Here is a 57671-nt window from a genome sequence, read left to right on the forward strand (position 1 = left end):
TCATTGCTCAAGCGGTAAGTATGATTATTGTGTAAGGAGGGAGATATGAGCAAGGCTGAATTGTTTAAGCCCTTTTATATTTATGGGCGCAAGGCAAGGGATACCTCATTCAACAGCTACCATTATTTCCTACTAAATGAAAGCGGACAAGCCGAGGGATTTTATAGGAATCAAGGATACAATCGTGGAGAATTTACGCACAATGGGAATAACTATCAAACATTCAATGGTTTAAAATGGGTAGAGGGTGGAGAGTATGATAATGCTCCTGTCTTTAAAACATATAATAACTTGTTACAAAGCCTAGATACAAATAAATATTTTATTGAGGAAAAAATCACAAACAATAGTTACAACTTTCTTGCAGGAATAAAGGGATTACCAAAGGTAAGAGCTTTTGCAAGTTTTGCGCAAGATTCTTATACTAACCCTTACGCGGGTATGTTAGGAGAAATCTATACAGATGTAAAAAGCAATAATGATATTCCTGTGCATATACTCGCGCAAAATCAAGGAAGGAATCCAAAGCTAAAAGGCGTTGAAGTGGCAACAAATTATGTTGTTTATGCCCTTATTAGTGATAAAGCACTCACAAAAAAAGAAATTGGAGATGAGCTAATAGCCAAAGAAAAAACAACTTCACCTGACCACGCTATCTACAATCTTTTAGAACTTGATAATACAAATTATAGAATCAGGCTTGAGAGTGACGGAATAATGGGAGATGAAAGAGTAGAGTTATACCTTGTGGGAGACAATAACAAATTATCAGCTTATGCCAATGTTAATACCGTGCAAGAGGATATAGGAGAAAATGGATATTTATTCTATTGGCTTGATAACACTATTGCAGATTCTGCGAAAGGCTCTATTACTCATCTTAACCCCGACAATCGAGAAATTAGAGAATTTAAGCAGTTTATGCCTACTGCCCTTGAGACATACGAAGTATTTAAAAATAAAGACTTCTCAAAAGAATCTTCACAAAGCGTTAAATTTGGGTATGGAACAGGAAAGTATGACAAAGATTCTGATTGTAAGGTGATAAACACCAATGGAAAGGCAGAGAGAATTTGTTTGCCTTGGTGGAGAGTTGAGCGGGAGTATGATTCTAATGAGGACAGAAGCATTGCAAATAAAGACTTTAGGGAATTAATGGGCAAAATGAAATTACCCGCGCAGGGAAAATTTGTAAGTGTTTGCACCAAAATTGACCCCCTAGCTAATGCAATCTATAACCAAGAGCAACAAACAATCACTTGCACGAGCTATTATAATAGACTTGCAGGAGAGGATTGTTACAGCAATCCATTACAAAAAAAATGTTTTTATGACAACTGCCCCACCAAAGTAAAAGAAACTTGCACCCTCGTTCATACAATAGGATTTGCAGACTTAAAAACAAAAGTCCAAGTTGATGATGTAACCGCAGCAGGACAGGATATTAATCAACTCCAAGAGACAAAAATTGAAGTAAAGACTTATGGATACAAATGTCCTAAGAGTGCAAATATTGAACTCAATCAAGTATGTTTGCAACAAGAGAGCGTGTTAATGCAGCCTGCCGTATGTTCAAGCAGTGGGACAACAGGTTCAACATCTGCTTCAAGCACAACAACTTCAACAGATACTTCAAATACTAGTGACGCCCTCGAACACGCTACCATTGATGAGGTGCTTTCAGGTAAAAGCAATCTTATTTATTGCAGCACAGCCAATCCTATTATTGATTTATCAGGCAATCTTAAAGGCTTTAAAGGCACTTGCCCCAACACAAGAGAGCAAGTAACCTGTGGAGTTGAGCCAATTTCTAGCACAAAACAAACTTGTATTGACCCTATTATCCAAAAACAAAAAGAGGAAAAGGTTGATACGATTACAGAGGAGCGGCTATGCAATGATGTGTTTGTAGATGTAGGCAAAGGCGAAAATGATATTTTTAAAGATGACCCTTCTTGCTATCGCGCAAACACAGCAGCAGATTCTAGAAAAGGAACAATCAGCATCAATTTTAGACAAGACATTGAGGTTAGAGGACTCCTCATAAGCAAAAATAAAGAAAGTCAGCAGACCGTTGAGTATTGCACCTATAACGGCGCACAAGGCAAAATGCAGGGGAATTGCACGAGCAATTCGGGTAAAAAGGTGCTCAATTTTATAACAACACTCAAAGATTCTGAGGAGATTTTATTTGCAGAACAAATTTCAAGGACAAGTAATGGGGCTATTTTTGATAATTGGGAGAAGGGCAAAGCCATTGATTCTAACTATGTATATGGCACAGGATACAAAAATGACGCGTATTACGATTCTTCATACAAGGTATATGCCTATGGTTCAAGGGCGTATGATAATGCAATAAAAAATGGTGTAAATATGAGAGGGAGAATGGGAGACGCTATCCCTGCTGAGTTTGTATCAGGGGCTATGCCTGAATATCAATCTAGCGCAGTAACAGCTTCAACAGGTGGCACACCAATTAGTATATTGCCTGATTTAAGAACGCTTAATTTCTCTTTGAGGTGGCGTTCTTGTGGTGCTCCAAACATTAAAGAGCTAAGCTTTGATGATATTGTAAGAATGGGATACTTTCCAACGAGTGGATATTTTGATATGAAAGACCCAAAAGTAGGAGGAATCGCAGCAGCTGTTTATACAGGGGGACTAGCACTTCCTTTCGTAATTGGTGGCTATCATTGCCATTTTGAAAAATGGAAATTAAGATGTATGGTTGGTTGCCACGCAGGAAGGCATTATAGCCAACATAGTGAGAACAAGCTCAATATTTTCTTTAATGCCGATGTGGGATTATCTATCCTATTCCCTACACCTTCAAATTATGAGATTTACTTTTTTAACACAAAAGGCGAACTTATGCACAAGGAGAGCGTAACAGCAAGCAAGCTTACCACGAAGTCAGCAGGGGAGATGAATGCGCTAAGGCTAGGAGATAAAGCAAAACTATATGAAAATGGCAAAGAGGTTACTACAAGGCTAGGCTGCTCCGATGATGATTTAAGCCCCGCAGGTGGTGGAACACTTTATGGGATACATTCTGTAACAAAAGCTCCTTGCCCTATTGCTAGAGAAAAAAGCTTTATCCTAGAAAATTCTATTGCCTCAGTGAGCATTATAGATTTAGAGACAAGGACAACCACGACAAAACAGCTCACATATCCACTGCCCTTCATTAATAGAATCTATTATGGGTATGTGCAATCAATTGAAACAAGGAGATATAAATGTTGCGAAAACTTCAACCATTAATCATTGCATTATTAGTTCCGTATTTTGCCCTTGCCAATACGACAAGCACAAATGCAGACAATACCATAAAATACTATTGTCCTACAAACAAGGCTTACAAAGAATACAAGAATGGGACAGGCAAGTTAGAAAATGTCCCTGCTTTCAGTGATGAAAAGAGTTGTGAAAACCAATGCTTAGCGCAAAGTCAGTGTATGTTTGTGGGTGCAAAAAGCTCAGGAACCGTTGTCGCGCAGATTGCAAATGATAGCACATTGAATCTAGCAGAAATCAACAAGAAGCTAAAAGACTTCCCCAAAATAGTGGGCATTAAGATTGTAGCAGGTGGCATTGAGGCTATGTCTGTAAGCGATTTAAACGGCATATCGCTTACAGAACTCTTTGTTCCTGTAAAGACAAGCGATATTCATAGGGGCGGCATTGAAGCGAATGTAGCGCAAGATAATGTAAAAATCACATCGATAGAGGAAAAAAGTATATTATTGCAGCTCACAAAAACATCGGTTGTAAAAAATGGAGAAAATGGCACATATAAGGCGGAGCATAAGACAAGAAAAAGAAAAATTCCTATGACACAAAAAGAAATAGATTCTTTAACTCCAAGTCAAAGAAGCCAACTTGAAAACGAATATCAGCGAGCATTACAGAATTACAAAGAGAGATCAAGCATTTATAATCCATCATCAGCCTATGTTAAAGATAGCAACATAGATGAGCAATATACACGCATAGTTGCAGAAAATGGAAAGGTGAGCGAAATGCAAGGTTGGGTTAATCTTGCCTCGCTTGTCAATCTTTCATATAGTGATTCTCAAGTAGAATATGACTTTATATATTTTGATGAGGATACCAATAAGACAGAAAAGCAAAGAATTACCATACCAATTACGAATGGATATGGCGAACACTTGTTCTACATTGAGGGGACTACAAGGAATGCAATAGTAGTGGGACAAGATACCCTCTTTTTTGATAGCAGTGTAAGAGACACTAAGGATACAAGCAAAGTCTTTTATTCAGTAGAAAAAAACGGCTCAAAGATAAGCGGAGAATTTGAAGTAGAGATTCTAAATCAAGATAGTGGAGATAAATATCTGTGTCAAGGCAATGATACAGTAATGGGAGATTTAGGACAAAATGCCTTTAGCAATAACCAAGAATGTAATGCTAAATGTCTTGTCAAAAATGTATGCGTAACTATTTCTCCAACTAATAGCACAACTGACCCAAATTGTCAGATTCTAAGCTCCGAGTTTTTGAGTCCCATTACTGATAGTCAAGGCAAAACTCTTTATTTGGGCAAAAAGGTTACAAAAAAATGTGGTATTGTAGTGGATAAAACAATAGGTTGTAGGCAATATGAAACACAAACAACAAACACAGCTGATTTAGATAGCCTATTTGGTGCGATTCCAACCATTCAGACTAATAAGAAAAATCACGACTTCTCTAAGGCTATAAATGTCTTTGGCACAATGGCTTTAGCAGAGAATGCTACCCATATATTTGGTGCAGAAGCAGGATATTGCGATGTGGGACAATTCTTTCCAAGTGCTATGGATATGGTAATGCTTGCGATTAAATATGCAATGATGGTTGGGAGCGGTGTATTGAATGGTGCAACAGAGGGAGTAGGTGCAGCAATGTCTGAAGCAGGGGACGCTGCAGCTTCAACTGCAACTAATGTCGTAACCAAAGCTACAAGTTATGCTACCGCTGCCGCAAAAGCAGGGTGGCAACAATTTACAAGCAATCTTGCTAAAGAAGCAACAGAAAGAGCAGTAGAGGAAGTAGTGAAAGAAGTTGCAAAAAATGCAGCAATGAGAGCGGTAGTTTATGCAGCAGGCAAAGTATTGTAAGAGCAATGCGATAAGAGCGGCATAGGAAGCTTATGCTCTAAGAAAGAGGCAAAGAGAACATCTGCGTGGGTATCAGGCTCAACCGATTCGCTTTTAAGCAATGAGGAGTTAGATGGCGCAACTGATGAGAATGATAAAATAGCTATGGATTATGCAAATTGTATGACAGGGCGTTTTGGATTAACATACGAATCTGTTTTAGCGTGGCAAATGGGAATCAGAGAGGTTAATGAGCTTCACTACTCATTCAAAGTGCCAATGATTATAGATGGAAATGAGTTAGCTATCTTAAGGTTAGTTATGGAAAATGAAAATCCTTCCTCAGCTGATGATATTGATAAATACTTCTATGCGCGTTACAATTTAGAATCTGCAGGAGAGATGAACGGAAAAAAAGCCTACGCACTCTATGCACTTAAAGGAGATGATGTTCTTATTGCCGCTGAAACAATTTGCGGGGGAGTTGATAGTGTTAATATAATAAGAAAGAAATACGGACAGAGATTTTTAAATCCCGATTTTGCTAATCCAACATTGGAGAGTGAATATCCTCCACAAAATGATTTAGAGGAAACCCTCGTAGGATTAACTGAGGATAGTAATGCCCCAACATCTGATGGCACAACAAGTGCAGATACTGCATTTATGGTAGCTGATTTTGTAGCAGGTGCATTGCCATTCCCATTTAATATAGCTGCAAGTGTAGTTGTAGATGTTCTAAAGCAAACACAAGAAAATGGAAATACTTGCACCGATATGAGATTTGCTGAACGCAGGGCGCAAAAAGACCCAACAGATGGCTCGGAATATATTCGCACTAATAAAAGAATCTCCCTTGACCTTTGTAACCGAGTTTCAGATGAATCAAGAGTAAAAATAGCAGGAAAAACAATCCTCAATAGAAAGCATTATTGCTGCTATGACCAAATAACTACACGCATTTTTGCCGAGGGTATGATGTCGCAATTAGGCAAAAAGATTACTCGAGATAATTGTGCTCCACTAAGCATAGATGATTTAAACAAGGTATCTTTTAAGGCGTGTGAAGCTAATCAAAAGCCTGATAAGGATAATTGCTTCCCTAGTGATAAATTTCAAGAGCTCACTAAGGCATATATGTCAGGAACTAGCATAGGCGTTGAGGAAGCAGTAGGTGGCATAGTAGAGAGCGTATTTCAACTTAAAGAGCACTAATAGAAATGTAGAATGGAGAGATAAATGACAGATAGAGCCATTAAAAATGCTAGTCCAAGAGAAAAGGAATACTTCTTAACAGATTCTGATGGATTAAGATTAAGAGTATCTCCCACAGGTGTAAAGACTTTTCAAATGAGATATACTTTTTATGGTAAGCGCAAGATTGTTACCATAGGAGACTATCCGTTCATATCTCTAGCTAGTGCAAGAAATAAAGTGATTGAATATAAGACAAAACTAGCTAATGGGATAGACCCTCAAGCAGCTCTAATGCAAGAGAAATTGGAAGCAAGTAAAACAGATGAGGGGCAAATACATCTTGTTATAGAGGAATGGCTCTTAATTAGAACACATAAAGTATCAAGAAAAACGCTCATAAGAGACAGAGGACTTATTGAACACCATTTTTTGCCTCATTTTGCCCGTTATGATACAAAAAAAGAGATTGTGTCATCTCTACACATTAGAGATATTCATCACAGCCAAATCTCAAAAATCATTATGCAATTACAGCTTAGAATCCCCGAAGGAGCAAAGAGACTTTTAGCACATTGTTATAATATTTGGCAATTTGCACTTTCACGAGGACTTGCAGAGTTTAATATCATTGCCAATATTGATAAAAAAACAATACTACTACCAAAAAGTGACAGGCATTATGCCAAAATCACTGATAGGGTAGTCCTTGGCGAACTTATGCGTGCCATAGATTCTTACCCAAACTCTATCATTATTAAATGTGCTTTGCAATTTGTGGCAATCATTCCTCTAAGAGCAAGTAATCTTGCCTCGCTCAAATGGGAGTATATAGACTTTGAATCTAAAACGCTTACAATTCCTAGAGGCAATATGAAAGTTAAGAGCAACCATTTAACAGATTTTACCCTCCCACTTCCTAGACAGGCGATTGAGATTCTGCAAGAAATCAAACAATTTACAGGTTGGGGGAAATTAGTATTTCACGCAAGCACTAAGATACATAGCCCACTCGTAATGGAGAGCTTGAATAAAGCCTTGCGCTCTATGGGCTTTGCTGATGAAAAACGAGGCAGAAAACAAACTATTCATTCTTTTAGAGGGACATTTAGGAGTTTGTGTAACACCTACCAAAGCGAACATAATGCAAGTTTTGAAATCAAAGAGGCAGTATTGGACCATAAAGTAGGCAATAGAGTTACTGAAGCCTATTTGTATAAGGTAGAGTATGTAGAACAAATCCGCCCTTTATTGCAATGGTGGGCTGACTTTTTAGATAGGGTAAGAGAGGAATAAAATCGATAAGATTACACCCCTTACAAGATTCTAAAAAGACAACAAAAGTTGCCTAAAAGATTGGTTACAAGTTTGAATCCTCTCTAAAAGTTAAATTATTTTAACTAAGCAACAAAAATCTTAGCGAGTAGCAATATTGCTCAAACTCCATACTACACAATACTACAAAGAAAAAGTGGTAACATATTTGCAGATTTGACTTTAATTATTTCTCCGTGTTACCACTCCTGTTACCATTTTTGTGTCGATAGGAGAAAAACTTGCCGTGTGGAAATTTCTTTAAGGAATAGTTAAGAATGTGCCAAAAATCTCGTATTTTAGGTATTTTAAATGCCTTTTAATTCTTTCTAATTCCCTTAGAATATTCTTAAAGATATTGAGTAATGGTCGGAGTAGCGGGATTCAAACCCACGACCTCACCCACCCCAAGGGTGCGCGCTAATCAGGCTGCGCTATACTCCGATTAAATAAAATAAGGGCGACATTATAGCGAAATTTTTTAATTTGTCTAGTTTATTATTTTAAGGAATATAATTTGCTTGTATTGTTATAGAATCTTTAAATAAAGAGGCAAGGAAGCGCATTATGAGAAGAAAAAATAATAATAAAATATGGATATGGGTTGCAACACTTATCCTTTCTATATCTGCACTCTATGGACAAAAGATTAATCAAATTGCTCAAATTGTTGGCATTAGGGATAATAGCCTGGTAGGGTATGGTTTAGTCATAGGACTAAATGGCACAGGGGATAAGAGCGGTTCAAAATTTACTATGCAAAGCATTGCTAATATGCTTGAAAGCGTGAATGTTAAACTCTCTGCAAATGATATTAAGTCAAAAAATGTAGCTGCGGTAATGGTTACAGCCTCTTTGCCACCTTTTGCAAGACAAGGCGATAAGCTTGATATTCTTGTTTCTTCTATCGGCGATGCTAAATCTATTAATGGCGGGACACTTGTAATGACACCACTTACAGGTGTTGATGGCAATATTTATGCTTTAGCACAGGGAAATATCACTTTTGGTGAAAGTGGAAGCACTCTCTCTGGCACAATTATAGGGGGAGCAAGTGTAGAGCGCGAGATAGCTTATAATCTTTATAATCAAGAAAATGCAACTTTAAGCTTAAAGTCTTCAGACTTGCAAAATGCAATTAAGATTCAGCAAGCCCTCAATGATGTGTTTCGTGATGCGATTGCGGTGGCAGTAGATGCACGAACAATTAAGCTTAAAAAACCTGAAAATTTGAGTATGGTGGAGTTTTTGGCTTTAGTTGAAGAAGTGGAAATTGATTATTCACGTAAAGAACGTATTGTTATTGATGAGAAATCTGGCACGATTGTAGCAGGAGTGGGGATTACTATTGACCCTGTGGTGGTAACACACGGAGATATTACGATTAAAATTTCTGATGAAATGCCTGATGATCCTGAAGCAATTAAACTTGAAGATGGCACAATGATGAGCAGAGCTCAAGGCACTATTAGTAGCACTAATGGCACAAAACCAACGGTTTCAAGTGTTGTTAAAGCATTACAAAGAATGGGCGCAACGCCACGCAATGTTATCTCAATCCTTGAAAGTATGAAGAAATCCGGCGCATTAAATGCTGATATTGAAGTAATGTAGGAGAAAAACAATGAAACTTGATACCACTATGGCAATGACAAATTATCATACAGCACAATTTGAGCAAAATAGCAAAATAAAGAAAATACAACTTGATAAAAATACAGAAGATGCACAGCTTAAGGAGCAAACAGATAATTTTGAAGCTTTACTCCTTAAAATTATGCTCCAAGATGCAATCAAAAATGATGATACGCTCTATCCTAAACAAGCAGGAAGTGATATTTATCACTCTATGTATATTGACCAATTAAGCCAAGAGCTAAGCGGGAATTTTGGGTATAGCGAATTATTATTTAATTTCTTAAAAGAGCAACAAAGTGCAACTAAAATCAATGTTTCAAAGAATCTTGCACAAAGAGGACAACAAAGTTTTTATGGAAAGTCAAAATAGCCTTATTAATCCGGAGATTCTTGAGCATTTAAGCAGTGATGATAAAAGTATTTTGCTTGAATCTCTCGCCACTTTGATACAAAGCACCTATGGCACAGAGTATGAATTTAAAAAATTACAAAATGATTTTAATAGCCTTAAAGCCTTGTATGAATGGGTTCTTGAGCTGATACCACAAGCTATTTGGGTGATAGAATCTGATGGCAGTGTATTTTATCAAAATGTAGAAGCAAGCAAGCTTAATGATATATTAGAAAGTCTTACCCATCTTGGTGAGGGGGAGCACGAAGTGGAACATCAAGGGCAATTTTATCTTTTGCAATCAAGCATAAAAGATGGCAAACAAGTGATGAGTGCAACAAATATTACTAATCAAAAGCGGCAAGAACGTTTGGCTTCTATGGGACAGGTTTCTGCTCATTTAGCTCACGAGATTCGTAATCCTATAGGTTCTATATCGCTCCTTACTTCTAGTCTTCTCAAACGTTGCGATGCACAACTTAAACCACTTGTATTTGAAATAAAAAAAGCTTTGTGGCGTGTAGAACGGCTTATCAATGCTACTTTACTTTTTACAAAAGGTGTCAATCCAAATCGTCAATTGTATCGCATTATAGATTTTGAAGATGCTCTTTATGAGAGTGTGAGTTATTACACATATTCCAAAAATATTGATTTTAGTTTTGATTTGGGTGCAGACAAACAAACGCAAATTTTCGTAGACTTTGATTTAATCAGTATAGTGCTACAAAATTTTCTCTCTAATGCTATTGACGCAATTGAAGAGGGTGAATGTGAAGAAGGGCTTGTGAGTGTGAGATTTATTGATGAAGAAGAGTTTTGGTGCTTTAGTTTTAGAGATAATGGGCGACAAATACAAGACAAAAATATTCTTTATGAACCCTTTAAGACGACAAAACTAAAGGGCAATGGGTTAGGATTAGCATTATGCCAACAGATCATTGCAGCGCATAATGGTGTGATTTATCTTGATGATACTTGTGAGAGTAAAACCTTTTTTGTAAAACTTGCCAAAAACTAAATCTATGTTGTTATAATACTTATAAATATATAGAGTATTTAAAGAATCTAAAAAGTAAGGAGAAATATGCGCATTACAAAAATTGCCCCAGCACAAAGCTTTGAGCGTGAATTTGATGGTATTGCCACAGATAAATCAATTTCACATCGTGCAGCTATATTTGCGCTTTTATCTTCTGCACCTTGTGAAGTGGAAGGTTATCTTATGGGTGAAGATACGCTTCATACTCTTCATATCGCGCGCGAACTTGGATTGGGAATAGAGCAAAAAGGTAATGTATTGCGTCTTATTCCGCCGCGTAATGGTATATGTGAGCCACATAAGGTTCTTGATTGTGGAAATGCAGGAACTGGAATGCGTTTATTTGCCGGGTTGCTTAGTGGTGTTAAAGGACATTTTGTCCTTACGGGCGATGAATATCTTAATGCCCGCCCTATGAAGCGCATTACTGAGCCCTTAAGTGCTATTGGCGCGTGTATCAACGGAAGAGAAAATAATGCTTATGCACCCTTAAGCATTGTGGGAGCGCAACTTCAGCCTTTTGATTATAAAAGTACTATTGCATCTGCGCAGGTAAAAAGTGCAATGATTCTTGCAGGTTTGCAGACAGCTGGACAATCGAGATTTTATGAACCACTTTTAAGTCGCAATCATACTGAAAATATGTTACGTGGTATGGGGGTGCATATACAAGAAAGAGAATGCGAAGATGGTGGATATGAGGTAGTATTTGAAGGTTTAAAAGAAACAAATAAACAATTAGAAGCTTTTAAGTTTCAAGTGCCAGCTGACCCTTCAAGTGCATTTTATTTTGCAGTGGCAGCCTGTGTGCTTGGTGCAAAAGTGAAACTAAAAAATGTATTACTTAATAAAACGCGTATTGAAGCTTTTAAAATATTAGAATCTATGGGAGCAAAAGTAGCTTATCATCATCTTTCTTCACTTTATGAGGAAGTAGGCGATATTGAGGTGCAAGGCGGAAGTTTAAAGGCTGTGAGGGTAGATTCTCGTATTGCGTGGCTCATTGATGAGATTCCAGCATTAAGTATATGCTTTGCTTTAGCAAAAGGAAAGAGCGAAGTGTATAATGCCAAAGAGTTACGTGTAAAAGAAAGTGATAGGATTCACGCTACTATTACGAATTTGCGAGTTATGGGTATTAGATGTGAAGAGTTTGATGATGGCTTTAGTGTGTATGGAGGGGAGCTAAAAAGGGCGAGAGTGAGTTCTTTTGGTGATCATCGTATTGCTATGAGTTTTGCTATTGCCCAGCTTGCTTGTGGAGGTGAGATTGAAGATAGTGAATGTATTGATGTTTCTTTTCCACACTTTTTGACTCTTTTATCACAAATTACAGCTGTGGAGAATGCAAATGAAAGTTAAGTTTGCAAAAAAGTATGGGTTTTGTTTTGGTGTAAAAAGAGCTATTCGTATTGCTGAACGCAATCAGCACGCAACAACTTTTGGTCCCTTAATACATAATAGCCGCGAAATTGAACGTCTTCAAAAAGACTTTGATGTGAGTTTAAGTAGAAGCTTAGAAGAGGCACAGAAGTTTAAAAGTGTTATAGTGCGCACACACGGCATTACAAAAGATGATTTACAAGTGCTTAAAGAGCATCATACACATATTATTGATGCAACTTGTCCTTTTGTAACAAAACCACAACAAATTGTTGAAAAAATGTCTCAAGAAGGTTATCAGATTATTATTTTCGGGGATAATAGCCATCCTGAAGTTAAGGGTGTAGCAAGTTATGGTGATGATGTGGCTATTATTGCAAATATAGATGAACTTAAGCATCTTACACTTAAGAAAAAGGTAGCACTTGTTTCTCAAACGACTAAACAACCGGAGCACTTTGGCAAGATTGCAGCGTTGTTAGTTTCGCTTGTTAATGAGTGTCGTATATTTAATACGATTTGCAGTGCTACATTTGAGAATCAATTTGCTGTTGATGAATTAAGCCGTGAAGCGGATATTATGGTTATTGTTGGAGGAAAAAATTCTTCTAATACAAAGCAACTTTTTAAAATTGCCAAAGAATATTGCACAGATAGCTATTTGATAGAAGATGAAAATGAGATAGATAATACTTGGTTTGTAGGAAAAGAACTTTGTGGCATTACTGCTGGAGCCTCTACACCTGATTGGATTATTTCACGTGTGCAGGAAAAAATAGAACAAATTTGAGAATCTTTTGTGCCTATGCGGTATTCTTAAGTTATAACAAGGTTTGTTTTGTGTAGAATTGTTTAAACTTTGATTTTTAAGTAAAGGGTATTAATGTTGGTTAATTTGGAGCATGATGATTTCATTACCGAAGAAGAGGATTTTGCAGCGTTATTTGAGGCAAGCGAAAAGAAAGCGGCTGCTGGAGCAATACAAATTGGTGAGATAGTTGCTATAACTGATGAATATGCAATGGTAGCACTTGCTAATGAGAAATCAGAAGCAATGTTACGACTTGGTGAGATTCAAGATGATAATGGCAATTTACTTTTTAATATAAATGATAAAATTGAAGTATTTGTAACACCCGGAAGAGGTGGGAGACCAAATGCATCGTATAAAAAAGCTCTGAAATCAAAAAGAATTGTTGAAAAAATCGCACAAATAGCAGATAACTATCAAGATAAAATTATTGAAGCCAAGGTAATTAAGAAAAATAAAGGTGGCTTTATTTTAGAGTATGATGGAATTGATGTGTTTATGCCACGCCGGGATTCTGCAATACGTGAAGATGATAAAGCAATAGGTAAAATTTACAAGGTTGCTATTGTTAATATTAATAAAGAGAGTAATTCTATTATTGTATCGCGTAAAAGGTTTTTTGAGATTGATGATAAAAATCGTCAAAATGTAAGTGCCAAATTGCTTGAAAATGATGGTGTGCAAAAGGGCATTGTAAAAAAAATTGCTCCTTTTGGTGTTTTTGTTGATGTATATGGAGTAGAAGGGCTTGTCCATTATACAGAGCTTAGTCATAAAGGACCTATTAATCCAGCTAAAAATTTTAAAGAAGGCGATGAGGTTGTTGTTAAGGTGCTTGGATATGATGAGAAAAAACGTCGTCTTTCACTTTCAATGAAGGCACTTGGCGATGATCCTTGGAAAGAAATTGAAAAAGAGCTTGAAGTGGGTTATGCCATTAAAGTAAGCGTGAGTAATATTGAGCCCTATGGAGCATTTGTAGATTTAGGCAATGATATTGAGGGCTTTTTGCATATTTCAGAAATTTCGTGGGATAAAAATATCAAGCACCCCTCAAGTTATTTAAACGTAGGACAAGAAATTGATGTAGAAATTATTGAAATTGATACGGATAATAAAAGATTGCGCGTTTCGCTTAAAAAACTCCTTGATAAGCCTTTTGTGCATTTTGCAAAGACGCATCAGGTGGGAGAAATTATTAAGGGCAAGATAGCAACTTTAACTGATTTTGGAGCATTTGTGAATCTTGGTGGCGTTGATGGACTACTCCATAATGAAGATGCTTATTGGGATAAGAAATCTAAATGCAAAGATGGATTTAAAGTGGGCGATGAGATTGAAGTTAAAATTATTAAAATTGACAAAGAGCACGAGAGAGTTTCTCTCTCTAAAAAGCTTCTTGAGCATTCTCCTGCAAGAGAATTTGGAAAAACGCATAAAGTTGATGATGTGGCACGTGGCTCTATAATTGATATAAAAGATTTTGGTATTTTTATCAAAATTGATGAAATGGAGGCACTTATTCGCAATGAAGATATTCAGCCGCTGAAGAAAGAAGATCTTAAAGCGGGGGAAGAGATTGAATGTGTGATTACTCATATTGATGAAGAAAATAATAAAGTGAGGGCTTCTATTAAAAGACTAGAGCGACAAAAGGAAAAAGAAACGCTCAAAGCCTTTAATTCAGAAGAGAAAATGACACTTGGTGATAAACTTAAAAATCGCTTATAGGAGATTTTAAAAAAGAATGAAGAAGTTAGCATTCTTTGTAGGGCTTTTAATAGTTTTGGGTGGAGCAATTTATGGTGTTTTATATTTAGATAAAATATCTATAAGCCCAGCATTTCAAGCTCAACCTATAGAATTTCCAAAGCTTGGAGAGGCACAAGTGCCACAAGAAGAAAATTGGGTTAGCTCATTTTCAGATGACAATGAGACTCCTTATGCTTACCCAGCGACAGAATTAAGTGTGCGCTTTGATTTTTTGGATAAAGATTCTAAGCAAAGTATCCCTTCAGCTATTAGTATTAGTGAGCTTGATGAGTATAAATTTGCTTGTGTGAAGCAGGTATTGCGGCAAAATAATATAGAATCTGCATATTATAAGTCTGGCAACACACTTAAACTTGTGGTGCTGTTGACCGATGAGGCAATGTATAAAAGGCTTTTGGCAGATTTGCAATACTATCGTCTCAATTATAGTGTGCAATAAACCAAATTAAAGGAGAGTGTTATGAAGTATAAAATCATTGTGTGCGACCATATCCATCAAAAAGGACTCGATTTGCTTACAGCCCAAAGTGATGTGCAGATGGAGAATCTTGCTAGTTTGCCAAAAGATGAGCTGCTTACTAAGATTAAAGAGGCTGATGTCGTCATTACGAGGAGTTCTACTGATGTTGATGAAGCATTTTTAGCATCTTCAGGGCAAATACGTGCGGTAGTGCGTGCAGGTGTGGGCGTAGATAATGTTGATATTGAAGGCTGCTCTCGTAAAGGCATTGTTGTGATGAATGTGCCTACAGCAAATACAATCGCAGCTGTTGAACTTACAATGGCTCATCTTATTAATGCCGTGCGAAATTTTCCTGGAGCGAATACGCAGCTTAAGCACGAGCGTAAGTGGAAACGTGAAGATTGGTATGGTATTGAGCTTAAAGGTAAAAAGCTTGGTATTATTGGATTTGGTAATATTGGTAGTCGTGTGGGGATAAGGGCAAGAGCATTTGAAATGGAAGTATTAGCCTATGACCCCTACATTTTGCCTTCAAAAGCTACTGATTTAGGCGTGGCTTATACAACAAATTTCGAAGACATTCTCTCTTGTGATATTATTACAATTCACACGCCTAAAAATGCAGAAACAAAAAATATGATTACCGCCAAGCAAATTGCACAAATGAAAGATGGAGTGATACTTATTAATTGCGCTCGCGGTGGTTTATATAATGAAAAAGATTTATATGATGCTTTAAGTGTTGGTAAGATTAAATGGGCGGGAATTGATGTATTTGATAAAGAACCAGCTATTAATAATGCGCTGCTTGATTTGCCAAATGTGTATGTAACGCCGCATATTGGGGCAAATACTTTAGAATCTCAAGAGCAAATTGCTATACAAGCTGCCCAAGCTGCAATAGAGGCAGCAAGAGGTTCAAGCTACCCTAATGCGCTTAATCTTCCCGTTAAGGAATCTGAATTGCCCTCTATGGTTAAGCCCTATCTTGAATTGATACAAAAACTTGCTTTTTTGGCAGTGCAGGCAAATAAGGGTGTGATTACCTCAATACACATAGAAGCTCAAGGCGAGATTAGTGCTTATGGAGATTCATTGCAGACTTTTGCTCTTGTGGGAGCGCTTAATGCGAGTTTAGGTGATAAAATTAATTATGTTAATGCACCTTTTGTTGCTAAAGAGCGAGGTATTGATGTCAAAATGACGCTTAAACAAGAAAGTGAAACTTATAAAAACCATATTTATATTACTCTTAGCACACAAAATGAGAGTATTACTCTTAGCGGTGCAGTATTTGAAGATAGGCATTTGCGGCTTACTTCAATCAATCATTTTCAATTTGATATTGAGCCAAAGGGTAAAATGATATTTTTCAAAAATACAGATGTGCCGGGTGTAATTGGACTTGTAGGAAGTATTTTAGGCAATCATCAAGTCAATATTTCTGATTTTCGTCTTGCGCGTCAAAATAAAGAAGCAATGGCTGTTATTCTTGTAGATTCTGAAGTATCAAATGAAGTTATTGGACAGCTTGAAAATATCCCTGCGTGTTTGAGTATAAAGATTGTTAATGTATAATCATTAACACAAAGTGAGTGCTTATGCAAGGAGATTCTCAACCTTTTAGAGCATATATTTTGCTATTAACTACCTCAAGTGCTTTTGCTGCACAGAGGTGTTTAAGTAGCCCTTTGCTCGCTTGTTTTGAGTTTTCTTTGAATCTTGTGCCTACACCCAAAGAATATAGAAGTGATTGTGGTTTGGCTTTATTCTTAGAAGGTGGGAATAGTCTCCAAGATGAGTGTCTAACGCGCTTCTTAGAATCTATAAATGAGATTTTAACGCAAAGACATATTAAGTATGAGATAAAACTTATCTAAATACGCTATAATACGCGTTTGAGCTTTAAATTGCGAGGGACACATATGAAAGATTATAATCATATTCATATTACAGGTGCGCGTGAGAATAATTTGAAAAATATCAACCTTAGCATACCTAAAAATCAACTTGTTGTTTTTACTGGTTTATCTGGCTCTGGGAAATCAACACTTGCTTTTGATACACTTTATGCAGAAGGACAGCGCCGATATATAGAATCTCTCTCAAGTTATGCACGACAATTTTTAGATAAAGTAGGCAAGCCCGATGTTGATAAGATTGAGGGACTAACCCCTGCTATTGCGATTGACCAAAAAACTACAAGTAAAAATCCACGTTCCACTGTTGGCACAATCACTGAAATTTATGATTATTTTCGCTTGCTTTATGCGCGCGTAGGGAAGCAACATTGCCATCTTTGTGGAGATGAAATTTCGCAAATGAGTCAAACTGATATTATTGAGCAGATTCTAAAACTCCCTGCAAATGCAAAAATGATACTTCTTGCGCCTATTGTCAAAGAAAAAAAGGGTAGTTTTGCTGAAAAAATAGAATCTCTGCGTCAAAAAGGCTATGTGCGAGCAATGGTTGATGGTGTGATGGTGCGTCTTGATGAGGAAATTGAGCTTGCCAAAAATAAAAAGCATAGCATTAAAGTTGTTATTGATAGGGTGGTAAATTCTTTAGAAAATCACACACGTATAGCTCAAGGAGTGGAGAAAGCCTTGCGTGAATCTTATGGTGAGATTGAAGTAGAGATGTTGCATAATGATGAAAAAAAGTTGCTGCATTATTCTGAACATTTCGCGTGTTTTAAATGTAAAATAAGTTTTGAGGAGCTTGAACCACTTGGATTTTCTTTTAATTCTCCAAAGGGCGCGTGCGAAGATTGTTTGGGGCTTGGTGCAAAATATGCTATTGATTTAAAAAAGATACTTGATAAGTCTCAACCACTCAATAAAGGTGGCATTAAAATTATTTTTGGATTCAATCGTAATTATTATGCCGAGCTTTTTTACGCATTTTGCAAAAGTGCTAAGATTGACCCAACACTTAGTTTTGAAGAACTTTCAAAATCCCAGCAAAGTGCTTTGCTTTATGGACGTGAAGAGGAAGTAGAAATCACTTGGAAATCAAGCAAACTTAAGCGTCCTTGGAAAGGTATTATCCAAATTGCATATGATATGTTTAAAGATGATAAGGATTTGGGTGAATACACTACTGAACGAGTATGTCCTACCTGTAAGGGACATCGCCTAAAACTTTCTTCTCTTAGTGTTAAAGTCAGTAAATTAGGCATTGGTGAGCTTATTGATATGCCTATTGAAAAAGTTTATGAGTTTTTTGATGATAAAGCGCATTTTTCATATTTGAATGAACAAGAACAATTTATTGCACAACCTATTTTGAAAGAAATTCGTGAAAGATTATTTTTTCTCTATGATGTGGGGCTTGGTTATCTCACACTTGGGCGTGATGCACGCAGCATTAGTGGGGGGGAATCCCAACGCATACGCATTGCAAGTCAAATTGGTAGTGGGCTTACAGGAGTTATGTATGTGCTTGATGAGCCAAGTATTGGCTTACACGAACGTGATACACTGCGATTAATCAAAACTTTACGAAGTTTGCAAGAAAAAGGCAATAGTGTGATTGTCGTGGAGCACGACAAGGAGACGATTTTAAATGCTGATTATGTTGTGGATATTGGTCCCGAGGCAGGATTGCGCGGAGGAGAAGTAGTTTTTAGTGGAAATGTGAAGAAGCTATTAGATTCCAAAACGCTCACTGCTATGTATCTTAAGGGTGCAAAGATTATTTCTTATCCACATAAGCGCACCATTGAACAATGGCTTGAAATTAAAAATGTCAATATTAATAATATTCATAATCTTTGCACGAAAATTCCTCTTTCGCAATTTGTGTGTGTAACAGGTGTAAGTGGCAGCGGTAAAAGTTCCCTTATTCTTCAAACGCTTTTACCTGTAGCACAAGAGCTTTTGAATAATGCCAAAAAGGTGCAAAAATGCGATGGTGTAGAGATTGTAGGATTAGAATATTTAGATAAAGTAATTTATTTAGACCAAAGTCCTATTGGACGCACACCGCGTAGCAATCCTGCGACTTATACAGGTGTAATGGACGATATACGTGCACTTTTTGCGGAGATTAAAGAATCTAAACTGCGTGGATATAGTGTTGGACGCTTTAGTTTTAATGTTAAAGGTGGGCGATGCGAGAAATGTCAAGGTGAGGGTGAGATAAAAATTGAAATGCACTTTTTGCCTGATGTGATGGTTAAATGCGATGCGTGTAAGGGTGCAAAATACAATCCTCAAACATTAGAGATTGCTTATAAAGGCAAAAATATAGCAGATGTTTTGGCAATGAGTGTTGATGAAGCCTTAGAGTTTTTTGCCAAAGTGCCAAAAATTGCTACAAGGCTGCAAACATTGCAAGATGTGGGCTTGGGATATATTACACTTGGACAAAATGCTATTACCTTAAGTGGCGGTGAGGCACAGCGAATTAAGCTTGCTAAGGAGCTTAGTCGTAAGGACACGGGAAAGACGCTCTATGTGCTTGATGAACCCACAACAGGATTGCATTTTGCCGATGTAGATAGGCTGACAAAGGTGCTTCATCATTTGGTAGATTTAGGGAATTCAGTCATTGTTATTGAACATAATTTAGATATGATTAAAAATGCTGATTATATTATTGATATTGGTCCAGAAGGTGGTAGCGGTGGAGGTAAAATCATAGATAGTGGGTCTGTGGAGCAAGTGAGTAAAAATCATACAAAAAGCGGGAGCTATACAGGTAAGTTTCTAGCTTTAGAATTAAAACGTGATAAACAATTTCAAAAGGAGCAAAAATGAAATTTGATGTATTATTTGGCGGTGTAAGTTTTGAGCACGAAATTAGTATTGTGAGTGCTGTTGCACTTAAAAAAGTTTTAGGAGAGAGTATTGGTAATTTTATTTTTTTAGATAGCTCACATCGTTTTTATCTTATTCCTTTAGATTCTATGAAGTCAAAACTTTTTAGTTCGGGAGATTATAAAAAATGCACAGAGATTTTTTTGCAAAGAGGTGCATTTATGAAAAAAACATTTTTTGGTTTTAAACCCATTATTCCTCATACTCTTATTAATCTCATACACGGTGCAGATGGGGAAGATGGGAGTGTGAGCGCATTACTTGATTTTTATCATTTGCCCTTTATTGGTCCGCGCATAGAATCAAGTGTAATGAGTTTCAATAAAGTATTTACTAAGATTTTTGCAGCTCAAAGAGGTGTAAAAGTGCTTGATTATGAAATTCTCACGCGTGCAAATCCACATCTTAAACATATTGCCTATCCAATAATCCTTAAACCCGCAAGGCTTGGAAGTTCTATAGGAGTGAGTGTTATAAATGAAGAAAAAGAGCTTGATTATGGCAGAGATTTAGCCTTTGAATACGATGACACTATCATAGCAGAAAGCTTTAAAAGTGGTGTCAAAGAATATAATCTTGCAGGGTGTAGGGTAAAAAATGGTTCGCAAGATGAATATAGATTCTCAATTATTGAAGAGCCTAGTAAAAAAGAACTCCTTGATTTTGAGCGTAAATATTTGGATTTTTCACGCACAGCGCAAGTTTTGCAAGCAGATATAAGCTCTGCATTAGTAGCAAAATTACAAGAAAATTTTATGAAACTCTATGAAAATGCTTTTGAAGGGGCATTGATACGATGTGATTTTTTTGTTATTGATGATGAAGTGTATCTCAATGAGATTAATCCAATTCCGGGTTCTATGGCAAATTACTTATTTGAGGATTTTGTAGGGGTACTTACAGAATTAGCTTACAATTTGCCAAAAAAACATTCTATCAAGGTAAGCTATAAGTATATAGAGCAAATCCATTATGCAAAAGGAAAATAGTTTATTATGGCACAAAGGCGCATAGAATATCAAGGTGAATATTTTGAGCTAAGTTATGAGAGAATCCAAGCTCAGTTCCCTACGCATCAAGATTCTAATCACGTATCTTTTATGTTATTTTTGCACGGCTGGGGCAGCAATAAGGAGCTAATGAAGAGTGCTTTTGGTAAATATTTTAATCAGTGGGAACATATTTACTTAGATATGCCCGGCTTTGGCAATAGTCCAAATGATAAGCCTCTCACAACGCAAGATTATGCAAAAATTGTAGAAATTTTTATGCGTGAAGTGAGCGGTGTGGCAGTGAAAGATTGTGTTATTATAGGGCATAGTTTTGGAGGAAAAGTAGCTATATTATGCCAACCAAAAGAAGTTATACTTCTCTCATCTGCTGGAATTAGAGTGCCTAAAAGTTTGAAAGTTCGCTTGAAAATTGTTTTTGCAAAGATTATGGGAAAATGTGGGCTTGGCAAGTTGGGTAAAATATTTCGCTCAAGTGATGTTAAGGCAATGAATGAGGGTATGTATCAAACATTTAAAAATGTTGTTGATGAAGATTTTTCATCAGAATTTAGTGCATATAAGGGCAAAGCAAGCATTTTTTGGGGTAAAAATGATAGTGCCACACCACTTTTTTGCGGTCAAACTATCGCTGCACTTATTCCTACAAGTAGATTCTTTCCTATGGAAGGAAACCATTATTTTTTTCTCAAAAAAGGTGGAGAGATTGAAAAGCTTTACAGGAGTGAATTATGAAAAAAAGATGTGAATTTTTAATATTTGGTAAGGTGCAAGGTGTAGGTTTTAGACGTTTTGTTAAATATAGGGTTGATAAGCTTAATGAAGAAAGTAAGGTTTTAAGCGGGAATGTATGTAATTTAAGCGATGGTAGCGTGCGTGTAATAGCACAAGGCGAAGAAGAAGCACTTGAAAAATTATGTAAAATACTTGAGATTGGACCTATTAAAAGCGAGGTTGAACGAATACAATCTCGCGAAATAGATATTGATGAGAGTCTCAATGATTTTGAGATTTTAAGATAAAGGAAGTAGTATGGAAGAAATGTTTATCATTGATACGATTGCACAATGGGTAGTTATATTGTGTCTTGCATATTATGGAATGACAAATCTGCAGTGGTATAATTATAGCTTTAAGCGAGTGCTTTTAATGCACCACAAATGGCAATGGCATATATATTATTTTATATTGCCACTTGCTGTGTATGTAGGAAGTGTTTTTATCCAAGAACCATTAAGTAGCTATATGCTTATAGGATTGAGTATAATATATTTTATTGCAATAGCTATATGGGCAATACAGCTTGATAAGCGATTGAATTTCACTCAAAGAGTATTAAAGTTTTTCGTTATTTTCTTTATTTTTATGTCCTTTAATGAGGCTTTATGTTACATATTAGACGTTAATAGTAGATTGTTTGATTTGATGCCGCTTGTGTTTGCAAGTATTATTTCAAAAATATATGAAAATATTTTACTTAATCGCTATATCATTCTCGCTAAAGAGAAACTTGATATTATGTCAAGATTAATTATTATTGGTGTAACAGGCAGTTATGGTAAAACAAGTATGAAAAACTTTTTAGCACAGATTCTTAAAGAAAAGTATCGCGTATATGCTACACCTAGAAGCGTTAATACGCATACAGGGATTGTGGCAGATATTAATCAAAATTTAGATTATATTACAGAGATTTATATTATTGAAGCAGGAGCGCGTTTAAAAGGCGATATTGCACTTATTAGCCAATTTTTGAATCCACATTATGCTGTTATTGGTGAAGTCGGTGAGCAGCATTTGGAGTATTTTAAAAGCCTTGAAAATATTGTAGAAACAAAATTTGAGCTATTGCAAAGCTCAAGGCTAAAAAAAGCTTTTGTTTTTAAAGATAATCCTAAATCACCTCATATAGAACCAAATATAACCAAAAAGATTCAGTATTTTCCAGAAAATGTGCGCAATATTGATGCAAATCTTGATGGCACAAGCTTTGAACTTTTTATTAAGGGTGAGTGGCATCACTTTGAAACAATGGTTTTAGGCGTTTTTAATGTTGTAAATTTGAGTGCGGCAATTTATATGGGCGTGGAGCTTGGTTTGCAGGTAGAAGAAATACAAAAAGCTGTAAAAAGAATAGAGCCCATCCCTCATCGTCTTAACAAGATACAGACACATCAAAAGCTGATTATTGATGATGGATTTAATGGGAATCTTAAGGGAATGAAAGAGGCTATTCGTCTTTGCTCACTTTATCAAGGGCGAAAGATTATTGTTACGCCCGGCATAGTAGAGAGCACAAAAGAAGCTAATATTGAACTTGCCCAAGCTATTGATAAGGTATTTGACATTGTTATCATTACGGGCGAACTCAATGCAAAGATTCTATCTAAACACATTTATAATACACAAAAGATTACTCTTAAAGATAAGTCTATGCTTGAAGATATGCTCAAATCTTGCTCTCAAGCCCACGATTTAGTGCTTTTTAGCAATGATGCTCCAAGTTATATTTAAGGAAAAGCGGCAATGGAGAGAATCTATGCACCTTGGCGAAGTAAGTATTTTGGCTCTTGTGCGCAAGGTTGTGTATTTTGTGCTATTGCAAATAATCCACACGATGACGAGGAAAATCGTGTCATTTATCGTGATGATAGTGTTTTTGGTGTTATGAATCTTTATCCTTATACACCCGGACATTTTATGCTTATTCCTTTAACCCATCGTGATTCACCTGAAGAGTTACCTTTAGAGACTTGGTTGCATTTGCACAAGCTTTCATACAAAGCAATGAATGTGCTTTATGAGTATGGTGCACAAGGTGTGAATATGGGTTTAAATATCAAAAAAGCCGGTGGAGCAGGCATACCTGAACATTTGCATATCCACTTTGTGCCACGTTATATAGGTGATACAAATTTTATAACAAGCATTGCCGAATCACGCACTTATGGAATGGATTTTGATAGTGTGTATAAAAAGATAAAATACTTAAGCCTAAAACATTTCGCAAAGGAGAAAGTATGAAACATTTTCAGGGTGTAAAAGGGATTTTATATATATGGTTTGTCTTAACAGCATTATGTTATGGGGCGAATGAGAGATACAATCATTTGCTTTTTAGTAATAATTATACAGAGGTGCGCAAGGGTATTAATCTTGGAGCAGATATTGAAGCACGATTGCGTGGAAGCACACCACTTTATGATGCAGCACGCAAGGGAAATATGGAGATTCTATATTTACTCATTGAACGCGGAGCTGATGTGAATGCAGTATGCCACGGCGAAACCCCTTTGCTTAAAGTTGTCGCTTTAAACAATCTTAGGTTTGCTCAAGCGCTTATAAATAAAGGAGCAAAGGTGAGGGTAGCTGATGAGCATTTAGGTAATACGCCACTTCACTATGCGGTAATGAGAAAAAATTCGGAAATGATAAAGCTTCTTTTGTCAAATGGTGCGGATATGTATGCGGAAAACTTTAAAGGAGATACACCAGCGCGTTATATTCTTGCAAATCGCTCTTTGCCTGCAGTGAGTATCAAAAATGATGATATTACACTTAAAGCTTCTGGATTTAATTTAGGACAGGGAAGTGTAAATATTACTATCAGTAATGAAAGTGAGAAATTTGCTACAATTACTTATATGGCACTCTATATCAATGGAGATTTAATAAGTGAGAGTGAAGTAAATAGGAAAATCCCTCCACGTTCAAGCGCATCAGTTGGGAGTTTGAGTATTCCTACTGATACTTATGAGGCAATTCGCATTAAAAAATCGGGTGCAAGTAATATTAAATATGGATTCGCAGTAGAATATGACCTTGAGGGGAAAAATAAAAATCTTTATAAAAAAACAAGCACAGAACTTCAACTTTGGTAGATTTTCTTGCAAAGTTTAGAAACTATAAACCATACAAACAAATGGGTTAAGATAAAAAAACTTCTTAAAAGAATAGTGTTTATAGGACTTGTCTTTTTCATTGGTATTTTTTTATATCGTGTAGTGCTTGGAAATATGCTTATACATAGCGTAGATTTTACATATAGCAATGATTATAATCCCAAAAAAGTTACCTTATTACTATATCTTGGGGCGATGAAAGGCTTTGAGGGAGCTGAAGGAGACTATAATGCGTCAAATTATAGATATAGGGATTTGCACTATCTTGTGGCACGCGGTGATATAGAGAATGTGCGTTTATATTTGCGACTTGGCGGAGATGTGAATCTAGGTGGTGATTCTAAGAGCGCACTTTATATTGCTTTATCTCGTGGAGATAATGAAATGGCAAAGCTTCTCTTAGAATATGGAGCAAGGGTTATGTTTAATAATAACTTTTTGCTACTCAATCTCTTGGATAGAAAAATTACTGATGAAGTGGCAGAGCTTGTTGTAAATAGGGCTTTAGCAAAACCTAATATGTCGGTTCAATATCTATGCTGGGCAAGTAGAGGTCTTAGTTATAATGGATTTAGTTCTAGGGCATTTCATTTGATGTTAGAGCACATTAATGAGCCTTTAGAGGATATAACTTGTGAGAACTGGGGATTATTATACGCTATGCTAGATAACAGTTTTAGGGATGATGGTTTTGGCATAGATGAAATAAAGGCAGTTTTTCTAAAGGCAAAAGAGCAAGGTTGTAAAGAGTGTATGAATTATGTTGCACGCTTTTATTATAGAGGATTAGATTGGGTTGAGAGAGTAAATGTAATGGCTGAAGTAATATATAAGATTAATTTGTATAAGATTAATTCAGATACCAAAAAAGAGCAGGAAATGCTAGACTTGCTTGAATTTTTCATACTCAATGGTGGAGATGTGAATTCTTATATCCCCTCATCATATAAGCCTGAAACTTTGCTTGAAAATACCAAGTATCGCAATCGTAAATATCATCACTTAAAATCTGTTATTGCCTTACTTATCAAATATGGAGCAAAATAGGATTGACATACTTATTATAAATCCCATATAATGCCAGATTGCATATTAAATAAGGATATATATTGGCAAATGCTCTACTCGTGGCTGCGTATAAGCCACCATTTTTAAGCTCAAATGCGTGTCTCTCTCGTTTAAAAAAGCACTTTGGTATGTCAAAGGCGGGTTATCTTGGCACACTTGACCCTTTTGCAAAAGGTGTGCTTGTAGTGGGATTTGGTAGCTATACGCGTCTTTTTCCGCATTTACAAAAAGTGCCTAAAGCTTATAGAGCGACACTTTGGCTTGGTGCAAAGTCTGCAAGTTTGGATATTGAGCATATAGAATCTATTGAGATTATCCCTGAATACAATCAGAGTGATATAGAGAAGATTCTCTTTTCTTTAAAAGGCACTTTTGATTATACGCCTCCTGCTTTTAGCGCAAAACATATCAATGGACAAAGGGCATATAAACTTGCAAGAGAGGGTAAGGTATTTACTCTACCGCAGATTCAAATGAGTATTTATAATATTACATTGTTATCATATCACCACCCTTTTGTGCATTTTGAAGTAAGTGTGAGTGAGGGTGCATATGTGCGAAGTATTGGGGAGATAATAGCCAAAAAGCTTGGCGTAAATGGTGTGCTCTCAAGCCTAGAGCGAATAAGTGAGGGACAAATGAGCGTGAGTGCCACAGAACAAATAAGAATCCTTAATCCACTTGATTATCTCCCTTATCCTCAACTAGAAAATATGCACAGATTCTCTAAGCAGATGTATGATGGTAAAAAAATTATATTAAAAAATGCCCAAAAAGGAAAATATATAGTTTGTTTTGAGGATTTTTTTTCTATAATTGAGATATTTTCAAATGGTGGCATACAATACATTTTAAATAGGATAGAATATGTTGATACTTTCAAGAAAACAAGATGACAGCGTGATAATTGGCGATGATATTGAAATAAAGATTATCTCCATTGACAAAGGCAGCGTGAGACTCGGGTTTTCTGCACCAGAAAATTGTGTGATTTTACGTGGAGAGCTTAAAGAGGCAATTACTTCACAGAACAAACAAGCTTCGCAAAGTGATGATATAAAAGCTGTATCAGAGATAAAGTTTTTGCTTAAAGCCCATAAGAAATGAACAAAAATGAGTGAAACTATAAAAATTTATCCAAAGCTCAATATTTTTCTTAAAATTTTGGGACACAAAGATGGCTTTCATCAGATTCATTCTCGCTTTGTTTTGGCAAAAGGAGAGCTATATGATGAAATGAATATCACACATTATTCTTGCTTTACTTTACAAGGGGATTTTGATTGCGAGGAAAAAGATAATCTTATTTATAAAGCAAAATGCGTATTGCAAGATTTTTTAGATATTCAAGGACAGAAGACTGCTGTAAAAGCCATTGAGTGTGTAAAAATAGAAGTGCAAAAATCTATACCTAAAGGTGCAGGATTAGGTGGGGGAAGTGGAAATGCTGGAGCATTTCTTATTGGGATGAACAATTTTTTTGGGCTAGGTTTAAGTCAAAAACAGCTTATGGCAGTGGGAGAAAAGATTGGAGCAGATGTAGCATTTTTTGTGAGTGGGGAAGAGAGTGCAAATGTGAGCGGAAAAGGGCAATATATTCAATCTCTAAATGAAAAACCATTACAATACAGCATTTATACGCCACCACATATATTTTGTGATACTACAAAAGTCTATAAATGCTATGCAGATTCTATCAAAGCGCATAAACGCTCATATAGCGCACCTGCAAATGAGTGGTTTGCAAAAACTAGTCTTGAATTACTCTCAAATCATTTTTCTAAAAGCACCCTCAATGATTTATATGAAAGTGCGTGTGAGATTTATCCACATCTTAGGGATATTGCACAAGAGCTTGGCGAAGGTTGGTATTTTAGCGGCAGTGGCAGTAGCTTTTTTAGACAGGAGCAAGTTTGATATGCCCATACGAGTGATTGCAAAAAATAAAAAAGCATATTTTGATTATGAGATTCTTCAAAGTTTAGAAAGTGGTATTGTGTTGCAAGGAAGCGAAGTAAAAAGTATTCGCGCAGGACGAGTAAATCTTAAAGATAGTTTTATAAAAATCATACGCGGAGAAGCCTTTTTGTTTAATGCTCATATTTCATTTTTACAAACGACTTATACGCATTTTAAGCCCAATGAACGCAGAGAAAGGAAACTTTTGCTTCATAAAAAAGAGATTGATAAATTGTTTGGGAGTGTAAGCAAAGAATCTTTAAGCATTGTTCCATTAAACATTTATTTTAATCAAAAAAATAAAATTAAACTTTGTATTGCACTTGTGCGAGGGAAAAAATTGCACGATAAGCGAGAGAGCATTAAGAAAAAAATGCTTGAGCGTGAAGCAAGAGCGCATATGAAAAGCTATGGCAAAAAGTTGTAGCCTATAAAGGAGTTAGATATGAAGGAAATAGTTGATTATGGGGTGCTTGGATTCTTACTCTTTTTAAGTATAGTAGTTCTTGGTTTGGCATTAGAGCGTTGGTGGGCATATCGTAAGATAAACCTTGATGCTTTTAGTGATAAGAGAATCTTAGAGTTAGAGCTCCACAAGCGACTAACACTCATTGCTACAATTGGTTCAAATGCCCCGTATATTGGACTTTTAGGGACAGTTATTGGTATTATGGTAACTTTTGTAGAAATTGGCTCTACTTCTCTCATAGATACGCAAAATATTATGTCTGGATTGGCGCTCGCACTTAAAGCCACTGCAGCAGGACTAATAGTGGCTATACCCTCAATCGTATTTTATAATCTTTTACTTCGTAGGAGCGAAGTATTGCTTTCACTTTGGGATATTGCACATAATCCTCCACATAAGCCAAAAACCCCTACAAGGTATGATATATGAAAAAAATAGATTCTCTTAATTTGATACCTTTTATTGATATTATGCTTGTCTTGCTTGTGATAGTGCTTACAAGTGCTTCATTTGTGGTGCAGTCAAGAATCCAAGTTGATGTGCCTCAAATTGATCAGACACAAGGACAAAATACAGATAAAAGAGAAACACACAGCATTACAATTAATAAAGAAGGAGATTTTTTTCTTGATGATAAACCTCTTTCACTCCAAGAGATAGGCGCACAGCTTGAGCAGCTTGATAAAAACATACAAGTTATCATTCGTGGTGATAGGCAAAGTGGCTTAGAGTTTTTCCTTGAAATTACAACAATGTTGCGTGATAAAGGTATTAATGATGTGTATGTTATTGCAGAACAAAAATAGATTCCAACTAAAGGAGGGCTTATGCAAGAGTTAAATTGGCTGATTAATATTTGCTTTACTATTTTAATGGTGGGGCTATTTGTGTGGGATTTTAAAACTTTTGGTGAGCCTGCACACAAGGATTTTAAGGCAATTATTATGAGCACGGGAGTGCTTGGGACATTTGTAGGAATTTTTGTAGGACTTATGGGATTTGATACTCTTGCCTTGCAAGATTCCGTGCCATTGCTGCTTGATGGGTTGAAGACTGCATTTTATACTTCTATTGTGGGTATGGGTTTGGCTATTACACTTTCTATTATACAAAGGGCAAAGGGTATTAAAAGCACCCAAGATATGAATCTAGATTATCTGCTCCATCAAGCTGGGAATTTAAACTATCTTAAATCTCTTGAAGAGATTAATCATAAAGCGCTTGAATTGCCTACTAAAGAGGATATATTACAGATAAACGCTACTACAAATGAGATTTTAGCATCTGCACTTCAAAAGATAGATGTTTCTTTACAAGAAGCCATTAAACAGCTTGCTAGCGGTGCTTCTAGGGAGTTGATTAGCGCATTGGAACTTGTCATTAGAGATTTTAACCATAATTTACAAAATCAATTTGGAGATAATTTTAAAGAACTTAATAGTGCGGTAGGTAAGCTTCTTTTGTGGCAGGAAAATTATAAGCAGCATATTGAGCAAACTCAAACTTTGCTTATTCAAACTCAAAGTGCAATGCAAGAGAGTGCAAGTGCAATGAGTGCTACACAGGCTACTTTGGCATCTATTAATGCACAAAATGAACAAACTATGGCATTTTATGGGAAGACTTTAAATATGATTGATGAGATGAAAGCAAAAGGAGATATGCTTCACGCTCAACTTAGTGAAGTTGCCACGCTTGGTGAGACTGCAAGAGCTTGTTTGGGGATTATAGACACATTTTTTAAAAGCGCTGTTCAAGGTTTTGGTAAGCTTGAAGAGGTTGCTACACAAAATATTGAAGAGCTTAAAAAGAGAATTGACACTTACTTTTTACAGCTCAATGAACACGCTAATGTAAATATGGAGACTTTGAGAATCTTTATAGAGGATAGTTCAAATAAGGCACAAAATAATATTGCACAATCTCTTGAGAATCATAGCGCACTTTTCCGCACACAATGTAGTAATCTTGCACAGGAGAGTGAGGGAATATTCAAAGCTATTTTAAGTAACGCACATACACAAATTGAAAATTTAAGCCGCGAATTAGAGAAAAATATCCAGCAAAATATAGAATCAAGCACACATAATTCAGCAGAATTTGCGCGTTTGCGAGAGCATATTGCCAAAAATCACACGGCGATAGTAGAAAGTCTTGAATCGAGCCTCTCGCATTTAAATACACATAATGAAACCATAATGCGGGATATGGCAAAGGGTATGCAAGGTATGCAAGAGACTTACCTTTCTACTTTGAGCGCAAGTATGGATTCTGTATTAAATAAAGAGCAAGAAATTATTCAAGCGCGATTGGAGGGCTTAAATGATTTTGCGCTTCGCACTGATACAGCGTTGAATACACAATATGAAAATGTGAGCAATTTCCTTAAGAAAATGGCGAGCGAATATCTCAAAATTATGCAAAAACTTACTAAAGATTCTGTAGCAATTCCTAAGGATATGGGTGTGCAAGTGGTAAAAGATTTTGGTGATTTGCAGCATAATCTCCTTTCACATCTGGGGAATCTTAATGCACAGATTCATCACAATAGTGCTCAACTTATTGAACTCTATCGTAATGTGCAAAATATTTTAAGTGAGAACATTGAGGGTAATAAATCTTTGCAACAAGAAATTAAAACTACATTTGCTTCGCTTGATGAATCAATGAGTGCAAGTTTTGAAAACTTTAAAGAAAATTATGAGTGGTTTTTGCGCCGTGTGCGTGAAATTATAGGCTCTAGGTAGGATAAAATGAAGCATAATCAGTGGATTAGTATTTCTGATATGATGGCGGGCATTATGATGATTTTTTTGCTCATTATGGTGTCTTTTATGCTTATTACCCAAAAAACACAAGAGGATTTAAAGATACACAACCAAAAATTGCTAGAGCTTAATCAAGCTATGAGTGAGATTGCAAAAAATTATTCTAATCTTCAGCAAGATCTTTATGAGGCATTATTGAAAGAATTTAGTAAAGATTTGAAACGATGGGATGCGCAAATTGATGAGGATAATACGATTCGTTTTAATGAGCCAGAAGTGCTTTTTGATACAGGAGCGGCACAGGTTAAAAAACGATTTCAAGATATTTTGAATGATTTTTTTCCACGATATGTAAAGATTCTCTCTTTGCCAAAATTTCAAGATAACATTGAGGAAGTGCGTATTGAAGGGCATACATCGCAAAGTTGGTATGTGGCTCATACTCTTGAAGAACGTTATCTTGGTAATGCTGAACTTTCGCAAGCAAGGGCTTTAGAAGTATTAAAATATTGTTTTAATCTTAAAAGTATCAATAATTATAAAGAGTGGCTTATTAAGGTGTTTCGTGCTAATGGTTTATCTTTTGCTAAACCGCTTGAAGATGATGACAAATCAAGACGAGTAGAGTTTCGGGTTGTTACAAAAGCGAATAAAGATTTACTTAGAATCCTTGAGATTAGCAAAGATTTTGAGATTAAATAACTTCTTTTTAAGCAAAAAATTGGCATAATTGCCAGTTTAATTTATCTGAAGGTTAAGAAATGAAGAGAACTTACCAGCCACACAATACACCTAGAAAACGCACACACGGCTTTCGTGCAAGAATGAAAACAAAAAATGGTCGGCGTGTTATTAACGCAAGAAGAGCAAAAGGTCGCAAAAGGCTTTCAGTATAGTTTTGTGCAATAGGTAAATATATTTGGCAAGGTTGGATACCCTCAAGAATAAAGCAGAATTTGATTTTGTTTATAGAAATGCTCAACGATTTTTTCACAAAGATTTTGTGCTTTATATGCTTAAATTTTCATCTATACGAGAGTCTTATCCGCTTCGCCAACAAAGAATATTTCAATCTATTCAATCGCGTAATGCAAAATTGCATCTTGGATTAAGTGTTTCGCGAAAAATTGGCAAAGCATATATGCGTAATCTTATAAAACGCCGTATAAAAGCTATTGCTTATGAAAATTGCGCAGATTTTAAAGATGTGATTTTTCTGATTGTTGTAAAGGAGGGTATAAGAGAAATGGATTTTGCCACGCTTAAAAATAATTTACTTGCAAGTTTTACAAAGATGTATAATGCAAAAAAAACTCGTAATATTCGCGTTTTACATCAAATAAGTCATTATGCAGGATAAAATATGTGGATAGTTCGCTGTGCCTTGATACAGGCTGTAAGGTTTTATCAAAAGTGTCTTTCACCTTTAAGCGTTGGGGCTTGTCGGTATTATCCAAGCTGTTCTGATTATACATTGTGGCTTTTGCGCTTTGATAATCCATTGAAAGCAAGTGTCAAATCAATGCAAAGAATCTTAAGCTGCAATCAGTTTTTTGAGGGCGGTGTCGCCTATCCTCAAGCATATTTAGAGTTTAAAGATATTGCATTTATGCCAAAAGATGTGAAATATTGGTTTGTTCCTAACACAAATACAAGATTTTTAGATATAATATGCGTTTTGAAAAAAACTTATAAAATGCGAGTTTATATTATTAAAACACTCTCTTATAAAGAAAGAGGTTAAAATTATGTATCGTCCAAACGAACAAGATAATGGTATGTCCCTCACGCGTGTGCTGATAGCAATAGGTCTTTCTATTGCCTTTTTTGCAGTATATGCGTATTTTTTTCCACAAAAACCACATCAAAATACTCATCAAGCACATACAGCTCAAAATACGCAAGATACACAAGAATCTATTCAAGCAAGCACTCATACAGAGATAAATACACAGGTTGCTCCACATCAAAATATTCAAGATAGCACACAAAGTGTGCAAAATGAGATTTCTTCTAGTGTTCAAATGCCACATTCACTTAAGCAAACAATTATTGCTCGTGTAGATTCTGATGAGTTTGAGCTTGAAATTGATGCCCTTGGTAGGATTAAGCAAGTCTATCTTAAAGATGAAAAATTTATACGACACGAGCAAACTAGCCTTTTTGCAATGATAGGAGAGGTGCTTGGTATGAAACCTCCCCACAAAGAGAAACGAGATAAATTACCACTTTTTGGGGATTCTCAACTTCATACAATGGAAATGCGTTTTAGTGATACATCTATCAATCAACAAGCTTTTGATACGCCTTATACAGCAAATATTTCATACATTAAGTTAGAAAATGCGCCTGTGGAAATTGTTCTCACGCAAAATCTTGGTAATCTTGTTATTAAAAAATATCTTACTATTCACCCTAATCTTGCTTATGATGTGCGTTTAGAGTTAAGTAAGCCAAATATAGAATATTTTGTGAGTAATGGTATGCGCCCAACTGCTGATACTGATACTTACGCATTTCGAGGAGTCATAACGCGTAATAATATAGATGGTGTTTTGACAAAGTTTGAAGATGGTGATGCAAGTAGTGATTATTTAGCCAAAAATGCAGCGGATATTCGCTCTTCTAGTTTTGTGGCAAGTGTGGATAGGTATTATACAAGTTTGTTTTTTAGCAATGCCCCAAAAGGTTTATATGTTGTGATGAGCGGTGATAATGCACATAATCCTATGCCTTATGTGCGATTTGAAGGGGACGCAGAGTTTGCAGGATATATAGGACCAAAGGAATATCACGAATTACAAGGAATTGAGAATACACTTACTGATGTAGTAGAATATGGGCGTATCACATTTTTTGCAAAACCACTTTTTTTACTTCTTGAATATTTATATGATTTGTGCGGAAATTGGGGTTGGGCGATTGTATTATTAACGCTAATTGTTCGCATAGTGCTTTATCCTTTGACTTATAAGGGTATGGTATCAATGCAAAAACTCAAAGATTTAGCACCTAAAATGAAAGATTTACAAACGCGTTATAAAGATGACCCACAAAAGCTACAAATACATATGATGGATTTATATAAAAAGCACGGAGCAAATCCACTCGGTGGATGTTTGCCATTGATTTTACAGATTCCTGTATTTTTTGCTATTTATCGTGTGTTGCACAATGCTGTCGAGCTTAAAAGTTCAGCGTGGATTCTATGGATTACTGACTTATCGGCAATAGACCCCTATTTTGTGTTACCTGTATTAATGGGGGTGAGTATGTATATTTCTCAAAAGCTTACACCTTCAAACTTTACAGACCCTATGCAGGAAAAAATCTTTAAAATGCTTCCTTGGGTATTTACTATTTTCTTTATTATTTTTCCATTTCCTGCAGGGCTTGTGTTGTATTGGACAATTAATAATGTATTTTCTATTATTCAACAAATAAGTATAAATAAAATTATGGAGGGTAAAAAAGCAAAAGAAATCGCGGCTCATCACGATGAAAAAACAAATAAAAGGGGATAGTTATGAAAAAAATTGTAGAGAAGAGTTTGGAAGCAGCTCTTATTAAGGCATCAACGGAATTGAGTTGTTCAGTAGCGGATTTGGACTATGAAATTGTGCAAAATCCTTCAAGTGGGTTTTTAGGCTTGGGAAAAAAAGAGGCAATTATTGTTGTGGAATCAAAACACAAAAATTTGTCAAAGCCCATCAAAGAAAAATATACAAAACAAGAGGGACAAGAGCGATTTAAATCTACACAAACCGCAAAAAGAGATTATCATTCAATAACTGAATATGCAACAGATAAAGAAGAATTTACTTCGCAGCAGCTTTGGGGAAATGAGGCACAATGGGACCTACCATCTCAAGATGATGATGCAAATGCAAGAGAAATTTGCAAAGAAATAAAGGAGCTTTTTGCACTACTTCCCTTTGAGATTGATTGCTTTGAGGTAAGAATGGAAGAGAATAATATACTTTTTGTATATATTGATGGACGCGATTGTGCATTGCTTATAGGAGAGAGAGGTTATCGTTACAAAGCACTCTCATACTTGCTTTTTAATTGGATAAATCCTAAATATGGTTATTCGCTTCGTCTTGAAATTGCAGAGTTTTTTAAGAATCAAGAAGAAATGATTGATATATATCTTAAAGATATTATAGATTCTGTTAAGATTAATGGTAAGGCTCAAACCAAAGTGCTTGATGGGATTTTGGTATATATTGCTCTTAATAAATTGCGCGAAATATTTCCTGACAAATATGTATCTGTGCGTCAAAATGACGCTAATGAAAAATACGTTATCATCAATGATTTTAGACGATAGCACTATTGTTGCTATTGCTACTCCTATAGGTGTGGGGGCGATAAGCATTGTGCGCTTAAGCGGAGAGAAAGCTTATCATATAGCTCTCGCTCTTACACACAAAGAATCTCTAAAACCTAGATACGCTCACTTGTGCCATATTTATGATGCACAACAAATGCCTATTGATGAAGCTTTGGTGATTTATTTTCCAAAACCATATAGCTATACGACGCAAGATGTATGTGAAGTGCAGTGCCACGGGGGTATTGTAAGCGCAAGAGCAATTGTGCAACTTTGTTTGAAACTAGGCGCTAGAATGGCTCAAGCAGGTGAATTTGCTAAACGTGCCTTTTTGGGTGGGCGATTAGATTTGGCACAGGTTCAAGCTGTTGCTGGGCTTATCCAGTCTCAAAGTCTTGAGGCAAATAAGATTCTTATGCGACAACTTAAAGGCGATTTAGGGACATTTGTAAATCGCACACGTGAAAATCTTCTTGAGATTCTCGCTTTTAGTGAAGTGCACATTGATTATAGCGAAGAGGTAGAAGAAAGTTATATGCGAGATATTCAGCAAAAATTAGCGTATGTTGAAAATGAATTATCGCATATTTATCACATTTCTCTTACGCGACAATCTATCATTGAGGGTTATACATTAAGCATTATTGGCAAGCCAAATGTGGGTAAAAGCTCTTTGCTCAATGCGCTTTTAAGATATGAGCGTGCGATTGTAAGTGAGATAGAGGGGACGACACGAGATACTATTGAAGAGATGCTTACTATTAAGGGTAGTTTGTTGCGTATAGTTGATACAGCAGGTATTCGTGAAAGTGATGATAAAATTGAACAAATTGGTATATTAAAAACAAAGGAAGCTCTTATGCGCAGTAATATTATTGTTGCTATTTTTGATGGTTCACGTCCATTTGATGCAGAAGATAAAGCAATTATGGAGATTCTCAAAACTCAATGCCAAGACAAATATATTCTTGTGATTATAAACAAAAGTGATTTGCCACTTCAGTGTGAAGAAGAGTTGCTTCATAATTTACTTCGCTTACATAATAAAGCCTTACTTTGCATACCCTTGCATTTGAGCACAAAATATGAGGGTGTGCAAAAAGTATTAGAATGCTTAGAAGAAGTTGTAAGCACACATAATGGAGATGAAAGTATGATTCTTACATCAAGTTATCAACTTGATTGTATTAAAAAGGCATTAGAATGTATTGTAAAAGCTCATAATGTGCTTGATATAGGGCAGTTAGAGTTGTTTTCATATCAGATACAAGATTGTATAGAATCTATTTGTAAAATTACCCACCCTTATGAAAATGCAGAGTTACTTGATAGGCTTTTTGCCACATTTTGTTTAGGCAAATAAAACCTGTGCATTTAATAGGAACATTTCAATATTTTTTATGAAGTATGACATAAGATTGCTAAGTTATAAGTTATTTTATAAATAAACTTGACATTAAATGACTAAACTTATATAATGTAGTTCATATAAAACTTAAGGAGTTTAGTATGAATTTATTTGAAAAATTAACAAACCAAATGAAAGAAACGCTTGATAGTGCAGCTTCGCTTGCCTTACATTCAAGCAATCAAGAAATTTCTCTTGCACATATATATTGGGCGCTTTTAAGTAATCATCAAAGTGTGCTCAATCAGGCTTTGAATAAAATGAATATTGATAAAACTGCGCTTGAGCTTCAAGCGCGCAGTGAAGTAGATAAACTTCCCAAAAGCTCACAGGTGCAAAAAGAGAATCTAAGTATCAGTAAAGAGCTTTCAAGTGCGCTTAATCTTGCTCAAGGCGAGGCAATTAAGAATGGTGATAGTTTTATTGCAGTAGATATGTTTTTAATCGCTAATCTTAAAGAGAGCACTTTTGTAGCTATATTTAAGCCTCTTGTGGATATTGCAGAGTTTAAAAAGACATTACTAAGTCTAAGAGGGGAGAGCAAGATAGAATCTCAAAGTGGTGATGATAATTTGGAATCTTTAAGTAAATTTGGCATTGATTTAACCCAAAAAGCATTAGAAAACACTCTTGACCCTGTTATAGGGCGCGATGATGAGATTAATGCAATGATGCAGATTCTCATACGTAAAAGTAAAAATAATCCTATTTTATTGGGAGAGCCAGGTGTGGGAAAAACTGCTGTGGTAGAGGGTTTAGCACAGCGAATTGTGGCAAAGGCTGTGCCTACAAGTTTGCAGAATAAAAAGCTCATTGCCCTTGATATGAGCGCACTTATTGCTGGAGCAAAATATCGCGGAGAGTTTGAAGAACGACTTAAAAATGTTGTTGATGAAGTGAAAAAAGCTGGAAATATTATTTTATTTATTGATGAGATTCACACTATTGTGGGTGCTGGGGCAAGTGAAGGGAGTATGGACGCAGCAAATATACTTAAACCTGCTCTTGCACGAGGGGAGCTTCACACTATTGGTGCAACTACGTTAAAGGAGTATCGCAAGTATTTTGAAAAAGATGCTGCACTTACACGGCGATTTCAGCCTATAAATGTCAATGAACCAAGCATTAATGAGGCATTACAAATTTTGCGAGGGATTAAGCCAAATTTAGAGGCGCACCATAATGTCAATATTACAGATGCTGCACTTGTAGCAGCAGCCAAGCTTTCAAGTCGATATATTACCGATAGGTTTTTGCCTGATAAGGCGATTGATTTGATTGATGAGGCAGCAGCAGAGCTGAAGATGCAAATAGAATCTGAACCCTTAGAGCTAAGCAAGATTAAAAAACACATTGCCAATCTTGAAGTTGAAAAACAAGCACTCAATATGGAAAAAACAAATGTCAATGAGGCGCGTGTGCTAGAGATTGATAAGGAATTGGAGAATTTGCGTGAGGAAAAAATGAGCTTAGAGGGCAAATTTGAGCAAGAAAAGAGCGTTTTTACGCGTATTGCTACAATAAAAGCGGAGCTTGATAGCCTAAAAAGAGAATCTGAACTTGCTAAACGAAGTGGAGATTATAACAAAGCGGCTGAAATTGATTATGGTAAAATCCCTGATATTCAGGCACAGGAAGCAGCCTTGCATAAACAATGGGAAGAAATGCAGCAAAATGGCACTTTGCTTAAAAATGCTGTTACACAAGAGAGTATTGCGGGAGTTGTTAGTCGCTGGAGTGGGATTCCAATTAAAAAAATGCTCCAAAGCCAAAAGGAGCGCATTTTAGGCATAGAATCTGAACTTGCCAAAAGTGTAGTAGGACAAGATGATGCAATAAAAGCCATTGCTAGAGCAATCAAACGCAATAAAGCCGGATTAAATGATGCCTCTCGCCCTATTGGGAGCTTTTTATTTTTAGGACCAACAGGTGTAGGTAAAACACAATGTGCAAAAACTTTAGCAGAGTTTTTATTTGATAATGCCAAATCGCTTGTGCGTATTGATATGAGTGAATATATGGAAAAACACGCTGTAAGTAGGCTTGTAGGAGCACCTCCAGGCTATGTAGGCTATGAAGAAGGTGGCGTGCTTACTGAAGCCATAAGACGTAAACCTTATAGTATTGTGCTTTTTGATGAGGTGGAAAAAGCCCACCCTGATGTGTTTAATATCCTTTTGCAAGTGCTTGATGATGGGCGATTGACTGATAGTAAGGGTGTGAGCGTGGATTTTAGCAATACGATTATTATTTTAACAAGCAATATTGCAAGTGATAAAATTATGGAGATTGGGGATAAGCAAGAGCGCCAAAAGGCTGTGAAAGAAGCACTTAAAATGTATTTTAAACCAGAATTTTTAAATCGCCTTGATGATGTAGTTGTGTTTAATCCGCTCGGACTTGCTGATATTACTCAAATTGTGGATATTATGTTTAAGTCTTTGGCTAAAAGGGCGTTGGAGAAAGGTATTAATGTTACCCTTAGTCAAGAGGCTAGAGAGCATATTGCCCAAGTAGGCTTTGATAGTGTATATGGCGCGCGTCCGCTAAAAAGGGCATTATATGAAGAGGTTGAGGATAGATTAGCAGATTTGATTTTGCGTGATGAGATTAAAGAGGGTGATAGAGTGAATTTTGCGCTTAAAAATGGCGAAATTTGCACACATATAGAAAAAGAATAGAAAATTTACACCAAAGAGTGAGAAAATGTTTCACTCTTATATGCGTGTAGATTTTAAGTTATTTGACTTTTTCAAGATATTCGCCTGTTTCTGTATTGACTTTAATCTTTTCTCCTTCAAGTACGTGGAAAGGCACTTGCACGACGGCACCTGTTTCAAGCGTAGCAGGCTTTTTGCCGCCACTGCTTGTATCTCCTTTGAAATTTGGCGCAGTCTCTGTAATGGTGAGTTCTACGACAAGGGGCACATCAACAGAAATAGCTTTTTCATTATGAAATAGAATCTGCACGTTTAGTCCATCAATAATCCATTTTGCTACATCGCCTACTTGGTCATCACTCAATGCGATTTGTTCATAAGTGGTCGTATCCATAAATTGGAACGCACCGCCATCGTGATAGAGGAATTGCATTGTTTTTTCTTGAAGATTTGGCTCTTCACATTTATCGCCTGCGTGAAAAGTTTTTTCAATGACTTTACCATCAAGGAATGATTTGATTTTTGCTCGCACAAATGCTGCGCCTTTACCGGGTTTGACGTGTTGATATTCGGTAATTCTATATGGAATCCCATCAATTTCAATTTTTAATCCTTTTTTGAGTTCACTCATTCCAATTGCCATATACGCTCCTTAAATAATATAGGGAATTTCAAGGCTTTATTATATCATAAACTCCTAGATTAAAGCACTACCTTATGGCATAAATATTTAAATTTTTTCAAAAAATCTATCACAGCCAAGTTGTATAATTTCTCTAAAGCCACGTACAGTTAAAAATTCATAAATACCAGCATCTTGAGGATAATTATCTTCTATACCGCTAAGATTAATGTTGTATCGTGAAAAATCAATAGATGCTAAAATGCTTATCCCCTCCCTATATATCTTTTTTTGCTAAACTTAATTTTAAACGTGCTAACTTTGCTTTTATAAAGTTTGTCATAAATCCTTCTTTTATGAGAATTAAATTTTCCCAGCAGAGCCTAAAATGCCCATTCTTTCCACTATTACTTTTTTCATTGCTTCCATTGCAGGTGCAAAGAACTTACGCAAGTCAAATTGAGTAGGGTCTTCTTTAGCTATGCGACGCACTTGCGCCATAAATGCTATACGCAAATCAGTATCAATATTGACTTTGTTGATACCGCCCTTGACTGCTTCTTGCAAGAATGCAAATGGCACACCTTTGCTTCCTTTTAAATCTCCACCTGTGGCTAAAAATGCTTCACGCACATAATCAGGTATAGCACTTGCGCCGTGTAAAACAAGGGGGATATTTGTTCTGCGCTTAACTTCTTGTAGCCTTGCAAAATCAAGCTTTGGCTCACCTTTAAATTTGAATGCACCGTGGCTTGTGCCAATAGCAGGGGCAAGATAATCTACTTGTGTTTGTTTGACAAACTCTTCTGCTTCATCAGGGTTAATAAGCACCGCATCTTTTTCATCAACAGAAATATTATCCTCAATGCCCATAAGTCTGCCGAGCTCTGCTTCTACACTTACCCCTTTGTTGTGAGCCATTTGCACGACTTCTTTTGTAATTTCTAGATTCTCTTTGAAAGAGTGATGAGAAGCATCAATCATTACAGAGGTAAAACCAGCTTCAACTGCCTTCCGACAAGATTCTAAACTTGTGCCGTGGTCAAGATTGAGCGCCACAGGGATATGAGGATAGCGATTTGATAGAATCTTAACCATTCCAACCGCCATATCAATGCCCATATATTTAATTGCGCCCTCACTTGTTTGAACGATGATAGGTGATTTTGCTTCATTTGCTGCAAGAAAAATAGCATTAAGCATTTCAAAATTGACAAAATTAAATGCACCTACCCCATAACCTTCCTTATGTGCTTTGAGTAATATTTCACTACCTGAAACGAGCATAGCCCCTCCTTTCTTGATTTTAAATGATTTATTTTGTAATTTTGATTTTAGCTTTAGTGCGTAAAGCCTGAATCTTTTGCATCATACCACCTTGAATACTTTGCATTTTGATGCTATTTTCAATAATTTTTTTAGCATCTTTATAAGGAATGACCTTAGGCTCACTCTTGCGTTCAAGATAGATAATATGATAGCCAAACTGCGTAAGAACAGGCTCTTTTGTGTAAGTGCCCGGTTTTAAGTCAAAAGCAGCTTTAGAAAACATAGGATCCATACCCGCACGTTTAAATACGCCTAAATCCCCACCATTTTTTTGTTGTTTTGAAGCTGGGTCAATCGATTTTGCATTTGCAAGTTCTATGAATTTCGCTTCCGCCTTTGCTTTACCTACTTTATCAAGCTCTTTGATAATTTCTTTTGCTTCAGATTCTGATTTTACAAGAATATGTCGTGCTTTACCTTCTTGGTCAATAAATTCTCCTTCATTTTCTTGGTAAATTTTACGAAGTTGAGCATCATTCATTGTAGGGACTTGCGTGCTGTTGGCTTGTTTTTTTGTCCATAAATCAATAAGGAGATTATCTTTAATGCTATTAATGGTATCAGTATATTCCTTAGAAGTATCTAGTTTTTCTTGTTTAGCAGCTTTAAGAATAAGTTGCCTATTTATAAGCTCATTAATGAGCATTTCTTTTTCTTGGTCAGAAAGTTTATTATAGTTGAAGTTTGGGATACTTTGTTTGAGAATTTCCATATCTTTGTCTGTAATTGCTACACCATCAACCGTTGCGTAGGTTTTGGCTTGAAGAGATACGCACACAAGAGAGAAAAGTATTGTGGCGAGAAGTTGCTGTTTCATAATATTGCTCCATAATTAAGATTGTGCGATTGTATCAAATAAAGCTAAATATATTGTAAGCTAAGCACTTCCTATATCATAATGAGGAAGTATTAAGTTTCTGCGCAAGACTACGGGCAAAATCAATGCAAGAGCTAATAGTTGGGATAGGGCTGATATATGCGTTTATGCCTTCCTCAAAGTGGGCAAAAGTGCTTCGCCCAATAGCTACTGCCACATAATGTGAATCCCAACCAAAATTTGTTATAAAACTTTCATATGCACTCGGTGCGCTAAAAATAAGCACACTTTTGGGTTTAGGCTTAAGAGAAGGGGGTAAAATTTGAGAATGATTAATATAAGCAATTGCTTCTTGAAGGGGAATATTCGCATTTTTGAGTAGAGAATCTAGCCCAGATATAATCTTTTGAGCGCGAAGATAAAGTGGTGTGCGCCCTTGCAAAAGCGGGATAATTTCTTTAGCAAACTCTTTTCCGTGAGCCTTTTTGCCAACAAAAGCAATAGAGGCATTTTCCTTGTGCAATAATGCAGCGCTTGAGGGACTAATAACAAAGCTTGGAATCTCTCGCCAATGTGCAAGATTGGGATTGTATGAAATGGATTTGGGCGAGGCAGATTCTATAAGAGAAGTTATCGCATAAGAGGAAGTAAAAATAAGCGCATCAATACCTTTTAGGGTATGTGTAATAGGGATAGATTCTATAACATTGCTTATAAGGCTTTTAACACCTTGATGAGTACGCGTCCCAACAAGAACTACCTCATAGATAGCATCTGCCTTTTGCATATCTTTATCATTTAACTTAGAATCTGTCATATTATCTCTATATACCTGTTTTTCTCAAAGTATTCCAAAAATACAAGCCTATGCCACCACTTAAAATAAGGATAATGCCAAGTATAAGGCTAATGAGTGTGGCTAATATTTCAGGAAAGAGCACAAAAAGCACCCCAAATAAAATATAGAATCCTCCTATAAATGTGATGCTTGTATTTGTGTTTGAATATACAATACGTGAGAGTTTCCACGCGTGAATAAGCCATAAAGCACCCTTAAGGATAAGCCATAAAGCAATAAAGAGTGGCACGAAATTTTGCGTGATTTCCTCACCTCCAAAAAGTAAGACTAAGCCAAAAGCGCACGAAATCACACCATCAAGAAGCATCATCATATAACGTGATGTAAAGAAATAAAAAATGCCGCCAACACCACTAATAAACATAATAAATCCAACAAAATAGGCAAGAAAGGTCATTGTGTGAAGAGGGTTGGCAATACATATGATTCCTAAAACAATCAGAGCCAAACTCAATATAAACCATAAAATACGATTAGAGCGCATATTTTTCCTTTGTTTAAGATGAATTATTTTTTGAAATACTTAGAGCTAAACCAATTGCAATGCAATTTGCAATGAGTGAGCTGCCACCATAGCTAAGAAATGGCACAGCTATACCTTTTACAGGCGTTATACCCGAAATGCCAAAGGCATTAATAATAAATGAAAAACCAATTAAAAGCCCCACACCTATGCAAAAAAGATAATACATTTTATTTTGTGCACGATTAGCAATGCGAAAGAGTCTTAATAAAATATAACCAAATAAACACACAAGAGCAAAAAGTCCTATAAATCCTAATTCTTCGGCAATGCCTGCAAGAATAATATCTGTATGCACATCACTTAAGAATCCAAGTTTGATAAAACCCTCACCTAACCCAGCACCAAAAAAGCCACCGCTTGACATAGCATTAGTGGCGTGATAAATTTGATAAGGTTCGGGTAAGCCGCTTATGCGGAGATTTTCAGCCCAGCCATAGGGTAAAAGTGCTAATACAGAATCTTGTGCGCTTGCCCACCACGATTTGATGCGCAAGATTCTATGTGGGCTTGTAATAATAGCTACAAATGTAGTGCTTATTGTGCCAAGAAATATGACACCAAGTAATCGCAAACTTCCGCCTGCAAAAACAAGCATTACTCCAAGAGTGAGCGCAAGTAGCACAACTTGCCCCAAGTCATTTTGTAATACGGCAATTAGCACAACTGCTACGATAAATAGCGCAAGATAGGGGATAAATATTTTGATTTCATCTTTGATAGAAAGTCGCACATTGCTGACAAATTTGCGCGAAAAGCTCCACGCAAGAAAATAAACAAAACCAATTTTAAAGAGTTCAGAAGGTGCAATAGAGATAAATGGCAGTCTAATCCAACGCTTTGCTCCACCTGCAGAGCTTACAAAGCTTTGAGGAAGAAAATGCATACCTACCATAAGAATGATAGAAACGATAAAGATTGTTACACCTATGTGCTTGAAATGTGTATTGCAATCAATGCGTGAGAGTAACCACATCAGTCCTATTCCAATTATAGCAGCGATAAATTGACGCAATAGAAAATGAAAATGTTCATAATTATAAAGACTTGTGATATATGTTGCCAATGAGTAGGACATTACCACACCGATGCAAATAAGGAGTGTAACTGCATAAAAAAGCTTAGAATCTGCCATAAAACTCACTCTTATCAAAATAAAATTTAGATTTTAACAAAACATTATGAAAATGTAAAATTAAGAAATTACATAGCACTTTGTATGTAAAGCTTAAGGAGGGATAAAGGTGTAGCCTATGGACAAATACCTGTGAGTGTGCTACAATCACAGCTTTAATATTCTAAGATTCTTTAAATTTAAGGTAAGCAATGAAGGCTCTAATTGTGCCACAAGAATATATACGTAATTTTTCCATTATTGCTCATATTGACCACGGCAAATCCACACTCGCAGATAGACTTATTCAAGAATGTGGGGCGGTAAGTGAGCGTGAAATGACTGCGCAAATTATGGATACGATGGATATTGAAAAAGAGCGAGGTATTACCATTAAGGCGCAATCTGTTCGGTTGAATTATCCATACAAGGGGCAAACTTATACACTTAACCTCATTGATACGCCGGGGCACGTGGATTTTAGCTATGAGGTTTCACGCTCTCTTAGCTCGTGTGAGGGCGCACTTCTTGTAGTAGATGCAAGTCAGGGTGTAGAGGCTCAAACCATAGCGAATGTATATATTGCTATGGAAAATAATCTTGAAATTTTACCTGTGATAAATAAAATTGATTTGCCTGCAGCTGACCCATTGCGTGTAGCAGAAGATATAGAATCTACCATTGGGCTTGATTGCACAGATGTGCTTCAAGTAAGTGCTAAAAGTGGTGAGGGCATTAAAAATCTTCTTGAGCGTATTATAGAGTGTATTCCTGCTCCGAGTGGTGATGAAAATGCTCCTACAAAGGCACTTATTTATGATAGTTGGTTTGATAATTATTTGGGAGCGTTAGCATTAGTGCGACTTGTAAATGGAACATTGCGTGTGGGACAAGAAGTGCAAGTGATGAGTAGTGGTAAGAAATATGAGGTGCTTGCGCTGTATTATCCTCACCCTGTGCAGAAGATTCTCACGCAAACGATTGGCTGCGGCGAGATAGGCATTATCTCTCTTGGGCTTAAATCTGTAACAGAAATGGCAGTAGGAGATACAATCACAGATTCTAAGAATCCCACAAAAGCACCTGTTGAAGGATTTCGTCCAGCTAAACCTTTCGTATTTGCAGGGATTTATCCTATTGAAACAGATAAATTTGAAGAATTGCGCGAAGCACTCCATAAGCTTAAGCTCAATGATTCTGCGCTTAGTTTTGAGCCAGAGACAAGTGTGGCTTTGGGATTTGGGTTTCGCGTGGGATTTTTGGGATTACTGCATATGGAAGTAGTTAAAGAGCGATTAGAAAGGGAATTTTCACTCAATCTTATTGCTACTGCGCCAACGGTGGTATATGAAGTTTATATGACTGATGGTTCAAAAGTTCTTGTGCAAAATCCTAGCGAATTGCCAGAAGTGCAAAAGATAGAATCCATTTATGAACCTTATGTGAGGGCAAGTATTATCACGCCGAGTGAATATGTTGGAAATATTATTACGTTGCTTTCAAATCGCCGAGGTGTGCAAGAAAAAATGGAATACCTTAATCAATCACGCGTTATGCTGACATACGTGCTACCAAGTAATGAAATTGTAATGGATTTTTATGATAAGCTTAAATCCTGCACAAAAGGCTATGCGAGCTTTGATTATGAACCTATAGAATATCGTCAAGGAGATTTAGTGCGACTTGATATACGCGTAGCGGGGGAAATAGTTGATGCACTTTCAATCATTGTAGATAAATCAAAAAGCTATGAAAAGGGCAGAGCATTAGTAGAATCTATGAAAGAAATTGTCCCTAGACAGCTTTTTGAAGTAGCTATTCAAGCAAGTGTAGGCAATAAAGTCATTGCGCGCGAGAATATAAAGTCTATGGGCAAAAATGTAACTGCAAAATGCTATGGTGGTGATATAACTCGTAAGAGAAAACTTTTAGAAAAACAAAAAGAAGGAAAGAAACGTATGAAAGCTATTGGGAAAGTAGAGTTACCTCAAGAAGCATTCCTTGCTATACTCAAGATTGACGGATAACAAAATTTGTTAAAATTTGCTACAATCTTATATTTTAATTTGTATTTGGAGAAATAATGAAAGGCATTATATTAGCGGGTGGAAGTGGAACAAGATTGTATCCTACTACTTTGATGCTCTCAAAGCAGCTTTTGCCTATTTATGATAAACCAATGATTTATTACCCGCTTTCTGTGTTAATGCTTGCGCAAATTCGTGAGGTTTTAATTATCTCTACCCCCAAAGATACGCCGAGATTCCAAGAGATTTTTGGAAATGGCGAGTGGCTAGGTATGCGGATTGAATACTGCGTGCAAGAATCTCCCGATGGCTTAGCGCAGGGATTAATTCTAGCGCAAGATTTTGTAGGCAGTGATGCAATAGCCTTAATCTTAGGAGATAATATTTTTTATGGGCAAGGGTTTTCGGAAATGCTTTTAGAGGCAAAAGAGGAAGCTAACAAAGGCAAAGCAACTATATTTTCTTATCGTGTTAAAGATCCAGAACGTTTTGGTGTAGTAGAAATGGACGCCAATGGAGCGGTTGTGAGTTTAGAAGAAAAGCCTTGCAAGCCAAAGAGCAATCTTGCTGCGACAGGATTATATTTTTATGATAATACTGCCATAGAGATAGCAAAATCGCTTAAACCAAGCCCACGAGGGGAATTAGAAATTACTGATGTCAATATTGCTTATCTTAAAGCGGGCAAACTTCGTTCTCAAAGTTTAGGGCGCGGCTTCGCGTGGCTTGATACGGGCACGCACGATAGTCTTGTGGAAGCTTCAAGTTTTGTACAAACTATTGAATTAAGACAAGGCTATAAAATCGCGTGTTTAGAGGAAATTGCCTACCACAATGGCTGGATAGATAAAGGGCAGCTTTTACAAAGGGCTGAAAGCTTAAGTAAAAGTGGCTATGGGCAGTATCTTCGCCAACTTTTAGAGGAAAAATAATGAAAAATCTCCTTATCACAGGTGGAGCAGGGTTTATCGGGAGTAATTTTATTCTCTATTTTTTGCATAAATACCCGCAGTATCGCCTTATCAATGTGGATTCTTTAACTTATGCAGGAGATTTGCGCAATCTCCAAGGTGCAGAGAATACGCCAAATTATGAGTTTAGACAAGGCGATATTTGCGATAAAGACTTTATTAAGGAACTTTTTGCGCATTATGATATTGAGGGTGTGATTCATTTTGCCGCAGAATCTCACGTGGATAATTCTATAAAAAATCCAAGTGCCTTTGTAGAAACAAATGTCAATGGCACTTTTAATTTACTGCATAATGCGTATTTAAACTGGTTTGATGCGCCAAGTCGCCCTAAGACAAACAAAGAGCATTGTATTTTTCATCATATTAGCACTGATGAGGTATTTGGCTCATTAGGAGAAAGCGGATATTTTAGTGAATCCACGCCTTATGCGCCCAATTCGCCTTATTCTGCTTCAAAAGCTTCAAGCGATATGTTGGTTAGGAGTTATCATCATACCTATGGGTTGAAAACTTTTATCACAAATTGTTCTAACAACTATGGACCAAAGCAGCACGATGAAAAGCTTATTCCTACGATTATCCGTAATGCTTTGGCTGGCAGTGAGATTCCTATTTATGGTGATGGACAAAATATCCGTGATTGGCTTTTTGTGCAAGATCATTGCAAAGCGATTGATAAGGTGTTTCATTCCTCTTATTTTGGGCAGAGTTTTAATATCGGTGGAGAAAATGAGCAAAGCAATATAGAGCTTGCACAAATTATTTGTGAGATGTTGGATAAAAAATGCCCCAAAGAGCGCAGTTACAAAGAGCAAATTACATTTGTCCAAGATAGAGCAGGACACGATAGACGATATGCGATAGATTCTAGTAAAATGATGCGTTTATTTGGGTTTAAACCAAGTGATTTTTATACTAATCTTTCTCAAACAATAGATTTTTATATTCATAAATATACTTCAATTCCTCTTGCGGGGGGGGGGGTTAATAAACTCTTAATTCTTACTTTTTTGCCTCTTTTATTGCTTTTTATGCACTCCTTTATCTTACAAAAAAGGGAGTTTAGATGAAAGTAAATCACTTCAATTCACACGAAAAAATTTTGCGTTATACCGACAAGATTGATTATTTTATGAATGCGCATAAAACACTTGTTGTTACAGAGTTAGATTTGACAAATAAATGTAATCACCGCTGTCCGGGCTGCTGTGGGCATAATGAAAACAATGCAGAGTTAAGCAAGGAGCAAATTGATGTGATTATTGCAGGACTAAAAAGTCTTGAGAATAAGGGCGTGATTCTATCTGGCGGAGGCGAGCCGACTCTAAGCCCACATTTTAGTTATGCGATAGAGGAGATAAAACGCGCAGGAATGAATATCGGGTGCAATTCTAATGGTGGATTGCTTGATGAGCAAAAGTGTCGTGTGATTGCACAGAATTTGGAGTATTTTAGAATCTCCCTTGATGCAGGAAGTGTAGCGATGTATGAAAAAATACACGGAATGAAACCTCATCATTTCGCTAAAACTTTAGAGAATATTGAGATGTTTGCAAGGATAAAAACACAAATGGATTCTAAAATTAGCTTTGGGATAGGATTTTTAACAAGCCAAGAGACGCGAGAGGATATGGAAAGCTTTGTGAAGCTTATAAAAGATATTACCAAAAGACAAAAAGGCATTGATTTTGTGCAGTTTCGCCCATTTACCGGCGATACTTTTGATATTGCCCCAATCCTTTTGGAACTGCAAAATAAATATGAAGAAGCGGATTTTAAAATCCTAGCAAGTTATCAAAAATATAATCAAATGCACAATGCGGCTAATCGTGGCTATGAGAAATGCCACGGAATGTTTTTTAGCACTTGTATCAGTGCGGATTTCAAAGTTTGGGCTTGTCTGCACTTCCGTCAAAGCCCTGCACATTTGCTCGGAGATTTAAGAGAGCAGAGTTTGGAGGAGATTTGGCGAGGAAGCAGGATAAGAGAAGTGTATGAGAGTATTGATTGTAAGAGCTGCCCAATTTTATGCCGAAATGATAATTTTAATAAAACTTTAAATAAACTCCAGCTTGAAGTAATTAACAGCGAATTTTTATAGAATCTTAAGCTTAGATTCTATAATTTTATGCCACAAAAGTTTAAGGGGAAAAAATGAGTATTGCTAAATTGGCACGGAGATTAAGGCTAATTGAGGATAAAATTTGCCTAAGGAGACATAAATGATAAAAGCTTGTAAAAAATACATAAAAACATTTAAAACGCATTTCAAAAAGTCAAAAAATGCCAAAAAGATAGAAGCAGATAAACAAAGGCTACTAGCACTTTATGAGGAGTATAAATATGTTTGGGAGTAGGAGTTTTATTAGAAATGAGGCAAATGATTTGGTGTTTCTGGGTGAGTATAAAAGAAAATAAAGCTCCAAAGCGTTTATCTCAAAAAATGTCTATGATTTGCTCTTATACCCTTTTTATTATGTCTAAAAACTCTGCATAATCCCTAATATACTCACTCTCATCATAATAATCACTAGCAAGTATCATTAGTTTGCACCCATAAGAGAAGTTCCGCATTTCTCGCCACATATTTTTGCCAATATACAACCCAACATCAGGGCGATTAAGCCATACAGATTCTTTATTTTTTCCATCATCAAGCACAAACTCACACGCGCCATCTATAGCTATTACAAGTTGTTCTAGCTCTTTGTGAGCGTGGAATCCTCGCGGCAAATCTGGCGAGGTATCAAACATATAATACACTCTTTTTATAGCAAAGGGCAAGTTTTTAAGAGATTCTAAGGATACTAATTTGCCGCGTTCATCGCCTATGGTTTGGAGTGAGAGAAGTTTATAATTCATCTTGTAACCTTAAGCCACATTGAAACTTAAGGGAATAACAAGGTTTATCTTATGCCCCCCCCCCCATACTTTATGAGCATACATCATATAATCATTAATATACTCGCCTTTGTTATAAGGTGTATTGCTCATCACAAGCAACACGCAACCTTTGGAGAAATCAAACATTTCTTTCCATAGCATTTTGCCTACATACAAGCCTTGTTTTGGACTATCAAGAGTGAGGACTTTTTGGCTTTTACCATCATCAATTTTTACCTTGCAACTCCCACTTAGAGCGACAAATAAAAATTCAGAATCTGTATTAGCGTGTCTCCCTCTAACCGCGCTTGGATTAACATCAAAGATATAAAACACTCTTTTAATCTCAAAAGGGCAGTTTTTTTGGTATTCACACGCGACTAAAGAGCCTTTTTCATCGCTAAAATCAACAAAGTCTATCAATTCATAATTCATCATTTTTCCCAATTTGGATTTATCAAATCACATTATACAAAAACTTTTATGAAATTATCCGCATTTTCTCACAAGACAAAACACTTCTAGTTATATTTAAATTATTAAAATTTTATGATAATATCCCAAATACAAATTCTAAAAAGTTTGGAGCAATAAGGCAAAGATAATGAAAACTTATGCGACTATTTTGGCAAGTGGGATTGGGAGTAGATTGAGTGAATCTCTTCTAAAACAATTGAGTAAAATTGCTGGAAGGGATAGTAATGATACACCCTCTCTCTGATGTGCAAAGTAAAAATATAGGTGAGAATACAAAAATTTGGCAGTTTTGCGTAGTGCTACCAAATGCCATAATCGGCGAGAATTGCAATATTTGTTCGCATTGCTTTATTGAAAATGATGTGAAGATCGGCAATAATGTAACGATAAAATGCGGTGTGCAGGTATGGGACGGAATCACAATTGAAGATGATGTTTTTATCGGCGCAAATGTAAGCTTTACTAATGATAAATATCCCCGCTCTAAGCAATATCCTAGCACTTTTGCAAAAACGCTTATCAAAAAGGGCGCGAGTATCGGGGCGGGAGCGGTGATATTGCCCGGAATCATCATTGGCGAGCGTGCTACTATTGCCGCAGGTGCAGTTGTAACTAAAGATGTGGGCGATGACTGTACGATTATCCCTCAAATTACCTTGCGGGGGGGGGGGGGTTATAAATAATCCCTTATTTGCTACTCTTTCAAATATTAAAATAAAATCTAAAAATCCCAAAAACTCATATCAAGCTATAAATAACAGAGTAAATAACCATGGGAAGGCGATGTGATGAACACATATACCTTTCCGCTCATAGGCAAACATATTTCCCTGCGCTTAGTTTGTTTAAGTGATGCGGGTTTTATTTATTCTCTACGGAGTGATAAAAAGGCACAATTTTTAACGCAAACCACAGGTGGAATCTCATCACAAGAGCAATGGATAGCAGAGTATAAAAAACGTGAGGCTTTAGGCAAAGAGTTTTACTTTATTATCCAATCCTTAGAAGAGCAATCTTTTGGAGCGATACGAATCTATGACTTTAAAGAAGATAGTTTTTGTTGGGGAAGTTGGATTATCAAAGATGACGCACCAAGCTACACTGCCATAGAATCCGCGCTTTGCTTATATGCTTTTGGGTTTTATACACTTGGATTTGCTAATGCGCGTTTTGATGTGAGAAAGGCAAATACGCAAGTCGTAGCATTTCATAAACGATTTGGAGCAACAATTATTGCCCAAGATGCACTCAATTTTTACTTTAGTCTCTCTAAAGAGGATTTTAAGGCTATACCTAAGGCATTTGTGGCATTTCTGCCCCCACATTTATCAAATTTATCAAAAGGAGAATAAATGAAAGAAAAAATACAAAATGTGATTTTTGAAGCCTTAAGAAATCTCGCTGATGAAATACAGCACGATGAGCTTAAGACGCCTACATTAGAAACAAAAATTTATGGCATAGATGGACATTTAGATTCTTTGGCACTTGTGAGTTTTATCGCAGATTTAGAAGAAATGCTAAGTGCTTTAAATATCCATATTGTCTTAGCTGATGAAAAAACGATGAGTGCGAGAAACTCACCTTTTAAAGATGTGGCAACACTCACTTCTTATATCCTCACAAAAGTTCAAGTTAATGAATAAAGTTATTGTTATAACAGGCACTAGAAAGGGCATCGGTAAGGATTTAAGTGAATATTATTTGCAACAAGGGCATATCGTGTGCGGTTGCTCTCGTGGAAAAGGAAGTATAGAATCTCACAATTATAGGCATTTTGAGCTTGATGTGAGTGATGAAAAGGCAGTAGTAGCAATGATTAGAGAAGTAAAAAAAGAATTTGGAAAAATTGATGTTTTGCTTAATAATGCTGGCATTGCCTCTATGAATCATATTCTTACTACACCTTTTAGCACAATGCAAAATATTTTTAATACCAATGTTTTTGGGAGTTTTTTGTTTTTACGCGAAGTGGCTAAGGTAATGGTGCAAGATTCTAAAAAACACAATGCAGATTTTAAGCGCACTATGCCTTATAGGATTGTCAATTTTGCTACCATAGCAACGCCCCTAAGATTAGAGGGAGAGGCGATTTATGCTGCCTCAAAGGCGGCTTTAGTCAATCTCACGCAAGTTGTGGCAAAAGAATTAAGCGAGTTTGGTATTACGCTTAATGCTGTGGGTCCTACGCCTGTGCCAACAGATTTAATCAAAAATGTGCCAAAGGCAAAAATGGATTCTCTTTTAAATCAACAGGCTATCAAGCGATTTGGAAGCTTTGAAGATGTTTTAAATGTGATTGAATTTTTTTGTGATGAAAAAAGTCATTTTATTACAGGGCAGGTAATCTATCTAGGAGGGGTAAATGCCTGATTTTTTGCAGCGAATATCCTATTTTAAAGAAAATATTGCTTTTATTTGCGATGATAAATCTTATACCTATGCAGCTTTACTTCAAAGTATAGAATCTAAAAGACAATCCTTGCAGATACCACAAGGTAGTATTGTGGCAATAGTGGGAGATTATAGCTTTGCGCAAATCACTTATTTTTTTGCTCTTTATCGCAAAAAATGTATTATTGTGCCCATTCTTCCTAGAAATATGGATTTTGATGTGGGTGAATTTGGTATTGAATTTATATTACAAGTCCATAATGGAGCAATTAAGCGCGTAGATTCTCAAAAATATGAATTACTCCAATCTTTGAAAGATTCTAAGCAAAGCGGGTTAATTCTCTTTTCAAGTGGCAGCACAGGCAAACCAAAGGCTATCGTGCATAGTTTAGATACTTTCCTTGCAGCATATAGTGCAAAAAAAGCAAACCCTTTAAGGGTGCTAAGCGTGTATTTACCTGACCATATTGCAGGTATTGACGTGATGTGCAATACTCTAGGTGGAGGTGGGACTTTGGTAATCCCTAAGCAAAGGCAGCCACAATTTATTTTAAGTGCTCTAAAGCAATATGAGATTGAGATTTTACCCGCTTCACCGACATTGCTTAGGCTTTTGCTTTTATCAGATATAACCAAGTATGATTTAGATTCCTTAAAGTTAGTTATTTATGGTAGTGAGCCAATGAGTGAAGCACTCTTAGCATCTTTGCACCAAGCATTGCCCCATACGAACTTTAAACAAGGCTTTGGCACAAGCGAAACCAATGCAATGAAAACAAAAAATATGCAAGAGTTTTTTAAAATTGTCAATGCTTCTTATAAGATTGTCAATAATGAGCTTTTTATCAAATCCCCCACACAAGCACTTGGCTATCTTAACGCGGATAATAGTGTCTTTGATGAGCAAGGATATTTTGCTACGGGGGATTTAGTAGAAGTGAGAGAGGAAGAGGGGCAAAAGTATATAAAGATTATAGGACGAGTTAAAGAAGTCATAAATGTTGGGGGCGAAAAAGTGCTGCCTCAAGAAATAGAGGGAATATTGCTAAAAATGCCCTATATTCAAGATTGTCTTGTTTATGGAGAATCTAATGCGATTACAGGGCAAAGTGTGAGTGTAAAAGTCGTTTTAGATGCTAAAGTTTTATTTTCAAATTTAGAACTCAAAAAACAAATAAGAATCTTCTGTAAAGATAAACTTGCAGCTTTCAAAATCCCTACAAAAGTAGAAATTGTAGAATCTTTAGCAATGAGTGAGAGATTCAAAAAATTGAGAAATGTTCGTGGGGGGGGGGCGTTAAATATTTCCCTTTTTGTCATTGTTTTGGAATCTCAAGTGGATTCCAAAAATGGCACATTCACTTTTATTTGCAATACATATTCTCAAAATCGCAAAAAATCGTCTTATTCTCTATATCTAAAAATATGCACAAATCATCTCTTTGTGCCTTCTAATAATTATTATGTGCAGAGGGCAGGGTAATGAAAATAGATAATCTTTGCCCTTTTTTAGCAAAAATAGCTCAATGTGATGAGCATTTAAATGCTATTATTTATGATGGACAAAGATTTACCTATGGGGATTTATGGGCAGCATTCAAAGAGCAATTAACATTTTTAGATTCTATAAAACCTAGTGTTATAGGTATTGTAGGAGATTATGATATAGAGAGCGTGAGTTTTTTGCTCGCATGCATACAAAAAAAACATATTATTGTTCCTTTTGTGGAGCATACACCTGAAGATTCGCTCAAGTGCCAAGAAGCACAAATTGATTATCTCTATACAGGGGGAAAAATTACATCAATTCATTCTCCTGTCAAAAAACACACACTTTTAGAATCTTTATTTAGAGAGCATAAGTCGGGTTTAATTCTCTTTTCAAGCGGCAGCACAGGCAGACCGAAAACTATGGTGCATAATTTGGATAATCTCTTAAATGTCTATTTGTCTAAAAAGACCAAAAAGATGAATGTTTTACTTTTTTTGCTTTTTGATCATATTGGAGGGTTAAATACGCTTTTTAACACCCTAAGTATGAATGCGTGCGGAGTTGCTATAAAGCATCGTAAAAATATTGATTTATTATGCAAGACTTTATCAGATTATCACATATCGCTTCTTCCCGCAAGTCCAAGTTTGCTTAATCTTATGTTATTGAGCGAAGCACATAAAAAGTATGATTTGAGTGCTTTAAAAGTCATTACTTATGGGACAGAAAAAATGCCAGATTCTTTATTGAAGCGATTAAAAAGTGCTTTTCCAAAAGCGCATTTTCACCAAACTTTTGGGACAAGCGAGGTGGGAATCACACAAACAAAAACCAAAGAAAATGCTATAAAGTTGGAAAATATTGATTATAAAATCATCAATAATGAGCTTTATCTTAAATCTAAAACACAGACTTTGGGCTATCTTAACGCAGATAATAGTGTCTTTGATAATGAGGGATATTTCGCCACAGGGGATTTGGTAGAGATTATAGAATCTAATGGAGAGGAATACCTTAAAATCATTGGGAGAAGCAAAGAAGTCATAAATGTTGGGGGCGAAAAAGTGCTGCCTCAAGAAGTTGAAAACATACTTTTGGAAATGTCAGATATTAAGGATTGTCTTGTTTATGGAGAATCTAATGCGATTACAGGGCAAAGTGTGAGTGTAAAAATAGTGCTTAGTCAAACTAATGCTCTTTTAAATAATATCCAATTAAAAAAAATCATTAGAATGTATTGTAAAGATAAACTTGCAGCTTTCAAAATCCCTACAAAAGTAGAAATTGTAGAATCTTTAGCAATGAGTGAGAGATTCAAAAAACTACGACTTATCGGGGGGGGGATAATAGAGTAATATTTTTCTCTATTTGCTCTCTTAAAAGGGCAAATCTTGTGCGTGGGGAGCTTAAGCTATGTGCGTAAGATTCCCAAATAATTTCAATCATCTCAAAGTGTGTATTGCAGGCAAAAATGCGATTGCGCTTAATGCGCTTAAATTTTTGCGCTCAAAATTTGCTCACGATGAGATTTGTATAATCCCAAATCGTGATGATGTGGGCATAGACACTTGGCAACCCTCGCTTTTAAAATATGCTTTACAAACAAGTATCCCTGTCTGCACATTAGAGCAAGTACAGCAAATCCCAAATGTGCTTTTCCTCTCTTTAGAATTTGATAGACTGCTTAAAGTAGAGCAATTTGCTAGCAAGAGGCTTTATAATATCCACTTCTCCGCCTTGCCTAAATATAAGGGCGTTTATACTTCTATCACACCGATTTTAAATGGTGAGCGCACAAGCGGTGTTACTTTGCATTGTATTGATAATGGCATTGACACAGGAGATATTATCGCGCAAAGAATTTTTGAACTAGGCTTGCAAGAGAGTGCGCGGGATTTGTATTTTAAATATTTGGCGAAAGGCTTTTTATTACTTAAAGAAAATGTGGATTCTTTGCTCACAGGTGGCTTTAAGCGTACTAAGCAAGATTTTACGCAATCGTGCTATTTTTCACGCACAGAGATTGATGTGAAAAATATCAACATAAATCTTAAAAAAACAAGTTTTCAAATCCATAATCAATTAAGAGCCTTTATCTTTAGAGAATATCAGCTCCCGCGTTTAAGGGGTGTGAGGGTGGCAAAAAGCATTTTAAGCGAGGAATTTATCGGAGCAAATGTCTTTGAGGAAAGTGAGAATGAGTTTATTCTATCGGGTATTGATGGCTTTAAGATTATCGCACAAAAAGTAGATATTCTTGCGGGGGGGGGGGGTATAATCCTTTATATAAAGCCCTTCTGCTTTATACTTTTTTCAATCTTTTTTTCTACTCAAAAAATTCTTACACATTATTTTGTCTATATTTACATTTATGCACACGCACAAGCATATTTTACAAAAAGGAGCTTGTATGATAAATACGCATAATTTCCCCAAAATTGAGGGCAGATATATTAATTTACGTGAGGCGGAGGTAAGCGATTCTGCTTTTATCCTCTCTTTAAGAACGGATAAGAAAAAAGCGCAATATATTCATAAGACGCAAAATAACTTGCAAAATCAAATAGCTTATATGAATCGCTATAAGAGTTTAGAGAATGAGTGGTATTTCATCGTAGAGGATAAGCAAGGGAAGAGTCTAGG

The 57671-nt window shown here is 36.2% G+C and carries 57 protein-coding genes and 1 tRNA gene (1 of these 58 running past the window's edge); 49 read left to right on the plus strand and 9 right to left on the minus strand.

Annotated features, from left to right (window positions below; genetic code table 11):
* Positions 1–45 precede the first annotated feature (45 nt).
* The 4 genes from LS66_RS05900 (at position 46) to LS66_RS05920 (ending at position 7595) form a co-directional block, all read left to right on the plus strand.
* A complete protein-coding gene (locus LS66_RS05900; protein WP_034367890.1) occupies positions 46–3267 on the plus strand; it encodes a hypothetical protein in 3222 nt (1073 codons plus the stop codon).
* Entirely contained in the window at positions 3243–5126 is a 1884-nt protein-coding gene (locus LS66_RS05910) for a hypothetical protein (RefSeq protein WP_201273664.1), read from the plus strand. Before LS66_RS05900 ends, LS66_RS05910 begins: the two co-directional genes overlap by 25 nt.
* 144 nt (positions 5127–5270) lie before the next feature.
* Positions 5271–6320 carry a hypothetical protein gene (locus tag LS66_RS10285; protein ID WP_236096986.1) on the plus strand — a complete coding sequence of 350 codons (1050 nt, stop codon included), beginning with the start codon at positions 5271–5273 and terminating at the stop codon, positions 6318–6320.
* Positions 6321–6344: 24 nt separating this feature from the next.
* Positions 6345–7595: a site-specific integrase gene (locus LS66_RS05920; RefSeq protein ID WP_081947985.1), complete on the plus strand. Its 1251-nt coding sequence runs from the start codon at positions 6345–6347 to the stop codon at positions 7593–7595.
* Between the two features lie 384 nt (positions 7596–7979).
* Here the strand turns inward: LS66_RS05920 and LS66_RS05925 are convergent.
* Positions 7980–8057, minus strand: a tRNA-Pro gene (locus LS66_RS05925).
* 123 nt (positions 8058–8180) lie between these two features.
* On the opposite strand from LS66_RS05925, the gene LS66_RS05930 reads away from it, so the two are divergent.
* The 32 genes from LS66_RS05930 (at position 8181) to LS66_RS06085 (ending at position 39538) form a co-directional block, all read left to right on the plus strand.
* The gene (locus LS66_RS05930) at positions 8181–9227 is read left to right on the plus strand and encodes a flagellar basal body P-ring protein FlgI (RefSeq protein ID WP_011114985.1); all 1047 of its coding nucleotides are present in this window, start codon (positions 8181–8183) and stop codon (positions 9225–9227) included.
* A 10-nt stretch (positions 9228–9237) separates the two neighbouring features.
* Entirely contained in the window at positions 9238–9621 is a 384-nt protein-coding gene (locus tag LS66_RS05935; RefSeq protein ID WP_011114984.1) for a rod-binding protein, read from the plus strand.
* Entirely contained in the window at positions 9605–10663 is a 1059-nt protein-coding gene (locus LS66_RS05940; RefSeq protein ID WP_011114983.1) for a PAS domain-containing sensor histidine kinase, read from the plus strand. Before LS66_RS05935 ends, LS66_RS05940 begins: the two co-directional genes overlap by 17 nt.
* Before the next feature lie 66 nt (positions 10664–10729).
* A complete protein-coding gene (gene aroA, locus LS66_RS05945; protein WP_138091932.1) occupies positions 10730–12046 on the plus strand; it encodes a 3-phosphoshikimate 1-carboxyvinyltransferase in 1317 nt (438 codons plus the stop codon).
* Positions 12036–12857, plus strand: a complete 822-nt coding sequence (locus LS66_RS05950) for a 4-hydroxy-3-methylbut-2-enyl diphosphate reductase (RefSeq protein ID WP_011114981.1) — start codon at positions 12036–12038, stop codon at positions 12855–12857. Before aroA ends, LS66_RS05950 begins: the two co-directional genes overlap by 11 nt.
* Before the next feature lie 93 nt (positions 12858–12950).
* Entirely contained in the window at positions 12951–14609 is a 1659-nt protein-coding gene (locus tag LS66_RS05955; RefSeq protein WP_034366376.1) for a 30S ribosomal protein S1, read from the plus strand.
* Positions 14610–14625: 16 nt separating this feature from the next.
* Entirely contained in the window at positions 14626–15090 is a 465-nt protein-coding gene (locus LS66_RS05960; protein ID WP_011114979.1) for a hypothetical protein, read from the plus strand.
* Between the two features lie 21 nt (positions 15091–15111).
* Positions 15112–16692, plus strand: coding sequence for a phosphoglycerate dehydrogenase (gene serA, locus LS66_RS05965; RefSeq protein WP_034366379.1), 1581 nt, complete (start codon positions 15112–15114; stop codon positions 16690–16692).
* A gap of 23 nt (positions 16693–16715) precedes the next feature.
* Positions 16716–16994 carry a putative Se/S carrier-like protein gene (locus LS66_RS05970; RefSeq protein ID WP_034366382.1) on the plus strand — a complete coding sequence of 93 codons (279 nt, stop codon included), beginning with the start codon at positions 16716–16718 and terminating at the stop codon, positions 16992–16994.
* A gap of 45 nt (positions 16995–17039) precedes the next feature.
* Positions 17040–19877: an excinuclease ABC subunit UvrA gene (gene uvrA / locus LS66_RS05975; protein ID WP_034366385.1), complete on the plus strand. Its 2838-nt coding sequence runs from the start codon at positions 17040–17042 to the stop codon at positions 19875–19877.
* Complete coding sequence (locus tag LS66_RS05980) at positions 19874–20926, plus strand: D-alanine--D-alanine ligase (protein ID WP_034366389.1); 1053 nt, start codon at positions 19874–19876, stop codon at positions 20924–20926. Before uvrA ends, LS66_RS05980 begins: the two co-directional genes overlap by 4 nt.
* A 6-nt stretch (positions 20927–20932) precedes the next feature.
* Positions 20933–21682: an alpha/beta fold hydrolase gene (locus LS66_RS05985; protein ID WP_034366393.1), complete on the plus strand. Its 750-nt coding sequence runs from the start codon at positions 20933–20935 to the stop codon at positions 21680–21682.
* Complete coding sequence (locus LS66_RS05990; RefSeq protein ID WP_011114972.1) at positions 21679–21969, plus strand: acylphosphatase; 291 nt, start codon at positions 21679–21681, stop codon at positions 21967–21969. The genes LS66_RS05985 and LS66_RS05990 overlap by 4 nt, the downstream gene beginning before the upstream one ends.
* A 10-nt stretch (positions 21970–21979) precedes the next feature.
* The gene (locus LS66_RS05995; RefSeq protein ID WP_011114971.1) at positions 21980–23461 is read left to right on the plus strand and encodes a UDP-N-acetylmuramoyl-tripeptide--D-alanyl-D-alanine ligase; all 1482 of its coding nucleotides are present in this window, start codon (positions 21980–21982) and stop codon (positions 23459–23461) included.
* Between the two features lie 12 nt (positions 23462–23473).
* Positions 23474–23971 (plus strand): HIT domain-containing protein, encoded by a 498-nt coding sequence (locus LS66_RS06000; RefSeq protein WP_034366396.1) that lies wholly within the window; start codon positions 23474–23476, stop codon positions 23969–23971.
* Positions 23968–24828: an ankyrin repeat domain-containing protein gene (locus tag LS66_RS06005; RefSeq protein WP_034366398.1), complete on the plus strand. Its 861-nt coding sequence runs from the start codon at positions 23968–23970 to the stop codon at positions 24826–24828. Before LS66_RS06000 ends, LS66_RS06005 begins: the two co-directional genes overlap by 4 nt.
* 75 nt (positions 24829–24903) lie before the next feature.
* On the plus strand, positions 24904–25896 hold the full coding sequence (locus LS66_RS06010) for an ankyrin repeat domain-containing protein (RefSeq protein ID WP_034366400.1): 993 nt from the start codon (positions 24904–24906) through the stop codon (positions 25894–25896).
* Between the two features lie 62 nt (positions 25897–25958).
* Positions 25959–26813, plus strand: a complete 855-nt coding sequence (truB, locus tag LS66_RS06015; RefSeq protein WP_034366403.1) for a tRNA pseudouridine(55) synthase TruB — start codon at positions 25959–25961, stop codon at positions 26811–26813.
* Positions 26785–27024 (plus strand): carbon storage regulator, encoded by a 240-nt coding sequence (locus LS66_RS06020; protein ID WP_011114966.1) that lies wholly within the window; start codon positions 26785–26787, stop codon positions 27022–27024. Before truB ends, LS66_RS06020 begins: the two co-directional genes overlap by 29 nt.
* Positions 27025–27030: 6 nt before the next feature.
* Positions 27031–27834 carry a 4-(cytidine 5'-diphospho)-2-C-methyl-D-erythritol kinase gene (locus LS66_RS06025; RefSeq protein WP_034366406.1) on the plus strand — a complete coding sequence of 268 codons (804 nt, stop codon included), beginning with the start codon at positions 27031–27033 and terminating at the stop codon, positions 27832–27834.
* Between the two features lie 7 nt (positions 27835–27841).
* The gene (gene smpB / locus LS66_RS06030) at positions 27842–28303 is read left to right on the plus strand and encodes an SsrA-binding protein SmpB (protein WP_034366439.1); all 462 of its coding nucleotides are present in this window, start codon (positions 27842–27844) and stop codon (positions 28301–28303) included.
* An 18-nt stretch (positions 28304–28321) separates the two neighbouring features.
* Positions 28322–28774 (plus strand): TonB-system energizer ExbB, encoded by a 453-nt coding sequence (gene exbB, locus LS66_RS06035; protein ID WP_011114963.1) that lies wholly within the window; start codon positions 28322–28324, stop codon positions 28772–28774.
* The gene (locus LS66_RS06040) at positions 28771–29151 is read left to right on the plus strand and encodes a biopolymer transporter ExbD (RefSeq protein WP_011114962.1); all 381 of its coding nucleotides are present in this window, start codon (positions 28771–28773) and stop codon (positions 29149–29151) included. The genes exbB and LS66_RS06040 overlap by 4 nt, the downstream gene beginning before the upstream one ends.
* A gap of 21 nt (positions 29152–29172) precedes the next feature.
* Entirely contained in the window at positions 29173–31092 is a 1920-nt protein-coding gene (locus LS66_RS06045) for a hypothetical protein (protein WP_034366409.1), read from the plus strand.
* A gap of 6 nt (positions 31093–31098) precedes the next feature.
* The gene (locus LS66_RS06050) at positions 31099–31815 is read left to right on the plus strand and encodes an OmpA family protein (RefSeq protein WP_034366412.1); all 717 of its coding nucleotides are present in this window, start codon (positions 31099–31101) and stop codon (positions 31813–31815) included.
* A gap of 59 nt (positions 31816–31874) precedes the next feature.
* On the plus strand, positions 31875–32009 hold the full coding sequence (gene rpmH, locus LS66_RS06055; RefSeq protein ID WP_011114959.1) for a 50S ribosomal protein L34: 135 nt from the start codon (positions 31875–31877) through the stop codon (positions 32007–32009).
* A gap of 23 nt (positions 32010–32032) precedes the next feature.
* Complete coding sequence (gene rnpA, locus LS66_RS06060) at positions 32033–32473, plus strand: ribonuclease P protein component (protein ID WP_034366415.1); 441 nt, start codon at positions 32033–32035, stop codon at positions 32471–32473.
* Positions 32474–32476: 3 nt separating this feature from the next.
* Positions 32477–32857 (plus strand): membrane protein insertion efficiency factor YidD, encoded by a 381-nt coding sequence (gene yidD / locus LS66_RS06065; RefSeq protein WP_081947944.1) that lies wholly within the window; start codon positions 32477–32479, stop codon positions 32855–32857.
* 4 nt (positions 32858–32861) lie between these two features.
* Complete coding sequence (gene yidC, locus LS66_RS06070; RefSeq protein WP_034366418.1) at positions 32862–34637, plus strand: membrane protein insertase YidC; 1776 nt, start codon at positions 32862–32864, stop codon at positions 34635–34637.
* 2 nt (positions 34638–34639) lie between these two features.
* On the plus strand, positions 34640–35446 hold the full coding sequence (locus LS66_RS06075; RefSeq protein WP_034366421.1) for a Jag N-terminal domain-containing protein: 807 nt from the start codon (positions 34640–34642) through the stop codon (positions 35444–35446).
* The gene (gene mnmE / locus LS66_RS06080; protein ID WP_034366424.1) at positions 35409–36812 is read left to right on the plus strand and encodes a tRNA uridine-5-carboxymethylaminomethyl(34) synthesis GTPase MnmE; all 1404 of its coding nucleotides are present in this window, start codon (positions 35409–35411) and stop codon (positions 36810–36812) included. The genes LS66_RS06075 and mnmE overlap by 38 nt, the downstream gene beginning before the upstream one ends.
* 146 nt (positions 36813–36958) lie before the next feature.
* Complete coding sequence (locus LS66_RS06085; protein WP_011114952.1) at positions 36959–39538, plus strand: ATP-dependent Clp protease ATP-binding subunit; 2580 nt, start codon at positions 36959–36961, stop codon at positions 39536–39538.
* A 58-nt stretch (positions 39539–39596) separates the two neighbouring features.
* Here the strand turns inward: LS66_RS06085 and efp are convergent, their stop codons facing one another.
* The 6 genes from efp to LS66_RS06115 all read right to left on the minus strand — a co-directional run bounded on the left by efp (position 39597) and on the right by LS66_RS06115 (position 44802).
* On the minus strand, positions 39597–40160 hold the full coding sequence (gene efp / locus LS66_RS06090) for an elongation factor P (protein WP_011114951.1): 564 nt from the start codon (positions 40158–40160) through the stop codon (positions 39597–39599).
* A 342-nt stretch (positions 40161–40502) separates the two neighbouring features.
* Entirely contained in the window at positions 40503–41426 is a 924-nt protein-coding gene (locus LS66_RS06095) for a class II fructose-bisphosphate aldolase (RefSeq protein WP_034366426.1), read from the minus strand.
* 28 nt (positions 41427–41454) lie between these two features.
* The gene (locus LS66_RS06100; protein WP_034366428.1) at positions 41455–42285 is read right to left on the minus strand and encodes a peptidylprolyl isomerase; all 831 of its coding nucleotides are present in this window, start codon (positions 42283–42285) and stop codon (positions 41455–41457) included.
* Between the two features lie 76 nt (positions 42286–42361).
* The gene (locus LS66_RS06105; protein WP_052057360.1) at positions 42362–43102 is read right to left on the minus strand and encodes a uroporphyrinogen-III synthase; all 741 of its coding nucleotides are present in this window, start codon (positions 43100–43102) and stop codon (positions 42362–42364) included.
* A 7-nt stretch (positions 43103–43109) separates the two neighbouring features.
* The gene (locus LS66_RS06110) at positions 43110–43628 is read right to left on the minus strand and encodes a DUF308 domain-containing protein (RefSeq protein ID WP_011114946.1); all 519 of its coding nucleotides are present in this window, start codon (positions 43626–43628) and stop codon (positions 43110–43112) included.
* A 13-nt stretch (positions 43629–43641) separates the two neighbouring features.
* The gene (locus LS66_RS06115; RefSeq protein WP_011114945.1) at positions 43642–44802 is read right to left on the minus strand and encodes an FtsW/RodA/SpoVE family cell cycle protein; all 1161 of its coding nucleotides are present in this window, start codon (positions 44800–44802) and stop codon (positions 43642–43644) included.
* Between the two features lie 191 nt (positions 44803–44993).
* Between LS66_RS06115 and lepA the strand changes: the two genes are divergently transcribed.
* The 5 genes from lepA (at position 44994) to LS66_RS10385 (ending at position 50139) form a co-directional block, all read left to right on the plus strand.
* Positions 44994–46808 (plus strand): translation elongation factor 4, encoded by a 1815-nt coding sequence (gene lepA / locus LS66_RS06120; protein ID WP_034366430.1) that lies wholly within the window; start codon positions 44994–44996, stop codon positions 46806–46808.
* A gap of 56 nt (positions 46809–46864) precedes the next feature.
* Complete coding sequence (rfbA, locus tag LS66_RS06125) at positions 46865–47740, plus strand: glucose-1-phosphate thymidylyltransferase RfbA (RefSeq protein ID WP_034366433.1); 876 nt, start codon at positions 46865–46867, stop codon at positions 47738–47740.
* Positions 47740–48852: a dTDP-glucose 4,6-dehydratase gene (rfbB, locus tag LS66_RS06130; RefSeq protein WP_236096987.1), complete on the plus strand. Its 1113-nt coding sequence runs from the start codon at positions 47740–47742 to the stop codon at positions 48850–48852. Before rfbA ends, rfbB begins: the two co-directional genes overlap by 1 nt.
* A complete protein-coding gene (locus LS66_RS06135; protein WP_034368394.1) occupies positions 48849–49883 on the plus strand; it encodes a radical SAM protein in 1035 nt (344 codons plus the stop codon). The genes rfbB and LS66_RS06135 overlap by 4 nt, the downstream gene beginning before the upstream one ends.
* Positions 49884–50004: 121 nt before the next feature.
* A complete protein-coding gene (locus LS66_RS10385; protein ID WP_264357600.1) occupies positions 50005–50139 on the plus strand; it encodes a hypothetical protein in 135 nt (44 codons plus the stop codon).
* 103 nt (positions 50140–50242) lie between these two features.
* Here the strand turns inward: LS66_RS10385 and LS66_RS06140 are convergent, their stop codons facing one another.
* Entirely contained in the window at positions 50243–50644 is a 402-nt protein-coding gene (locus tag LS66_RS06140; protein ID WP_011114940.1) for an FdtA/QdtA family cupin domain-containing protein, read from the minus strand.
* Between the two features lie 9 nt (positions 50645–50653).
* The gene (locus tag LS66_RS06145; protein ID WP_236096988.1) at positions 50654–51103 is read right to left on the minus strand and encodes an FdtA/QdtA family cupin domain-containing protein; all 450 of its coding nucleotides are present in this window, start codon (positions 51101–51103) and stop codon (positions 50654–50656) included.
* 263 nt (positions 51104–51366) lie between these two features.
* Here LS66_RS06145 and LS66_RS06150 point away from each other — a divergent pair, with 263 nt between their 5' ends.
* From LS66_RS06150 to LS66_RS06185, 8 genes are all read left to right on the plus strand, one after another.
* The gene (locus LS66_RS06150; RefSeq protein ID WP_138091938.1) at positions 51367–51825 is read left to right on the plus strand and encodes an N-acetyltransferase; all 459 of its coding nucleotides are present in this window, start codon (positions 51367–51369) and stop codon (positions 51823–51825) included.
* Between the two features lie 105 nt (positions 51826–51930).
* Positions 51931–52494: a GNAT family N-acetyltransferase gene (locus LS66_RS06155; RefSeq protein ID WP_011114937.1), complete on the plus strand. Its 564-nt coding sequence runs from the start codon at positions 51931–51933 to the stop codon at positions 52492–52494.
* The gene (locus LS66_RS06160; RefSeq protein WP_011114936.1) at positions 52495–52788 is read left to right on the plus strand and encodes a hypothetical protein; all 294 of its coding nucleotides are present in this window, start codon (positions 52495–52497) and stop codon (positions 52786–52788) included.
* On the plus strand, positions 52781–53515 hold the full coding sequence (locus LS66_RS06165; RefSeq protein WP_011114935.1) for an SDR family NAD(P)-dependent oxidoreductase: 735 nt from the start codon (positions 52781–52783) through the stop codon (positions 53513–53515). The genes LS66_RS06160 and LS66_RS06165 overlap by 8 nt, the downstream gene beginning before the upstream one ends.
* Entirely contained in the window at positions 53508–55019 is a 1512-nt protein-coding gene (locus tag LS66_RS06170; RefSeq protein WP_034368310.1) for a class I adenylate-forming enzyme family protein, read from the plus strand. Before LS66_RS06165 ends, LS66_RS06170 begins: the two co-directional genes overlap by 8 nt.
* A complete protein-coding gene (locus LS66_RS06175; protein ID WP_034368309.1) occupies positions 55019–56383 on the plus strand; it encodes a fatty acid--CoA ligase family protein in 1365 nt (454 codons plus the stop codon). The genes LS66_RS06170 and LS66_RS06175 overlap by 1 nt, the downstream gene beginning before the upstream one ends.
* A 58-nt stretch (positions 56384–56441) precedes the next feature.
* Positions 56442–57455, plus strand: a complete 1014-nt coding sequence (locus LS66_RS06180) for a formyltransferase family protein (RefSeq protein WP_138091941.1) — start codon at positions 56442–56444, stop codon at positions 57453–57455.
* Positions 57439–57671 carry the start of a hypothetical protein gene (locus LS66_RS06185; RefSeq protein WP_011114931.1) on the plus strand. It continues 340 nt past the right edge of the window, so 233 of the gene's 573 nt are visible here — the first part of the coding sequence; it begins with the start codon at positions 57439–57441; its stop codon lies beyond the right edge, outside the window. Before LS66_RS06180 ends, LS66_RS06185 begins: the two co-directional genes overlap by 17 nt.

This window comes from Helicobacter sp. MIT 03-1614, from assembly GCF_000762925.2.
GTDB lineage: Bacteria > Campylobacterota > Campylobacteria > Campylobacterales > Helicobacteraceae > Helicobacter_C > Helicobacter_C hepaticus.

Bases quoted from the DNA above. Each gene is read 5' to 3' on its own strand.
- LS66_RS05900 (WP_034367890.1), top strand. From the start codon at position 46: ATGAGCAAGGCTGAATTGTTTAAGCCCTTTTATATTTATGGGCGCAAG.
- LS66_RS05910 (WP_201273664.1), top strand. From the start codon at position 3,243: ATGTTGCGAAAACTTCAACCATTAATCATTGCATTATTAGTTCCGTAT.
- LS66_RS10285 (WP_236096986.1), top strand. From the start codon at position 5,271: ATGGATTATGCAAATTGTATGACAGGGCGTTTTGGATTAACATACGAA.
- LS66_RS05920 (WP_081947985.1), top strand. From the start codon at position 6,345: ATGACAGATAGAGCCATTAAAAATGCTAGTCCAAGAGAAAAGGAATAC.
- LS66_RS05930 (WP_011114985.1), top strand. From the start codon at position 8,181: ATGAGAAGAAAAAATAATAATAAAATATGGATATGGGTTGCAACACTT.
- LS66_RS05935 (WP_011114984.1), top strand. From the start codon at position 9,238: ATGAAACTTGATACCACTATGGCAATGACAAATTATCATACAGCACAA.
- LS66_RS05940 (WP_011114983.1), top strand. From the start codon at position 9,605: ATGGAAAGTCAAAATAGCCTTATTAATCCGGAGATTCTTGAGCATTTA.
- aroA (WP_138091932.1), top strand. From the start codon at position 10,730: ATGCGCATTACAAAAATTGCCCCAGCACAAAGCTTTGAGCGTGAATTT.
- LS66_RS05950 (WP_011114981.1), top strand. From the start codon at position 12,036: ATGAAAGTTAAGTTTGCAAAAAAGTATGGGTTTTGTTTTGGTGTAAAA.
- LS66_RS05955 (WP_034366376.1), top strand. From the start codon at position 12,951: ATGTTGGTTAATTTGGAGCATGATGATTTCATTACCGAAGAAGAGGAT.
- LS66_RS05960 (WP_011114979.1), top strand. From the start codon at position 14,626: ATGAAGAAGTTAGCATTCTTTGTAGGGCTTTTAATAGTTTTGGGTGGA.
- serA (WP_034366379.1), top strand. From the start codon at position 15,112: ATGAAGTATAAAATCATTGTGTGCGACCATATCCATCAAAAAGGACTC.
- LS66_RS05970 (WP_034366382.1), top strand. From the start codon at position 16,716: ATGCAAGGAGATTCTCAACCTTTTAGAGCATATATTTTGCTATTAACT.
- uvrA (WP_034366385.1), top strand. From the start codon at position 17,040: ATGAAAGATTATAATCATATTCATATTACAGGTGCGCGTGAGAATAAT.
- LS66_RS05980 (WP_034366389.1), top strand. From the start codon at position 19,874: ATGAAATTTGATGTATTATTTGGCGGTGTAAGTTTTGAGCACGAAATT.
- LS66_RS05985 (WP_034366393.1), top strand. From the start codon at position 20,933: ATGGCACAAAGGCGCATAGAATATCAAGGTGAATATTTTGAGCTAAGT.
- LS66_RS05990 (WP_011114972.1), top strand. From the start codon at position 21,679: ATGAAAAAAAGATGTGAATTTTTAATATTTGGTAAGGTGCAAGGTGTA.
- LS66_RS05995 (WP_011114971.1), top strand. From the start codon at position 21,980: ATGGAAGAAATGTTTATCATTGATACGATTGCACAATGGGTAGTTATA.
- LS66_RS06000 (WP_034366396.1), top strand. From the start codon at position 23,474: ATGGAGAGAATCTATGCACCTTGGCGAAGTAAGTATTTTGGCTCTTGT.
- LS66_RS06005 (WP_034366398.1), top strand. From the start codon at position 23,968: ATGAAACATTTTCAGGGTGTAAAAGGGATTTTATATATATGGTTTGTC.
- LS66_RS06020 (WP_011114966.1), top strand. From the start codon at position 26,785: ATGTTGATACTTTCAAGAAAACAAGATGACAGCGTGATAATTGGCGAT.
- LS66_RS06025 (WP_034366406.1), top strand. From the start codon at position 27,031: ATGAGTGAAACTATAAAAATTTATCCAAAGCTCAATATTTTTCTTAAA.
- exbB (WP_011114963.1), top strand. From the start codon at position 28,322: ATGAAGGAAATAGTTGATTATGGGGTGCTTGGATTCTTACTCTTTTTA.
- LS66_RS06040 (WP_011114962.1), top strand. From the start codon at position 28,771: ATGAAAAAAATAGATTCTCTTAATTTGATACCTTTTATTGATATTATG.
- LS66_RS06045 (WP_034366409.1), top strand. From the start codon at position 29,173: ATGCAAGAGTTAAATTGGCTGATTAATATTTGCTTTACTATTTTAATG.
- LS66_RS06050 (WP_034366412.1), top strand. From the start codon at position 31,099: ATGAAGCATAATCAGTGGATTAGTATTTCTGATATGATGGCGGGCATT.
- rpmH (WP_011114959.1), top strand. From the start codon at position 31,875: ATGAAGAGAACTTACCAGCCACACAATACACCTAGAAAACGCACACAC.
- yidD (WP_081947944.1), top strand. From the start codon at position 32,477: ATGTGGATAGTTCGCTGTGCCTTGATACAGGCTGTAAGGTTTTATCAA.
- yidC (WP_034366418.1), top strand. From the start codon at position 32,862: ATGTATCGTCCAAACGAACAAGATAATGGTATGTCCCTCACGCGTGTG.
- LS66_RS06075 (WP_034366421.1), top strand. From the start codon at position 34,640: ATGAAAAAAATTGTAGAGAAGAGTTTGGAAGCAGCTCTTATTAAGGCA.
- mnmE (WP_034366424.1), top strand. From the start codon at position 35,409: ATGAAAAATACGTTATCATCAATGATTTTAGACGATAGCACTATTGTT.
- LS66_RS06085 (WP_011114952.1), top strand. From the start codon at position 36,959: ATGAATTTATTTGAAAAATTAACAAACCAAATGAAAGAAACGCTTGAT.
- efp (WP_011114951.1), bottom strand. From the start codon at position 40,160: ATGGCAATTGGAATGAGTGAACTCAAAAAAGGATTAAAAATTGAAATT.
- LS66_RS06095 (WP_034366426.1), bottom strand. From the start codon at position 41,426: ATGCTCGTTTCAGGTAGTGAAATATTACTCAAAGCACATAAGGAAGGT.
- LS66_RS06100 (WP_034366428.1), bottom strand. From the start codon at position 42,285: ATGAAACAGCAACTTCTCGCCACAATACTTTTCTCTCTTGTGTGCGTA.
- LS66_RS06105 (WP_052057360.1), bottom strand. From the start codon at position 43,102: ATGACAGATTCTAAGTTAAATGATAAAGATATGCAAAAGGCAGATGCT.
- LS66_RS06110 (WP_011114946.1), bottom strand. From the start codon at position 43,628: ATGCGCTCTAATCGTATTTTATGGTTTATATTGAGTTTGGCTCTGATT.
- LS66_RS06115 (WP_011114945.1), bottom strand. From the start codon at position 44,802: ATGGCAGATTCTAAGCTTTTTTATGCAGTTACACTCCTTATTTGCATC.
- lepA (WP_034366430.1), top strand. From the start codon at position 44,994: ATGAAGGCTCTAATTGTGCCACAAGAATATATACGTAATTTTTCCATT.
- rfbA (WP_034366433.1), top strand. From the start codon at position 46,865: ATGAAAGGCATTATATTAGCGGGTGGAAGTGGAACAAGATTGTATCCT.
- rfbB (WP_236096987.1), top strand. From the start codon at position 47,740: ATGAAAAATCTCCTTATCACAGGTGGAGCAGGGTTTATCGGGAGTAAT.
- LS66_RS06135 (WP_034368394.1), top strand. From the start codon at position 48,849: ATGAAAGTAAATCACTTCAATTCACACGAAAAAATTTTGCGTTATACC.
- LS66_RS10385 (WP_264357600.1), top strand. From the start codon at position 50,005: ATGATAAAAGCTTGTAAAAAATACATAAAAACATTTAAAACGCATTTC.
- LS66_RS06140 (WP_011114940.1), bottom strand. From the start codon at position 50,644: ATGAATTATAAACTTCTCTCACTCCAAACCATAGGCGATGAACGCGGC.
- LS66_RS06145 (WP_236096988.1), bottom strand. From the start codon at position 51,103: ATGATGAATTATGAATTGATAGACTTTGTTGATTTTAGCGATGAAAAA.
- LS66_RS06150 (WP_138091938.1), top strand. From the start codon at position 51,367: ATGATACACCCTCTCTCTGATGTGCAAAGTAAAAATATAGGTGAGAAT.
- LS66_RS06155 (WP_011114937.1), top strand. From the start codon at position 51,931: ATGAACACATATACCTTTCCGCTCATAGGCAAACATATTTCCCTGCGC.
- LS66_RS06160 (WP_011114936.1), top strand. From the start codon at position 52,495: ATGAAAGAAAAAATACAAAATGTGATTTTTGAAGCCTTAAGAAATCTC.
- LS66_RS06165 (WP_011114935.1), top strand. From the start codon at position 52,781: ATGAATAAAGTTATTGTTATAACAGGCACTAGAAAGGGCATCGGTAAG.
- LS66_RS06170 (WP_034368310.1), top strand. From the start codon at position 53,508: ATGCCTGATTTTTTGCAGCGAATATCCTATTTTAAAGAAAATATTGCT.
- LS66_RS06175 (WP_034368309.1), top strand. From the start codon at position 55,019: ATGAAAATAGATAATCTTTGCCCTTTTTTAGCAAAAATAGCTCAATGT.
- LS66_RS06180 (WP_138091941.1), top strand. From the start codon at position 56,442: ATGTGCGTAAGATTCCCAAATAATTTCAATCATCTCAAAGTGTGTATT.